The sequence below is a fragment of the Streptomyces lancefieldiae genome (assembly GCF_031845825.1).
In the GTDB taxonomy this organism is placed as follows: domain Bacteria; phylum Actinomycetota; class Actinomycetes; order Streptomycetales; family Streptomycetaceae; genus Streptomyces; species Streptomyces lancefieldiae.
The window spans coordinates 1-57,671 of the sequence record NZ_JAVRFH010000041.1 but is presented as its reverse complement, the minus strand read 5'-3'; the positions used below and the strand labels follow the sequence as shown (position 1 = coordinate 57,671).

Sequence of the window (57,671 nt, the reverse complement as noted above, 5' to 3'; positions counted from 1 at the left end):
CGCACGATCGCCGCGCCGTTCAGGGTCAGCACCGACTCGGGGTGGAACTGCACCCCGGCGACTGCGGCTCTGGCCGCGCCTCCGGTACGACGTGGGCCGCGCAGCGCGTGCACCTCGTGCGAGGCCCCGCGGCTCACCTCGATGCCGTGCGCGGCCAGCTCGGCGGCCGTCTCGTCGTCGCAGCGCGCGGTGAAGCTGTTGTAGAAGCCGACGGTCTCGCGCCGCCCGAACAGGTCGATCTCCGTCTGCGCCCCCTGGTACGGCACCTCCTTGCGGACGATGTCCAGGCCCAGCTCCGCCGCGATCAGCTCGTGCCCGAGGCAGACGCCGAGGACGCCGTGCCGGTTGTCCCGGATCACCTCGGCGGTCAGGGCACGCAGGAAGCGCATCCTGGGGTCCCCCACGTCGGACGGGTCGCCGGGGCCGGGTCCCAGCACCACCGGGCCCTCGTGGACGAGCACCGCCTCGCGCAGCCCCGGTTCGTCGTACCGCCGGACGCTCACGTCGAGCCCCGACGAGCGCAGCACGTGCGCGAGCATCGCGGTGAAGGTGTCCTCGCCGTCGACGACCAGGGCCTGCCCCTCCAGCACCTCGGTCGGCTCCTGCATCCGCAGCCAGAACGGCGCCAGCGAGGCCCGTCGCCCGTCCAGCGCCGCCCGCACCCGGGGGTCGTCGGCCAGACGCGCCCGCGCCGCCTCCGCCCGTGGCCGGGACGGACGTACGCCCAGCGCGGCCAGCACCCCGGCCGCCTTGGCGTGGGTCTCGGCGACCTCGCCCGCCGGGTCCGAGCCCCGCACCAGCGTGGCGCCGACCGGCACCCGCAGCCCGCCGGCCGCGTCGATGTCGGCGGTACGGATGAGGATGGGCGAGTCGAGGGTCTGGGCGCCGCCCGCGTCCCGCCCGAGCAGCGCCAGCGCCCCGGCGTAATAGCCGCGCCCCGAGGCCTCGTGCCGCTCGATGACCCGGCAGGCGTTCTGCACCGGCGAGCCGGTGACCGTCGCCGCGAACATGGTCTCCTTCAGCACCTCCCGCACGTCCCGCGAGGAACGGCCGCGCAGCTCGTACTCGGTGTGCGCCAGGTGCGCCATCTCCTTCAGCCGCGGCCCGACGACCACGCCGCCCATGTCGCCGACGGTGCACATCATCTTGAGCTCCTCGTCGACCACCATCGACAGCTCCTCGATCTCCTTGCCGTCGGCGAGGAAGCGGAGCAGGTGCTCGGGCGTCGGCCCCTCGGCCGGATAGCGGTACGTCCCGCTGATCGGGTTCATGACGACCGTGCCACCGGACATCCGCACGTGCACCTCGGGGCTGGCGCCGACCAGTGTCCGGTCCCCGGTGTCGTCCCCGGTGTGCACGACGAACGTCCAGTACGCGCCCCGCTCGCCCTCCAGCAGCCGCCGGAACAGCGCCAGCGCGTCGGCCCGCCCGAAGCCCGGGATCTCCCCCTCGTACGTCCGGCGGATCACGAAGTTGGCGCCCTCGCCGCGCCCGATCTCCTCGTGCAGCACGCGTCCGACGATCCGCGCGTACTCCTCGTCATCGACGTCGAAGCCACCGTCCTCGACACGGACGTCGTGGGCGGGGAGCTGTTCCAGGGCCTCGGCGAGCGGGATGGCGTACCGCTCCTCGGGGGTCAGCACCAGCAGGGGCGTGCCGTCGTCGCGCACGTCGAAGCCGCGCTCGCGGATCTGCCGGAAGGGGACGAGCGCCAGCCCCTCGTCGGGCAGGTCGGCGAGCCGCTCGTGCTCCGTCACCGGGCCGAGCAGCAGCTCCACGGTGTCGTGATCGTGGCCAGGGGTGCGGCGGCGGAGCAGGGCGAACGGGCGGGGGTCGGCCGCCAGGGTGCGCAGGTCGAACTGTGACATGGGTCCGTGTCCTTCTCGGTTACTCGGAGAGGAACGGCCCTGGTCGCGAGAACACCGAAGGCCGCCTCTCGGGCGGCCTTCGCGAAGTCGTGCGTTACGCGCAGTCAGTGGGCCGCCGGATGAGCGGTCCACCACCAGTTCTGGGTCGAGTGCGCGAACATGCCGCCGACCCTAACGCATCCGCCCGCGCCGCCGCAGCACGTCCCGGGATGCGGGACGGCCGCGGCGCCACGGGCGGTGGGGCGTAGTTCGGCGGTTTGGCGGAGTGGCGTCAGATGATCATCTTGTAGATGTTCCAGCCGCTGCCGATCCTGGTCCGGGCCTTGAAGGGGGCGGAGGCGCTGCCGGTCCCCTGGTAGAACCAGAGCACGCCGTCGTTGTCGCGGGCGACCAGGTCCGGCACCCCGTCCCGGTTCAGGTCGCTCGGGCCGTTGAGCGAGCTGTAGACGGACCAGCCGGCGCCGATCTTGGTGGGGGCCTTGAAGGGGGCGGCGGTGGTGCCGGTGCCCTGGTAGAGCCAGAGCACGCCGTTCTTGTCGCGGGCGACCAGGTCCGCCTTGCCGTCACCGGTGAGGTCGCCGGTGTCGGTCAGGGCGTTGTAGGCGTTCCAGCCGGCGCCGATCCTGGTGGGGGCCTTGAAGGGGGCGGCGGTGGTGCCGGTGCCCTGGTAGAGCCAGAGCACGCCGCTCTTGTCGCGGGCGATCAGGTCCGGCTTGCCGTCGCCCGTGAGGTCCCGGGCGCCGGTGATGGTGTCGTACACGGACCAGCCGGCGCCGATCCGGACGCGAGGCTTGAACGGGGCGGAGACGTTGCCGCTGCCCTGGTAGTACCAGAGCACGCCACTCGTGTCGCGGGCCACCATGTCACCGGTGCCGTTCGCGCGCAGCGCCGTCAGGGTCGTCACCGCGTTGTAGGCGTTCCAGCCGGCGCCGACGCGGAAGCGGCTGAAGAACGGGGCGGAGGCGCTGCCGGTGCCCTGGTACTGCCACAGCACACCCGACGCGTCCCGGCCGAGGATGTCGTAGCGGTCGGTGCCCGGGTCGGGCGTGGTGCCGTTGACCACCTGGACGTCCGAGGTGCGGACCCAGGCCAGGCGGTGGTTGAAGCGGATCGGGTAGAAGGTGTTGCTGCCCACGACCACCGTGCGGGAGCCCACGCCCGAGCCGTCCATGTTGCCGCTGTTGTAGTACGAGCCCTTCATGGCCTCGCCCGCCAGCGCGTACTTCTGCCCGGCGAGGACGCCGTACTTGGTCAGCGACTCGTTGTTCTTGCTCTGGACCGGCACTCCGGTGCCCGTGTACGCGGCGTCGTCGGGGTAGGCGCGCCCGTACACCGGGATCGAGGTGGCGCCCGCCTTGGGGGTGATCACGCCGGGGGTGCCGACGGGGGTGGCGAACTGGCCGCCCGGGTTGTGGAACCAGGCCTTCTTGCCGCCGTACCAGATGGCGGTCCAGTCCGTCCGGGACTCGGCGACGACGTACTCGCCGCCGGCCAGGACCTTGTTGCCCCAGTTCCAGCCCTCGGTCCAGGTCTGACTGCCGAGGTACGGGTCGGTGAGGGTCGCCGAGCCGGTGGACGGCGAGGAGTACAGGTACGCGAAGTTCGCCGGCTGCTGGGCGACCGCGGAGCCGCCGTTGGTGATCTTCGGCTGGTTCGCCGTGGTGAACGGCGGAACGACGCGGATCACCTGGCCGGCCTTGTACGGGCCGCCCGCGCCCTCGGCGCCGGTCGGGGCGCCCAGCAGCTTCATGTAGTGGTTCCAGTCCCAGAACGGGCCCGGGTCCCAGTGCTGGGACTTGACGTTGCCGTCGAGGACGCCCGGGATCTCGTCGTGGCCGATGATGTGCTCACGGTCCAGCGGGATGTCGTACTTGCCTGCCAGGTACTTGACCAGCGCGGCCGAGGACTCGTACTGCGGCTCGGTGTACCAGCTGCCGTCCTTGATGGCGTAGCCCTCGTGCTCGATGCCGATCGAGTGCATGTTGAGGGTCTTGTTGGCCGCGTGCCACGCCTCGTTCTTGTTCTCGACCATCTGGGTGACCAGACCGTCGGAGGCACGGATCAGGTAGTGGGCGCTGGCGTACGACAGGGAGTTCTGGAAGACACCCAGCGCGCTGCTGTAGCTGCCCTCGGTGTCGTGGATCACGATCGAGGTGATCTCGTGGCCGGCCGTGGGGCGGCTCGCGACGTTGTAGTTGCCCCAGTCGTCGATCCCGCCGTTCTGCTTGTAGGCGGCGGGACGGAAGTCGCAGTTCAGGCCGGACGGGCACTCGGGGGCCGGGGCGGCGGAGGCCGCGGCGAGCTCCAGGTCCGTCGTCTTCTTCGGCGTCACGTCCGGGTCGGCCGGCAGCGTGAGCGACTGGCCGTCCGCGGTGACGCGCTGCTCACCGGTCTTGACCGACTCGAACACGCGCTGCGCGAAGAGCTGCGCGCCCTTGTGGTCCGGGGCCTGGCTGGCGCGGGCCACGGCCGGGTACCAGGCGCCCGGGTCCTCGGACAGCGAGCCGGTGGCGTCCTTCTGGTACTTGGCCAGCAGCGCGGCGCCCGCCCGTATGCTCTCCCCGGCGTCGCTCTGCACCTTCTCGGGAGACGCGTCGATGAGGCCGGCCGCCTCGTCCAGGGTGTGCAGCCGCGGGTCGCTAGTGTCGACGGGCTTCTCGTCGAGGCTCTTGAGGGCCTTCTCGGCGTCGAAGTGCTTCTCGACGGCCGGGTCGCCACTGCGGTTCATGTGCTCGAGCTGGTGCTCGCGCTCCTCGGCGGCGTCGCCGTTCTCCAGGCTGTCCGGGTCGACGTCCGTGAGTCCCATGACGTTGTACGCGCCGGTGGTGCTCGGCAGCCCGTCGTGGTCCTCCCAGCGCGTCTGCCGGTACGAGACCGCCATCAGCACGCTCTGCGGGACGTCGAACTCCTCGGCGGCCTGCTCGAACTCCGTCTGCAGCCGGGCGCCCGGAGGGCCGGCCACCGTGGTGTCGTCCGTGCCGAGGAGGCCGGGCGAGGCCACGGCCAGCGTGCCGGCCGTGGTGGCGGCGACCGCGACCGAGGCCACACCGTAGACGAGCAGTCTCTTCTTCTTGCGGTCCCTGCGGTGATCGGCGCTCAAAATCCCACCCCTGGTGATGCGCTCGGCATGTGTGTGAGTTGTCTGTGTTCAAACAGCAAAGGCGCGTGAGGTTACCAACCTCGGTCCCCGGGGGCGGCATCGGGGGTCGTCTCACCTGTCGAACCACGCGAAAACCGCATGACGCGACCCCGTAGGGTTAAGGGGTGACCGTGAACGCTAAGACCAGCCCGAGCGCTGGCAACACCTGGCGAGACCTGCCCGCGGCGCAGCAGCCCGAGTACCCCGACACCGAGGCTCTGCGCGCAGTGATCGCGGACCTCGAGTCGTATCCGCCGCTCGTCTTCGCGGGCGAGTGCGACCAGCTGCGCGCCCGGATGGCGGCCGTCGCCAAGGGAGAGGCGTTCCTCCTCCAGGGCGGCGACTGCGCCGAGGCCTTCGACGCGGTGTCCGCGGACCACATCCGCAACAAGCTCAAGACGCTGCTCCAGATGGGCGCCGTCCTCACGTACGCCGCCTCCGTGCCCGTGGTGAAGGTGGGCCGGATCGCCGGCCAGTACTCCAAGCCGCGCTCGAAGCCGACCGAGACCCGCGACGGCGTGACCCTGCCGACCTACCGCGGCGACTCCGTCAACGGCTTCGCCTTCACCGAAGAGGCCCGGATCCCGGACCCCGAGCGGCTCAAGCGCATGTACCACGCCTCGGCCTCCACGCTGAACCTGGTGCGCGCCTTCACCACCGGCGGCTACGCCGACCTGCGCCAGGTGCACGCCTGGAACCAGGACTTCGTGAAGTCCTCCCCGTCCGGCCAGCGCTACGAGCAGCTCGCCCGGGAGATCGACAACGCGCTGAACTTCATGCGGGCCTGCGGCACGGACCCGGCCGAGTTCCAGACGGTGGAGTTCTTCTCCTCGCACGAGGCGCTGCTGCTCGACTACGAGTCGGCGCTCACCCGCGTCGACTCGCGCACCGGGCAGCTGTACGACGTCTCCGGGCACATGGTGTGGATCGGCGAGCGCACCCGGCAGCTGGACCACGCGCACATCGAGTTCGCCTCGCGGATCCGCAACCCGATCGGCATCAAGCTCGGCCCGACCACGACGGCCGAGGAGGCGCTGCAGTACATCGAGCGTCTCGACCCGGAGCGCGAGCCCGGCCGGCTGACCTTCATCGTCCGGATGGGCGCGGACAAGATCCGCGACAAGCTCCCCGAGCTGGTCGAGAAGGTCACCGCCTCCGGCGCCGCGGTCGCCTGGATCACCGACCCGATGCACGGCAACACCTACGAGGCGGCCTCCGGTCACAAGACCCGCCGCTTCGACGACGTGCTCGACGAGGTCAAGGGCTTCTTCGAGGTCCACAAGTCGCTCGGCACCCACCCGGGCGGCATCCACGTGGAGCTGACCGGCGACGACGTCACCGAGTGCGTGGGCGGCGGCGACGAGATCTTCGTCGACGACCTGCACCAGCGCTACGAGACGGCCTGCGACCCGCGGCTCAACCGCAGCCAGTCGCTCGACCTGGCGTTCCTGGTGGCGGAGATGTACCGGGACCAGTGACGGACCGGTGACGGTTCGCCCTCACCCGGGCGACAGGACACGGAATGGGGCGCGGGTCACACGCGATCCGCGCCCCCTCCGCTTTTGTCGACCTGGCGCGATGGGTAAGGTTAGGTTTGCCTCACCGACCAGGGCCCTCCGGTCGTCGGTAGGGCACGACCTTGTACTCCGCCCGGGAGGTGAACCGCGTGTTCGTCTGCAGCTGCTTCGGTGTCACCGAGGAACAGGTGAAGAGCCACGCGGAAGCCGGCGCCTGCACGCCCCGGCAGATCGCCTCCGCCTGCAAGGCCGGCACCGACTGCGGCGGCTGCGTACGGCGCATCCAGGCGCTGCTCGGCCGCGGCGCCTGCCCCCGTCGGCAGCTCGCCGACCAGGGTGCACCGGTCCTCTCGGAGCTTCCCGAAGCCGCCTAGGACGGGTCCTCGGGACCTGAGGCCTGTCCGGCAGGGCCTTAGGGCCTGTCTGACCATTCCCGCCTGCCTCGCGACGCCATGCACGCACTCTCGCCGCACCGGGCGCAGAGCCGAGTACATCCAGTACGAGGCTCTGCGCCCGGCACGCCGAGAGCACGCACCTGACGCCGCGAGGCCGCCCTCCGGGCGACGACGGGAATGGTCAGACAGGCCCTCTAGTGGGAGCCCGGCCCCGAGGCGTCGGGCTGGCTCTGCTCGATGACCGTCGACAGGTAGAGCGACTCGCCCAGCTTCTCGATCAGGTCGAGCTGGGTTTCCAGGTAGTCGATGTGGTGCTCCTCGTCGGCGAGGATCGCCTCGAAGACGTTGGCCGACGTGATGTCGTGCTTGGCCCGCATCACCTCGACGCCCCGGCGCAGCCGGTCGATCGCCTCGATCTCGATCTCCCGGTCGGCCTGGAACATCTCGGTCACGCTCTGGCCGACCCGCACGTGGAAGAGCCGCTGGTAGTTGGGCAGGCCGTCCAGGAGCAGGATGCGGTCGGTGAGCACCTCGGCGTGGCGCATCTCGTCGAAGGACTCCGCGCGCGTGTACTTCGCGAGCTTGGTCCAGCCCTTGTGGTCCTGCAGCTTCGCGTGCAGGAAGTACTGGTTGATCGCCGTGAGCTCGGCGGTGAGCTGCTCGTTGAGGAATTCGATGACCTCGGGGTCGCCCTGCATCGCGTGAAGCTCCTTCGAACGGGAACTGGCGTGTTGCGCCGCATGATGGCACCGGCATCGAAGATCTTCCAGTAAGTCTTGACTTAGTAAGTAAGTGCAGACTTAGCCGATGTTGTCCCTGTTTGTTCCCGTTTGACTCACTGTGAACGATCCCGGTCATGGGCATCGGTCCGGGTCTGTCAGGATGGAGGCATGGGTCAGCCGGTGGGACACGAATCGGGAGAAGGCGGTTCGGAAGGAGCCTCGCGCTTCGAGCTCCCGCCGGGGCAGCGGCTGCAGCGCGGCTGGCCGGTCACGCACTACGGGCCGGTCCCCAAGTTCCGCCCGGAGCGCTGGGAGTTCCGCGTCTTCGGCGCCACCGCCGACGGCGAGAAGCACGGCTGGACCCACGACGAGTTCACCGCCCTGCCCTACACCACGGTCGTCGCCGACCTGCACTGCGTCACGAAGTTCAGCATGCTCGGAGCCGAGTGGGGCGGCGTTCCGGCCACCACGATCCTGGACCTCGCCCCGCCCGCGCCCGGCGTCACCCATGTGATGGTGTGGGCGGAGTACGGGTTCAGCTCCAACCTCCGGCTGTCCGACTTCGCCGCCGAGCGCACCCTCTTCGCCACCCACAAGGACGGCGAGCTGCTCACCGCCGAGCACGGTTTCCCGCTCCGGCTGGTCGTCCCGCACCTGTACGCCTGGAAGGGCCCGAAGTGGGTCCGCGGGGTCGAGTACATGACCGCCGACCGCCGGGGCTTCTGGGAGGAGCGCGGCTATCACAACATCGGCGACCCGTGGCGGGAGCAGCGCTACTCCTACCAGGAGGAGCCCGGGGACGGCCCCGAGCCCTGACCTGCCGGGCGGCCCTTCGGGGATCAGCCGTCGCGCAGCTTCTTCAGCCGCTCCACGTCCGCCGCGTGCCCCTCCTTGCCGCCCGGCGTCTCGATGACCAGGGGCACGCCCTCGGTCGCGGGGTGGGTCATCAGGGCCCGGAACGGGTCCTCGCCGATGTGACCGGCGCCGATGTTCTCGTGCCGGTCCTTGTGGGCGCCGGCCACGTCCTTGGAGTCGTTGGCGTGGACCAGCTTCAGCCGGCCCTCGCCGACCGTGTCCACCAGCAGGTCCAGCGTCTGCCGCATGCCGGACGGCCCGGTCAGGTCGTGCCCCGCCGCGAAGACGTGGCAGGTGTCCAGGCACACGCCGAGCTTCGGGTGGGCGTCCAGCGCCTCGAAGTACGGTCCGAAGTCCCAGGTGCGGGAGCACAGGGAGGCGCCCTGGCCGGCGGTCGACTCCAGCAGCAGGTACGGGTCGTCGTCGTGGGTGAGCTCGTCCAGCAGCGGCAGCATGAACTCCCGGACCTGCTTCAGTGCCACGGACCGCTCGCGTCCGCCGGTCGCGCTGCCGGTGTGCACGACCACGCCGAGCGCCCCGATCGCCCGCCCGCGCCGCAGCGAGTGCCGCAGCGACTCCACCGACCGCTCCACCGTCGCCTCGGTGTGCGAACCGAAGTTGATCAGGTACGGGGCGTGCACGTACGCGGGGATCGACCCGGCCGCGCAGGCCTCCCGGAACGCCTCGTCCTGCTTCGGGTTGCCGGCCGGAGTGGCCCAGCCGCGCGGGTTGGCGACGAAGACCTGCACGGCCTCCGCCTTCAGCTCACGGGCGTAGGACAGGCCGACGGAGTGCAGGCCGCCGGCCACGGGGACGTGGCCGCCGACGGGGTTGCGGGGGAGGGCGGACTGTTGACTGTTCACCCATTCAGGGTGTCATGCGCCGCCACCGTGCGGACCGTGTCCGTGGTCACCCCGATGGGCGCCATGTCCGCGGGTCACCTGATGGCCGCCCTGGCCGCGGCCGCCCTGGCCATGGTCACCTTGTCCGTGGTCACCTGATGGTTATCTTGACGGTGGACCCCTTGGGGGCCGTGTCCCCGCCGTCCACGGACTGGTCCTTCACCGTGTCGCCGAACAGCCCGAGCAGGCCGCGGTCCTCGTCCACCTGGAAACCGGCGTCCTTCAGCTTCTGCACGGCGTCGTCCACGCTGTCGCCGACCACGTCCGGGACCTCGATCATCTCGGGGCCCTTGGACACCGTGAGCGTCACCGTGTCGCCCTCGGCGGCCCGGCTGCCCGGGCCGGGCGTCTGCCGGGCCACCTCGCCGCTGTCGTACTCGGAGTTCACCTGCTCGGTGGCGACCTCCACCTTCAGGCCGGCCCCCGTCAGCTCGGCCCGCGCGTCGGCCAGGTCGTCGCCGGTGACGTCCGGGACGTCCACGGGGCTGCCCTTGCTGACGACCAGCGCGACCGCCGAACCCGCGCGCACCGTGGTGCCCGTCCCGGGCTTCGTGGAGATCACGAAACCCCTGGGCACGTCGTCGCTGAACGCCCGGGTCACCATGCCCGGCTCCAGTCCCTCGTCCTTCAGCACGGTGCGCGCCCGGTCCAGTCTGTAGCCCTGCACGTCCGGCAGCTTCACGGTCTCGGGGCCGTCGGAGACCGTGAACGACACGGAGTCGTGCTTGCGGATCCGGGTGCCCACCCCGGGGTCGGAGCTGATGACCTTGCCGCGCTCCACGGTGTCGCTGTGGGCGCGCCGCACCTTGCCGACGTCCAGCCCGGCGTCCTCCAGCCGGTCACGGGCCTGCGCCTCGGTCCCAGACAGCAGGGGAGGCACCTTGGTGAACTGGCCGGAATTGATGTACCAGACGCCCGTGCCGACGCCGAGCACCAGCAGCACGGCCACGACGATCGCCAGCGGACGGCGCCGCAGCTCCAGCCGGCGGCGCCGGGGCGGGCCCGGCGGGGGAGGGGCCAGCCGGCTGGTGTGGTGGACCCCGTCGGCCGGGACGCCGTCCTCGTCCTCGCCGACCGGCAGGGGTCGGGGCACGGTCAGGGCGCGCGGGATCACACTGGTGCGGTCCTCGGCGTTGTCGTGCTCCGCGGTGAGCGCCTGCGGCGGCACCGCGTCCAGCTGGTCGGTGCTCAGGGCCCCGCGCGTCCGGCGGGCCTGCGCGAGCAGCGCCACGGCGTCGTGCGGACGGATCCCCGGGGTGCGGGCGGTCGCCGAGGCGACCAGCTCGTCCAGCTCGTACGGCATGCCCGGCACGGCGGCCGACGGCGGCGGCACGTCCTCGTGGAGGTGCTTGTAGAGCACCTGGGCGGGGGAGTCCCCCTCGTGCGGCTTGCCGCCGGTCAGCATCTCGTACAGCACGACCCCGCACGCGTACACGTCGACCCGCGGGTCGGCCGTACCGTGCTCGATCTGCTCGGGCGCCAGGTAGGAGACGGTGCCGAGGACGGCCCCGGTGGTGCTGGTGACCGTGTCCACGGCCCGGACCAGTCCGAAGTCGGCGACCTTGACCCGGCCGTCGTCCCCTATCAGGACGTTCTCCGGCTTCATGTCCCGGTGCACGAACCCGGCCCGGTGCGCGGCGCCGAGCGCGGCCAGCACCGGCTCCAGGATGTCCAGCGCGGCCCGCGGCTGGAGCGCCCCGCGCTCGCGGAGCACGTCGCGCAGGGTGCAGCCGGCGATGTACTCCATCGCCAGGTAGACGTACGCCCCCTCGGCCCCCTGGTCGAAGACCTGCACGACGTTGGGGTGGTCGAGCCGGGCCACCGACTTCGCCTCGCGGATGAACCGCTCGACGAAGGTGGCGTCGGTCGCGAGCGTCGGGTGCATCACCTTCAGCGCGAGCACGCGGTCCAGGCGGGTGTCCACGGCCCGGTAGACCGTGGCCATGCCGCCGACCGCGATCCGCGCCTCGACGCGGTACCGGCCGTCGAGCAGCTGCCCGACGAGAGGGTCCTGAAGGGTCGTGTCCACGCAGGTGAGTCTACGAGCCACCACGGACACACCCCGCCCCACAGCCCCGAATCGGGGCCCTACTGCAGCGGACCTGTGACGCTTCGCACGCCGGCCGTGGCCGGACCGCCCGCGCGTACGGCCGGCCGCCGACGGCGAGTGGCCCCCACGGGAGAGATGCGCCTGGCGACCGACCGGAAACGGGTGGCGCGTGGCTGGGAGACAAGACGGAAGGACCGCGCGGGCTCACTGGAACGCGGGCCGCTCCGGATCCAGTACCGCCAAGCCCTCCGCAGGAGACGACGCCTCCGCGAAGTGCCTCCGCGGAATCCGCCCCGCCCGCCGCGCCAGCCGCCCCGCCTCCACCGCGGAACGCATGGCGGCAGCCATCAGCACCGGCTCCTGCGCCCGAGTCACCGCCGAGGCGAGCATCACCCCCGCACACCCCAGCTCCATCGCCAGCGCCACGTCCGATGCCGTACCGGCCCCCGCGTCCAGGATCACCGGCACGCGCGCGTGCTCCACGATCAGCTGGAAGTTGTGCGGGTTGCGGATCCCGAGCCCGGACCCGATCGGCGAGCCGAGCGGCATGATCGCCGCACACCCGACGTCCTCCAGCTTCCGCGCGAGGACGGGGTCGTCGTTGGTGTACGGCAGTACCGTGAACCCGTCGTCGACCAGCGTCTCCGCCGCGTCCAGCAGCTCGATCGGGTCGGGCAGCAGCGTGCGCTCGTCGGCGATGACCTCCAGCTTGACCAGGTCGGTGCCGAGGGCCTCGCGGGCGAGGCGGGCGGTGAGCACGGCCTCCCCGGCGGTGAAGCAGCCGGCCGTGTTCGGCAGTACCCGGATGCCGAGCCCTTCCAGCACCGACAGCACGGAGCCGTGCACCGAGGCGTTCACGCGCCGCATCGCGACGGTGGTCAGTTCGGTGCCGGAGGCCACGAGGGCGCGCTCCAGCATGTCGAGGCTGGGTGCCCCGCCCGTACCCATGATCAGGCGGGACGTGTACGACGTACCGCCGAGGACGAAGGGGTCGTCGGCCATGGTCAGCCTCCTTGGACGGCGGTGAGGACTTCGACGCGGTCGCCGTCGGCCAGGGCGGTGGCGGCCCACTGCGCGCGCGGGACGACGGTTTCGTTCAGGGCGGCGGCCACTCCGGACGGCGCCGCGGTGAGCGTGCCCACCAGGGCGTCGAGGGCCGTACCGGGAGCCACCTCGCGCGGCTCGCCGTTGACGGAGATGTTCATGCCGGCTGCTCCGAGAGTGCGGGGGCGGCGCTGAAGCGCCGCGGGGTGAAGGGACGGGCCTCGGCCGGGAGCTCGCCCGTGGTCAGGACGTGCGCCATGGCGTCGCCGGTGACCGGGGTGAGCAGGACGCCGTTGCGGTAGTGCCCGGTGGCCAGCAGCAGCCCCTCCAGCCCGGTCGGGCCGAGCAGCGGGGCGTTGTCCGGGGAGCCGGGACGCAGGCCCGCCCGCGTCTCCGTCAGGGGCAGCTCCGTGATGCCGGGAACCAGCTCGTGGGCGTCGCGCAGCAGCTCGTAGACGCCGCCCGCGGTCACCGTCGTGTCCCAGCCCTGCTCCTCGCTGGTGGCACCGACGACGAGTTCGCCGCTCTCCCGGGGCACCAGGTAGACGTGGTTGCCGCGCACCACGGCGCGCACGGTCCGGTTCAGCAGCGGCCCGTGCGTCCGCGGCATCGTCAGCCTCAGCACCTGCCCCTTCACGGGCCGCACCGGCGGCAGCACGCCGTCCGGGAGGCCCGCGAGCCGTCCGCTCAGGCTGCCCGCGGCCAGGACCACCTGCCCGGCCTCCAGCGTCGTGCCGTCGGCGGCGACCACCCCGGTGGCCCGGTCCCCGGTGACGGTGAGCCGCTCGGCCCACGTCCGGTGGAAGACCACACCGGCGGTCTCGCAGGCGGCGACGAGCGCGCGGGCGAGGCGCCGGGGGTCGATCTGGTGGTCGCCGTCCACCCGGAGCCCTCCGCGCACGCCCGGCGCGAGCATCGGCTCCAGACGCCGGCAGTCCCGCCCCGACAGCCACTCGGACTCCAGGCCCGAGCGTTGCTGGAGCGCGTGCAGTTCCCGCAGGTGGGCACGGTCGTCGGCGTCCAGCGCGACGGCGAGCGTGCCGCACCGGCGGTAGCCGAGGTCGAGCCCCGTGAGGTCGGTCAGCTCCGCCGCGAACTCCGGGTAGCGGTGGGCCGAGGCGAGGTTCAGCGCGAGCAGGGTCTGCTCGCCGTAGTGCAGTTCCGTGACGGCGGCCAGCATCCCGGCCGCCACCTGGGCGGCCCCGCCGCCCGGTTCGGGGTCCACGACGGCCGTGACCAGACCGCGCTGCGCGGCCCGCCAGGCCGTGACCAGGCCGATGATGCCGCCCCCGACGACGAGGACGTCCGCGGCACGCGGTGATGTGCGAGGTGACGACATGGGCGTCGAGCCCCTCCCTTCGCCGGCATGACCCGGATCAGGTTCGTACGGTCGGAGGCCGCCAGCCTCCCTCTCAGCCCGGTGCGTCCGGGCTCCCGCGAGTGCTTTACGTTGGCCACCCTAACTTGTAAAGGAGCCTCCGCCCATGGCGCGTTCACTCGACGGTCTCGTCCTCGCCCCCGTCGCCGACCAGGCGCCCGGCCAGGTGGGCACCCGCACCCGGTTCGTCTATCACGAACAGGACGGCGCCGTCTGGGCCGAGTACGAGGGCGGCGACGTCGTCCGCGGCCGCCTGGTGGGTACCCGGGAGGGCGATCGCCTCGACTTCCGGTACGTGCAGCTCAAGACCGACGGGAGCACGTCGTCGGGACACTGCGTGTCGGCCGTCGTCGAACTGCCGGACGGGCGGGTGCGCCTGGAGGAGACGTGGGAGTGGGAGTCGCAGCGGGGCAGCGGGACGAGCGTTGTGGAGCAGCTCACCGTGCACGAACGCTGACCGGTGAACCGGCGGGTGTCTAAGGTGATCAGGTGAGCGAGCAGACGCGGGAACGGGGACCGGAACGGGAAGCGGACGCGGAGCACGGCGTGGTCGTCGTGGGCGCGGGCATGGCGGGGGTGCAGACCGCGGTCGCCCTGCGGGAGCAGGGCTTCACCGGCTCCGTGACACTCATCGGCGCGGAACCGCACCAGCCGTACGACCGCCCCCCGCTGTCCAAGGCCGTCCTGCTCGGCACGGCCGAGGGCTCCGCCTTCGACGTCGACTTCGAGGCCCTCGGCATCACCCTGCGGCTCGGCTGCGAGGCACTGGGCCTGCGCCCCGGCCGGCACCTCCTCGACACCTCCGCCGGGCCCGTGCCGTACGACGTCCTCGTCCTCGCGACCGGCGCCGAACCGAACCGGCTGCCCGGCGCCGAGGGCGTGCCCGGCGTGCACCTGCTGCGCACCCTGGACGACGCCGAACGGCTGCGCCCGGTGCTCGCCCGGCAGCACGACATCGTGGTCGTCGGCGCGGGCTGGATCGGCGCCGAGTTCGCGACCGCCGCGCGTGAGGCGGGGTGCGCCGTGACCGTCGTGGAGGCCGCCGACCGGCCCCTCGCCGGCGCGCTGCCCGCCGAGGTCGCCGCGCCGATGACCGCCTGGTACGCCGACGCGGGCGCCGTCCTGCGCACGCACGCGCGCGTGGAGCGCGTCGAGCCCGGCGACGCCGGGGGGAGCGGCCACGTCGTCCTCGACGACGGCTCGCGGGTGCCCGCCGACGCGGTCGTCGTCGGCATCGGCGCCCGGCCCGCCACCGCCTGGCTCGCCGGCTCCGGGATCGGCCTCGGCACGCACGGCGAGGTCCTGGCCGACGACCGCCTGCGCACCTCCGTACCGGACGTCTACGCGGTCGGCGACTGCGCCTCCTTCCCCTCCGGCCGCTACGGCGAGCGGCTGCTGGTGCACCACTGGGACAACGCCCTGCAGGGCCCGCGCACGGTGGCCGCCGACATCATCGGCGCCGCCACCGGTGAGGCCCCGGCGGCCTACGACCCGGTGCCGTACTTCTGGTCCGAGCAGTTCGGCCGCTTCGTCCAGTACGCCGGTCACCACACGGCCGCCGACGCGACCGTGTGGCGCGGTGACCCCGCGGGCCCCGCCTGGACGGTCTGCTGGCTGCGTGAGGACCGGCTGGTCGCCCTGCTGGCGGTGGGCCGCCCCCGCGACCTGGCCCAGGGAAAACGCCTGATCCAGGCGGGTACGACGATGGACCCGGGGCTGGTGGCCGACCCGGCGAGGCCTCTGAAGGCGGCGACGGCGTAGTCCGTCCGCCCGGTCCGCGGCTCGGGTCGGACGGGTCCGGCTTCCGACTGTCAGCGCAAGATGGCAGGCTGGAGGCGTGACCGAGATTGACGCAAAGATCGATGCTCTCGTGCCTGCCTGGCTCACCGTCCCCGACATCGCCGAGATGCTCGGTGTCGAGGTGACCCGCGTACGCCAGCTGATCAAGGAAGGCCAGCTCATCGCCGTACGCCGCGGTGAGAACCGCGCGCTGCACATCCCGGCGGCCTTCATCGACGAGGACAAGGTCGTCAAGGGCCTGGTCGGGACCCTGACGCTGCTGAGGGACGACGGCTTCACGAACGAGGAAATGCTGGAGTGGCTGTTCACTCCCGACGACTCCCTGCCGGGTACGCCCGCGCAGGCGCTGAGCGAGAACCGCGGTACGGAGGTGAAGCGTCGCGCCCAGGCGCTCGCCGTCTGACCCGACCCGCCGAACCGCCCGCCGAACCGCCCGGCGCACGGCTGCGGCTCGTGGTCCCCAGGGGCCGATCGCAGCCGTGGTCCGTGCGCCACGGCTGCGATCGGCCGCCGCCGCCCGACACCCGGGCCGCGCGCGTTCCGCGCGGACCACGGCGCGGTGCCGGTGCGGTGGCCGTGGTGTGGCGGCCCCGGTGGGCCGGGTCGCGCGGCTGCCCGCGGCGCGCCACCGCGGGCCTCGGGCGTCTCCCGCGGCCAGAGCCCCCGCATCCCGCGGGCGGCGGCGCTCCCGGCCCGTGTTCGGGGTCCGGGGCCGGTTCGCGGCACCCGCTCCCCAGGCCGCGGACCGTCCTAGGTCTGTGTTCCAAGGGCGGCGATCCATCCGCGGATCCGTTACCAAGACCGCGGCCGGTCCGTTGCCTCTGTTCCAAGGGCGGCGACGCGCTCGCAGCCTGTTGTACGTACTCGATCCCAGGGGCCGCGGGCCGACCGCGGCCCGAAAGCCAAGGCCGCGTGGGCCCACCGTGGGCCCACCGTGGGCCCACGGCACCGACCCCGGGGGGACACCCGCATGTCTGACACCGTCTCGACGGCCCGCAACCGGCTCGCCGACGCCCGGCTCTACCTGTGCACGGACGCCCGCCGCGCCCAGGGCGACCTGCCCGAATTCCTGGACGCCGTGCTGGCCGGCGGCGTGGACATCGTGCAGCTGCGCGACAAGGGCATGGAAGCGGCCGAGGAGCTGGAGCACCTGGAGGTCTTCGCCGACGCCTGTGCCCGCCACGGCAAGCTCCTCGCGGTCAACGACCGGGCGGACGTCGCCCACGCCGCCCGCGCCGACGTACTGCACCTGGGGCAGGGCGACCTCCCGGTGCCCGCCGCCCGGGCGATCCTCGGCGGCGACCTCCTCGTCGGCCGCTCCACGCACGCCGAGTCCGAGGCCGCCGCTGCCGCCGTCCAGGACGGCGTGGACTACTTCTGCACCGGCCCGTGCTGGCCGACCCCCACCAAGCCCGGCCGCCACGCCCCCGGCCTCGACCTGGTCCGTTACACGGCGTCCCTGGGCACCGACCGCCCCTGGTTCGCCATCGGCGGCATCGACCTCGGCAATCTCGACGAGGTGCTGGCGGCGGGCGCCCGGCGCGTCGTCGTCGTCCGCGCGATCACGGCGGCGGACGACCCGGGCGCGGCGGCCGCCGAGTTCGCGAAGCGAGTGCGGCAGGCACAGGCGTAGGCGCCGTCACGGGCGCAGTCGAGGCGGGGTGCCTGAGGCATGTGTCCAAGGGGTGGACAACAACTCGACAATACGGACAAATGTCCCGCATCCGGTTGGGTGACCGCCGCCCCCTGGCTAACCTGCCCGTATGGCCCTTGGAACCGCATCCACCAGGACTGATCGCGCACGCACCGTGCGTGACATCCTCGCCGCAGGCAAGGCGACGTACTCGTTCGAGTTCTCGGCACCGAAGACGCCCAAGGGTGAGAAGAACCTGTGGAGCGCGCTGAGGCGGGTGGAGGCGGTCGCCCCGGACTTCGTCTCCGTGACCTACGGCGCGGGCGGTTCCACCCGCGCGGGCACGGTCAGGGAGACCCAGCAGATCGTCGCCGACACGACGCTGACCCCCGTCGCCCACCTCACCGCGGTCGACCACTCCGTCGCGGAGCTGCGCAACATCATCGGTCAGTACGCCGACGCCGGTATCCGCAACATGCTGGCCGTGCGCGGCGATCCGCCCGGTGACCCGACGGCCGAGTGGGTCCCGCACCCGGAGGGCCTGACCTACGCCGCAGAACTGGTCCGGCTCATCAAGGAGTCGGGCGACTTCTGCGTCGGCGTGGCGGCCTTCCCCGAAATGCACCCGCGCTCCGCCGACTGGGACACGGACGTGACCCGCTTCGTCGACAAGTGCCGGGCCGGCGCCGACTACGCGATCACGCAGATGTTCTTCCAGCCCGAGTCCTATCTGCGCCTGCGCGACCGGGTCGCCGCGGCCGGCTGCGAGACCCCGATCATCCCCGAGGTCATGCCGGTGACCAGTGTGAAGATGCTGGAAAGACTGCCAAAGCTCAGCAACGCCTCGTTCCCGGCCGAACTGAAAGAGCGGATCCTCGCGGCACAGGACGATCCGACGGCTGTACGCTCCATTGGCATCGAGTTCGCCACGGAGTTCTGCGCGCGGCTGCTGGCCGAGGGTGTGCCCGGACTGCACTTCATCACGCTCAACAACTCCACGGCGACCCTGGAAATCTACGAGAACCTGGGCCTGCACCACCCACCGCGGGCCTAGACCGGTCGCTCGTCTGTACGACACACTGCGTAGCGGCCACTGGGAGAGGGGCGTACATGGGCTGGGCGGTCCTCTACATCGCGTTCGGCGTCGTCGCACTGTGGTTGCTCGGCGAGGTGCTGCTGCAGTACAAGGCGCGGCTGCGCTGGCGGTTGCTCGCCTTCGGCGGCTTCGTCGGAGTCGTGGCCGGTGTGCTGATGTCGAACGTGCTCGTCATCGGCCTGGGTGCCGCCGCCTTCGCGGTCGGCCAGACCTACGTCACGCTGTCGTTCCGCCGCGGCTTCGAGGCCGGCTGGGCGGTCAACGCCCCGGCGGGCCTTGTCGGCAGGCGCGGCCGTCCCGAACGGGGCCGCCGGGAACCGACGTTGGAGGTCTCCGGCCTGGAAGCGGCCGACGGGGGCCACGACGCCCATGACGCCCACGCGCAGGGCCACGCACCGGGTCAGGACGGCCTGCCCCACGGCCACGACGACTACGGTCGCGACGGCTACGGCCACGACGGCTACGACCACGACCGCGACGACGTGTTCACGCCCGCTCGCCCCGCCGCCACCGCCGCGGAGACCACCGCCGTCTACGAGCCGCAGCCCATGCCGGACGAAACCGGCTCGTACGGCGTGTACGCCGGCGCCGGCTACGGCCAGGACCAGCAGACACCGGCCGCGGCCGCGCCGGCTGCCGACCCGTCCTACGCCTACGACTACTCGGGCTACGACCAGCAGGGGTACGGCTACGACACCGGCGGCCAGCAGCAGTACGCCGCCTACTCCGACCCGTACATCGGCACCCCCACCTACGGCGGGGCGTCGTACGACACCGGCGGCTACGACACGACCGGCGGGCAGCAGTACGGCCGACAGGGCTACGAGCAGGACCCGTACGTCACCGGCGCGCCCGGCGGCTACGGCGGTGACACCCCGCCCGGCGGGGTGTGGGTGCCGCAGCAGCGCAGCGCCGACGACCCGTACGGCGGGGAGCTCCCGCCGGAGCAGACGTACCCGCACCAGGGCAACGACCGGCCGCAGAGCCAGGGTTACGACGAGCAGTACCGCTTCTGATGCCGCCGGGGCCCGGTGACGGGCCCCGGACCGCTCACTGGGAGCCCCGGAACTCCGGTCCCTCCACGATGAGTCCGGCGACCAGCGCGCCCGACATGCCCGCGTGCGGGAGACCCCCGCCGGGGTGCGACCAGCCGCCGACCGTGAACAGCCCGCCCATGCGCGTCCCGTTCGCCGGGTGCAGCAGCTGTCCGCCGGCCCCCGCCAGCGCCGGCACCGGAACCGCGCCGTCCGCCACGCCGGTGACAGCCGCGACGTCGGCCGGGGTGCGCACCTCGTGCCACAGAAGACGGTCGCGCAGGTCCGGTATCGCACGCTCGGCGACGTCCAGGAGGCGCTCTGCGTGGTCCCCGGCGTCCGCTACGCCGCCCGCGGGCACCACCGAGGTGAGCGTGACCGCCTCGTGGCCGGAGTCCGGGACCAGCGCCGGGTCGTCGGGCCGCAGGACCGTGACGGTCGGACGCGCCGCCATACCGGCGGCGGAACCGAACAGGGCCTCCAACTCGGCCTCGCGGTCCGGAGCGTGCACCACCGTGCGATGCGCGGCGCCCTCGGGCCGACCGCCCCGCAGCGCCAGCAGCACCGTCACCCGGCTCGCCGCACCGCGCTGCGGCGGCACCTCGCCCCCACCCCGCACCACCGACCCCCCGCAGAGGCGGTCCAGCACGCCCGGAGCCACCCCGGCGACCACGAACTCGGCCTCCGCCAGGGCACCTTCGGTCAGCTCCACGCCCGCCACGCGGCCGTCCTTCTCCACGATCCCCGTGACCTCGGCGTCGAAGTGGAACTCGACCCGGCGGGCCAGGCACCGCTCGTACACCGCCCGCGCCAGCTCCCGCAGACCACCGCCCCGCACATACCACATACCGAAGGCGTACTCCATGTACGGCAGCACGGCGGCGTTCGCCGGGGCGGTCCTGGGATCCAGGCCGTACGCGAGCGCGTGGCTCTCCAGGAGCGCGGCGAGCCGGGGGTCCCGCAGCTCCCAGGCACCGATGTCGGCGAGCGTGCCGGCCCGGCGGGTGCGCAGCAGTCGCTTGTGCGGGACCGCCGGATAGGGCTCGCGATCGGCCAGCACCTCCCAGTTCGGCCACAGCGGCTCCTCGAGGAGCGGGCGGCGCGTCCGGTCCCAGGTCTCCCGGGCCCGCACCAGGAAGTCGCCCCAGCGCTGCCCGGCGGTCGGGCCGAGCGCGGCGTCCAGGGAGGCGACGACGCCCGCCCGCGAGGCGTTCGGCAAGGAGACGTCCGTGCCGTCCGCGAACACGTGCCGTGACGACGGGTCGACCTGGAGCAGTTCGACGCAGGACTCCAACGGCTCCTTGCCCGTCTTCACGAACAGGTCGCGCCAGACCGCGGGCAGCGGCAGCAGACCCGGGCCGGTGTCGAAGGAGAACCCGTCCCGCTCGAAGCGGCGCAGGGCACCGCCGTACGTCCGCGTCCGCTCGTACACCGCCACCCGGTGGCCCGCGACGGCCAGCCGGGCGGCGGCTGCCATCGCGCCCATCCCGGCGCCGATCATCGCAATCCGTGCCATGCCAGGGACTTTATCCGCCGCCACCGACGACCGGCCCCGGGGAGCCGGGCCGGCACACCCGCGGGGACGGGCGGCGACGCGCCGGGCTGAGTACCCCGACGGACGCGCGCGTGACCGGTCGGTGACGGGCCGCTGTGAGCCGGGGTGCGCACGACTGAGTACCTCTACCTAGGCCGGTAGATGAGTACGCGCACGGATGGGGTCCGACCTGCAAGAACGAGAAGGTGGGGGCACGGAGAGGGGCACGGCTCCGCAACCGGCGACACGGGGCGCCGGATCGGAGCCGGGCCCGCGATCCGCTCCCTCCGTCGGCCGCGGTCGGCGGAGCGAGGCACGGGGGAACCCGGGGGAACGACCGGGAACGGGGTTCCGACGGGGGATGCACGGGGGATGCACGGGGGAGCAGAAGAAGGCGCCGGCCCACCGGTGGCCCGCGGGGGACGCGGCCACCACGGGCCGGCGTTCTTCGTGTGCGGGGCGTTCTTCGTGTACGGGGCCCGGCGGCCTCAGACGCGGCCGCTCACGCGCCCCTGGAGCAGCGTGGACAGCGCCGCGTGCACGTCGTCGAGGGAGCGCTCCGGCTGGAACGACTTCCAGTCCAGCGCGGCCACCAGGACCATGCCGACCAGCGCGGCGGCGGTCAGCGGTACGTCGATCTCCGCGCTGAACTCACCGCTCTCCACGCCGTCGCGCAGCACGCCCTCCACCACCGCGACGGCCTCCTGCCGGACCACCAGCAGCGTGGACTGCCAGGTCCGGTTGGTGCGCCACAGCTCGGCGACGTACAGCTGGGTGAAGGCCGGGTAGCGGTCGATGAAGACGAGCCCCGCGCGGATCATCGCGTCCAGGGCGTCCACCCGGCCGCGGCCCTCCCGCGCGGTCCGCTCCGCCGCTTCCCGGAGCGAGACGGTGAGGAGACCCACACCGTGGCGCAGCAGTTCCTCGAAGAGGACGGACTTGCTGGCGAAGTTGTAGTAGACCGTGCCCTTCGCGACCCCGGCGCGTTCGGCGATCTCGTCCACGGTGGTGGCGGAGAAGCCCTGCTCGGCGATGAGGGTGACGGCCGCCTCGTAGAGCTTCTGCCGGGTGGCCTCGCGGCGGCCGCTGCCCTGCGAGGTGGCGCTGCTGCTTTCCATGGTCCCGATTGTCACAGGAAGCCCGGCCGGGCACGTCACGCGAGGTGCGCGGGCGAAGCCACCGCCGACCGGCGCGGGCGGGACCGGCGCCAGGCGTCGTCCGAGCGCCGGATCGAGGCAAAAGTCCAGGTCGGAACGGATTGTCAGTGGCATACCTCACGATGGTCACATGCGGCACCTCGTCACAGGGCGTGCCGTCACGGAGACGACAGGAGGATCGTCATGGCCCACTCGTCCGCAGCCGCCGCCCGGCGGCACCGCGCGGCCGGCCCTGCACCCTCACTGACCGGCCCGGCGAGCGACGTGCACCCCGTGCTCCGCCGGACGACCGCCCCGCCCGCCGCCCTCGACCTGCTCGCCCAGGCCCGGGCCGGTCTGGAGGAGGCCACCGTCCTCGAAACACCGAACGAGCGGTACGCGACGGCCCACCTCGCGGCCCTGCGCACCGCCGCCGCGGTGCTCGCCGCGCGAGGCCGCCCCGAGACCACGCCCCGGGCCCGGGCCCGCATCCGGAGCGCCTGGGAAGTGCTCCCCGAGATCGCGCCCGAGCTCTCCGACTGGAGTGCGCTGTTCGCCTCCGGTGCCCGGCGACGGGCCCGGGCCGAGGCGGGCATCCAGGGCGCGGCGGGCACCCGGGACGCCGACGACCTGATACGCGACGTGGCGATGTTCCTGCGCCTCGTGGAGCGGATGCTGGTCCTCCAGCCCGTCCTGCCCCAGCCCCGCCCCGACGCCGACCGCTCTGACGCCAACCGTCCCGCCGCCGACCGCTCTGATGCCGACCGTCCCGGCCCGGACCGCCCCGATGCTGCCCGCCACGATCCGGACCGCACGGGGCCGGACCGCACAGGTCCGGACCGCTCGGACCGCTCCGTCTGCGGCCATCCCGTCTCGCGCCACCCCGGTACTGACCGCCCGGACGCGGGACGGCCGGGCGGTGACCTCACGGACCGTGAGCTTTCCGACACGGGGTGAGTGTGTGGCGTGCCGGGCCGTCGGGTGCCGTGGGGGCGGTGGCACGGGGTGCCCGGTGGTCGCACCGGAGGCAATAGGGTGGGAGATGCCTGAAGCCTGCCCCTTCCCGCACCCGGGCCGGGGCGGCAGCCCGTTCGCTCCGCCCGTGCCCGAGGCGGTGCCGCGCCGAGGAGTCAACTGCCGTGTCGGACCCGATGCGCCCGCCCGTCTCCCACCACAGCCCCCGAACGACGTCGCTGCGCTCGGATCCCTCTCGATCCCGCGCCGCCCTTCGTACCGCCGTGGTCTGGGACGTCCTCCAGGACGCCCTCGACCGCCGGGTCAAGGCCACGGGCCGCCAGGTGCTGGACGTCCTGGACACCGGGGGCGGCAGCGGCAACTTCGCGGTACCCGTGGCACGCCTCGGTCACCGCGTCACCGTCGTCGATCCGAGCCCCAACGCCCTGTTCGCCCTGGAGCGCCGCGCGGCCGAGGCCGACGTCGCCGATCGCGTGCGCGGCGTGCAGGGCGACGCCCGCGGCCTCTTCGACGTGGTCGAGCGCGGCGGGTACGACGTGGTGCTGTGCCACGGCGTCCTGGAGTACGTGGACGACCCGGCGGAGGGCGTCCGCAACGTGGTGGCCGCCCTGCGCGCCGAGGGCGTCCTCAGCCTGCTCGCCGCCGGACTGGGCGGCGCCGTGCTCGCGCGTGCCCTCGCCGGCCACTTCACGGAGGCCCGGCAGGCCCTCGACGACCCCGACGGCCGCTGGGGCACGGGCGACCCCGTGCCGCGCCGGTTCACCGCGGAGCAGCTCACCGGCCTGGTCGAGGCCGCCGGCCTGCGGATCGGTGCCGTGCACGGGGTGCGGATCTTCTCCGACCTCGTTCCCGGAGTCCTGGTGGACACCGAGTCCGGAGCCATGGACGCCCTCCTGGAGCTGGAGGCCGCGGCGGCCGAACTCGCGGCTTTTCACGCCGTGGCCACACAACTTCACGTGCTCGGTGAGACCCCGGGGACCCAAGAGGTCTGAGCCACCCGATGGGGTACGGCGCTGATCAGGGGCGGGACTGCAGATGGAGTACGCCACAGGCCACCCGAACGGGGGCCAGTCGCCGTATGATCGAGGGAGACCGCCCGGCATGACGGGTCGGCCGCTGGGGAATGGGAACTTCAGCGAGCCGGCACGGCCATGACGGGAACCGGTTGGCCAATTGGCGTAGAGGGGCGGGTTTCACGGGGGCGATTCCCTGCCTATCCTGAAGGGACCCCCCCGGGTCGCCCCGGCGACTGCACGATGAGGAGGACTCCGTGCCGCTCTCGGAGCACGAGCAGCGCATGCTCGAGCAAATGGAGCGAGCGCTGTACGCCGAAGATCCCAAGTTCGCGACAGCGCTCGAGGGAAGCGGGCTGCGTACGTACACCCGGCGACGGGTCTACCAGGCGGTCGCGGGCTTCCTCGTAGGTATTGCGCTCCTCATGGCCGGTATGGTCGCCCAGCAGGTCTGGCTCAGCGTGGTGGGCTTCCTCGTCATGCTCGGTTGCGCGGTCCTCGCCGTGACCGGATGGCGCAAGGCGCCCAAACCGGGCGAGCAGCCCGCGGCAGGAGCCGGCGCCGGACCGCAGGCACGCCGGCAAGGGCGCCAGCGCCGCTCCATGATGGACCGCATCGACGAGCGCTGGCAGCGGCGCCGGGACGAGCAGCAGGGCGGGCAGTAGCCCAGAGCAGCCGCCCACCAGGACATCTGCGTGAGGGGTGACCACCGAGTCGGTGGTCACCCCTCACGCATACCCGTCCGTGCGCGGGAACCGTGCCGGAGGGGGCCTGGCCCGGTGGCCGGTCGGTCGGTCACCGGGCCGGGCTCAACCCCGCTGCCCCGACGCCTTGCGCAGCGTAGGCCGAGCAGCCGCGGCCCGCCGCTGCAGCGCCGTCCACCGGGCCGACACCGCCCAGGCCGCCCGTACGCTGGAACGCGGCACGAACCGTGCGCGCAGTCGCGTACCGCGGCCGGCCGTGGCACGCAGACCGGCGCTCGCCCGGTGGACGTCCTCCGTCAGCCCGGGCGTCGGACGGGGCCGGGGCGCGTAGAGAACCTGCTCCACGGCGTCCGCCACCCGGTGCACCGCCGCCGTGGCCGTCGGGTCGAGACGCCCGAGCCGGACGATCCGGGCCGCCGCCCTGCGCGGAGTCTGCGACTCCTCCGGCAGGATCCCGAAGTCCCATGCCGTGTCGGTCAGCTCCTGCCAGACCGCCAGGGTGTGCGGCACCGCGTCCGCCTCGGCGCGGCCGTGCGCCCCGAGCCTCACCGACCGGGTGCGCAACCGCCACAACATCGGTGCGAGCGGTACCAGCAGCACGGCCGCCCCGCCCAGGGCCCAGGCCAGCACGGCGTACCACTTCGGCCCGTGGCCGCCCGTGACCGGTACGGCGGCGGCCGACTCGGTCCCGCAGGCGTCCAGCTTCTTGTCCTGGGCCGTGCAGCTCTCGCTCGTCGAGGGCGCCACCGACGGCTCCGGCTGCGCGTTGCGGGACGGCAGGTCGCGGTCCGGCACCGTGCTGCCCGGCGTGTCCGTCAGGGTGTACGACGGGGTCGAGCCACGCGTCGGCGTCGGCTCGAAGCGGGTCCAGCCCACGCCTTCGAAGTACACCTCGGGCCAGGCGTGCGCGTCCCGCAGTCCCACCGACACCGAGCCGTCCGCCTGCGGGGAACCCGGCGCGAAGCCGACCGCGACCCTGGCCGGTATGTCCAGGGAACGGGCCATCGCCGCCATCGCGAAGGAGAAGTGGACGCAGAAGCCCTGCTTGTCCCGCAGGAAGCGGGCGATCCCGTCCGAGCCACCGCCGACGTTGACCTGCGTGTCGTATTCGAAACCGCCGGTGATCGCGAAGTACTCCTGGAGCTTGACCGCCTGCTCGTAAGGGTTCACCGCGCCGGCGGTGACCTCGCGCGCGGTCCGGGAGACCACCTCGGGCAGCGAGTCCGGCAGCTCGGTGTACTCCCGCTTCAGGGCCGCCGCCGGCTGCGGTGCCGCGGCGAGCTGGTCGCCGGTCGGCTGCACGTTCAGGCTCCGCACCTCGTACGTCAGCCCGCGCGTGTTCTGGCCGTGGTCGCCGACCAGGGTCATGCCGACGGGCTCGTAGCGCCAGTTGCCCGGGACCCGCACGCCACTGGGCGGGTACGGCATCGGCAGCCAGTCCTGGGCGTACCAGTCCGCGGCTGTGATGCTGGTCCGGGTCTCCGCGCGCTCGATGTCGGGGCCGAGACCGGCCGGCGTGGGAAGCGTGCCCTCCGGCACGGCGGTGACGCGCCGCTTGGACGGCTTCCAGGTGGTGCCGTCGAAGTCGTCCAGGGACACGATGCGCAGGTACAGGTCGGAGAGGTCGCCCGCGTCGGTCCTGACGGACAGGACCTGGCGGTCCTCGTCGACGTTGAGACTGTCGCGCAGGGACACCAGCGGGTTCACCGCGGAGATCGTGCCGCCGCCCCCACTGCCGGAGCCGACACCCGTCTTGGCGCCGTTCAGCAGCCCGCCGTTCATCGCGGGCAGGGCCAGCGGCACCACCAGGGCGACGCCCAGCGCGAACGCGCCGATGCGCCGCCCGGTACGGACCGGAGCGACCGCGCGGCCCTGCTCCCCGCCCGGGGTGCGCGGCGCGCCGCCGAAGACCCGGCCCCACTGCGAGAGCCGGTCACGTCCCTCGGCCAGGAGCAACGTCAGATAGCCGGCCGCCGCGACCAGGAACCACAGCCAGTCGGCGCCGCCCTCGGACAGCCCCGCGGCCACCGAGTACAGCGCGAGCAGCGGCAGCCCGGCCGGGGCGGCGCTGCGGAAGGTCACCGCGAGGGTGTCCACCAGCAGCCCGATCACCAGCACACCGCCGACCAGCATCAGCCGGATGCCGTCGGACTCCAGCGGCGCGGGGATCGCGTACCGCGCGATGTCGTCGCCGCCCTGCCGCAGCAGATCGGCGAAGTGCTGGAAGGCCTGAGGACCGGGGACCAGCCCGGCGAGCGCCTGCTGCCGGGCGAAGACCAGGGTCAGCAGCACCAGCCCGACCACGGCCTGCGCGGCGATCGTCAACGGCCGGGCGAGCGGCACCCGGCGGGCCGCCGCGCCCACCCCGGACTGGACCGCCAGCAGGAACGCGGCCTGGAGGATCCAGCTGGCCGGATCGACCAGGGGCAGCAGCGAGCACGCCGCCATCAGCGTGGCCGCCCACGCACACAGCGCCAGTCGCGCCCGCCCGCTCATCGCGTCTCCCTCCGGCCGTCGGTCGCCGGGGGAACGGTGGGTGCGCGGTGGGTCCGCGGCCGGTGTCGCCGGGGTCCCGGGGCCCAGGTGTGCGGCGTGGGTCGTGGTCGTCCGCTCATCGTGTGCCCTCTCCGCCGCTCGCCGACGCGAGCCCGGTGCGCTCGTGGTCCGCCAGTCGCCACAGCTCCTCCAGACCGACGCCGTGCGGAACCCGCACGGCGGTCCAGCCTGCCTCGCGCAGCATCCGCAGCCGATCCTCGCTCCTGCCCAACGCCCCGGGCACGGCGGCCGGTTCCCGTGCCCAGCCCTCGCCGTCCAGGACGAAGGCGAGGGCGCCACCGCTGCGGTGCCGCATCTTGGCGGCCACCGTCGCCTGCTCCTCGTCCAGGTCGCCGAAGAACGCCACCAGCAGGCCCTCGTTCCCACCGCGCAGCACGTCGTACGCCCGGGACAGGCCCGTGCCGTCGGAGTGGTCGATCACCGCGAGGGTGTCCATCATCAGCCCGGCGGCGTCGGCCGTGCCCTGGCTCGCGCCCGCGAAGCCGTCGGCGCCCTCACCGGGCACCGAGTTGCCGGTGTCCGTGAGCAACCGGACGGAGAAGCCCCGCTCCAGCATGTGCACCAGCACGGACGCCGCGCCCGACACCGCCCACTCGAAGGCCGAGTCGGGGCCCGCGCCCTCGAAAGCCAGGCCCCGGGTGTCCAGGAGCACCGTGCAGCGGGCGCGCTGCGGCTGCTCCTCACGGCGCACCATCAGCTCGCCGTAGCGCGCGGTGGAGCGCCAGTGCACACGGCGCAGGTCGTCGCCGTGCCGGTACCCGCGCGGGATCACGTCGTCGTCGCCCGCCAGCGCGAGCGAGCGCTGCCGGCCCTCGCCGTACCCCTGCGCCTCCCCGCTCAGCCGCACAGGCGGCAACGCCTCCACACGCGGGATCACGGTCAGCGTGTCGAACGTGGAGAAGGACCGGGTCAGCTCGCACAGCCCGAACGGGTCGGTCAGACGCAGTTGGAGGGGGCCCAGCGGATAGCGACCGCGCAGGTCGGAGCGGACCCGGTAGGACACCTCGCGCACACCGCCCGGCTCCACCCGGTCGAGCACGAAACGGGGGCGCGGACCGAGCACGTAGGGCACCCGGTCCTGGAGCATCAGCAGACCGGTGGGCAGCCGCGAGACGTTGTCGACGCGCAGGTGGACCCGGGCCTCGCTGCCCGCGGGCACGCGTGCGGGGGAGAGCCGGCGGCTGCCCGCGACCCGGTAGCGCGTGCGGTAGAGCACCGTCGCGCACACCAGGGGCAGCACGACCAGCAGCAGACCGACGCGCAGCAGGTCGCTCTGCCCGAGGACGTACGCGCACACCGCGGCGGCGACGCCGGCGGCCAGGAAGGAGCGCCCGCGGGTGGTCAGACCGGTCAGGGCGGTGCGGATGCCGCCGCCCCCGTTTCGGTCGTCCCCCGACCGGTCCGTCCCCCCGGTGTCCATCACAGCCTCCGCGGCGGGTGCTGGTCGTACGCCGACGTGCCCCGGCCCATGCCGAAGCCCGGCTGCTGCTGGGGCGCCGCGGGCACCGGGGTGCGCTGCAGGATCTCCTGGACGACCTGTTCGGCGGTGCGGCGGTTGAGCTGGGCCTGGGCGGTGGGCAGCAGGCGGTGGGCCAGGACGGCCACCGCGAGGGCCTGCACGTCGTCCGGCAGCGCGTACTCCCTGCCGCACAGGGCGGCGGACGCCTTCGCCGCGCGCAGCAGATGCAGCGTGGCGCGCGGTGAGGCGCCGAGTCTGAGGTCCGGATGGGTCCGCGTGGCGGCGACCAGGTCCACGGCGTACCGCCGGACCGGCTCCGCGACGTGCACACCGCGGACCGCCTCGATCAGCTTGAGGATCTCGTGCGCGTGCGCCACCGGCTGGAGGTCGTCCAGCGGGTTCACCCCGCCGTGCACGTCCAGCATCCGCAGCTCGGCGTCCGGGCTGGGATAGCCGATGGAGACCCGTGCCATGAAGCGGTCGCGCTGGGCCTCCGGCAGCGGGTAGGTGCCCTCCATCTCGACCGGGTTCTGCGTCGCGACCACCATGAAGGGGCTGGGCAGCTCGTAGGTCTGGCCGTCGATGGTGACCTGGCGCTCCTCCATCGACTCCAGCAGCGCGGACTGCGTCTTCGGCGAGGCGCGGTTGATCTCGTCGCCGATCACCACCTGGGCGAAGATCGCGCCGGGCTTGAACTCGAAGTCCCGGCGCTGCTGGTCCCAGATGGACACCCCGGTGATGTCCGAGGGCAGCAGGTCCGGCGTGAACTGGATGCGGCGCACGGAGCAGTCGATGGACCGGGCCAGCGCCTTGGCCAGCATGGTCTTGCCGACTCCCGGGACGTCCTCGATCAGCAGGTGTCCCTCGGCGAGCAGCACGGTCAGGGAGAGCCGTACGACCTCGGGCTTGCCCTCGATCACGTCCTCCACCGAACCGCGCACCCGCTCGACCACCGCGGTCAAATCAGTGAGGCTCGCTCGATCGTCATAGGTCGTCACCCGGCCCTCCTCGGCCTTTCCCGCGCTCCCTGGGAAGCGGGGGTACCCCAACTTGCCGGGCCGGCCCCCACCGCGGACGGCCCACCCCGAATCACGGACACCGTGCGGAAAAGGTTCCGCACGGCACCACATCCCGCATTCTTGCTGCCGTTACCGATTCGTGTCACTCGCCTGTGGACAACTGGCCGCGATATGTCAGGGCTTGCGGCCTTTGCGGGGCGCGGCGGGAATCGTCGGACGGCCGGTGGGATCAGGCGGGGTCGACCTCGCGCAGCAGGCCTGTCCGCACGTCGAAGACGAAACCGCGCACGTCCTCGGAGTGCAGCAGGAACGGCGAGGTGCGCACCCGCTCGATCGACTGCCGCACGTCCTGGTCGACGTCCCGGAAGGACTCGACCGCCCAGGCGGGACGCTGGCCGACCTCCAGCTCCAGGTCGTGCCGGAACTCCTCGGTGAGGGACTCCATGCCGCAACCGGTGTGGTGGATGAGGACCACGCTGCGGGTGCCGAGCGCCCGCTGGCTGATGGTGAGGGAGCGGATCACGTCGTCGGTGACGACGCCGCCCGCGTTGCGGATGGTGTGGCAGTCGCCGAGGTGCAGACCGAGCGCGGCGTGCAGGTCGAGTCGCGCGTCCATGCAGGCCACGACGGCGACGCGCTGGACGGGACGGGCGTCCATCCCGGGATCGGCGAACGCGGCGGCGTAGCGTGCGTTCGCCTCGACGAGCCGGTCGGTGACGGTGTGGGCGTCGGCTATGGCGGATTCGGAGCCGGCGGGAACCGATGCAGAAGTCGTCATAGTCATGACGTTACTGGCCGTCCCCGTCGGTGGCCCGCTGTGAAGCGGGACAAAGAACGTCATCAAGGCTTGTTGTGAGCCACTCCACAGGACGTTTCGAGCGCGTCCGTACGAGTGAAAAGCCGCGCGACAGCGGTTTGCGGACGTCGGCGTCCGCGACGCGCAGGCCGGTAGATTGACCGGGCGACAGGGTGGACTAAAGTGACGCGAAGCGGGAGGCGAGGGTCTCCCTGCTGGACTGGATTCCCCCGGAGACCTGGACGACGTCCCGCCAGATCTCCCCACGTGCGCGGCGCGTACGTACGGCTCGGCCTCCTCCCGCTCCCGGCCGGCCGACGCTTTCGGCGCCGGCAGGCCTCCCCTTCACGAGCGAGCGGGAGGGGACCCGGCGGTGCGGGACGCCGTGCCGGACCTGAGAGGCCGCCTCACTTGAGCCAGAGTCGACACGTCCCGGTGATGCTCCAGCGGTGTCTGGACCTGCTGGCGCCCGCCCTCCAGGAGTCGGGTGCCGTGGTCGTCGACTGCACGCTGGGACTCGGCGGGCACAGCGAGGCGCTGCTCGAACGCTTCCCGGAGGCCCGGCTCGTCGCCCTCGACCGGGACAAGGAGGCCCTGCGCCTGTCCGGCGAGCGGCTCGCCCCGTACGGGGAGCGCGCCACCCTGGTGCACGCCGTCTACGACGAGCTGCCCGACGTCCTCGACCGGCTCGGCATCCCGCGCGTCCAGGGGGTGCTGTTCGACCTCGGCGTCTCCTCCATGCAGCTCGACGAGGCGGACCGCGGCTTCGCCTACGCCCAGGACGCCCCGCTCGACATGCGCATGGACCAGACGACCGGCATGAGCGCCGCCGAGGTCCTCAACACCTACCCGCCCGGCGAACTCGTCCGCATCCTGAGGGCCTACGGCGAGGAGAAGCAGGCCAAGCGGATCGTCTCCGCGATCGTGCGCGAGCGCGAGAAGGAGCCGTTCGCCAACAGCGCCCGGCTCGTGGAGCTGATCAGGGCCGCGCTGCCGCAGGCCGCCAAGCGCACCGGCGGCAATCCGGCCAAGCGCACGTTCCAGGCCCTGCGCATCGAGGTCAACGGGGAGCTGTCGGTCCTGGAGCGGGCGATCCCGGCCGCCGTCAAGGCCCTCGACGTCGGCGGACGGATCGCCGTGCTGTCGTACCACTCCCTGGAGGACCGGCTGGTCAAGCAGGTGTTCGCGGCAGGCGCCGCCAACACCGCGCCGCCCGGACTGCCGGTGGTCCCCGAACGCTACGCGCCCCGGCTCAAGCTGCTCACGCGCGGTGCCGAACTTCCCACCGAGGAGGAGATCGCCGAGAACCGGCGGGCGGCCCCGGCGCGGCTGCGCGGGGCCCAGCGCATCAGGGAGGACGTCGGGTGAGGCAGGGCAGGCGCGGGTGCGGACGGTCCACCCGGGCCGAGGGGAGGGCCAGTGAGTAGGAAACCCGAACTGAAGGGGAGGGCGGCCCGGCTCGCCCAGCTCCTCCCGCCGGGCGGCGGACAGGCGGCCCGGGCCCCCTTCGTCCTTCTCGTGGTCGTCCTCCTCGGCGGTGGCCTCATCGGGCTCCTGGTGCTGAACTCCGCCCTGAGCGAGGGCTCGTTCCAGCTGGACGACCTGAAGCAGGGGACGAAGGAGCTCACCGACGAGGAACAGGCCCTCCAGCGGGACATCGACGCCTACTCCGCCCCGAGGGCCCTCCAGCGCCGCGCCCTTGAGCTGGGCATGGTGCCGGGCGGTGATCCGGCCTTCCTCTCCCCGGACGGCACCGTCAAGGGCTCACCCGCCCCCGCGCCCGCCGCGGCGGCCCCGCTGGTGCTCGCCCCCGAGGCACTGACCGCATCGTCCGTCGGCGCTCTTCCCGCCGCGTCCCCCAGTGCCTGGCAGCCCCGCCCCACGCCCACAGCGACGACCCCGACCCCCGGCAGGTGACGGAAGTGTCCGACAGGGAACCGCCGCGCCGCCGCGTGCCCGGACCCGCGAGGCCCGTCCGCCCCGGCGGGCGGCGGCAGCCGGGCCCCGGTGCCCGGCCCGCGCGCCGACCGGGCCGGCCCCGCCCGGTCCCGCCCCGCGTCATCCGGCTGGGCAGCCCCCGCCCGCGGCTGCGCATGATCGGCCTGGCGCTGACCCTGGTGCTGTCCGCCTTCGTCGTACGGCTTCTCCAGGTCCAGGCCGTCGACGCCGGGACGTACACCGCCAAGGCGGAGCAGAACCGCTACGTCGTCCACACGCTGCCCGCCGAGCGCGGCGGAATCACCGACCGCAACGGCGTGGCCCTCGCGGCCACCGTGGACGCCTACGACATCACGGCCGACCCCACGATGTTCACCCGGGAGCAACTGAAGGTCGACGACGGGCCCGAGCAGGCGGCGGCACTCCTCGCGCCGATCCTCGGCGAGGACCAGGAGGACCTGGTCGACCGGCTCCGCCCCAAGAACAGGGAGCTGCGCTACGTCCGCCTCGCCCGCCGCCAGACCCCGCAGGTCTGGAACCAGATCAAGGACCTGAAGACCGCGCTCACCAAGAAGACGGAGACGGACAAGTCCGCGGCCAACGTCCTCGCGGGCGTCTTCGCCGACCCGAGCAGCAAGCGCGTGTACCCGGGCGGGGACCTCGCCGCCGCCGTCCTGGGCTGGGTCGGCGCCGACGGCAAGGGCGGCGGCGGCCTCGAACGGAAGCTGGACGAGACGCTGGCCGGCAAGGACGGCAAGATCCGCTACGCGCAGTCCGGTGGCCGTCAGGTGCCCACCGCCGGCGCCACCGAGACGCCCGCCGTGTCCGGCAGCGACGTCGAACTCACCCTCGACCGCGACATCCAGTGGGCCGCGCAGCACGCCATCAGCGAGCAGGTGGAGAAGTCCAAGGCCGACGGCGGCTACGTCATCGTCCAGGACACGGCCACCGGCGAGATCCTCGCCATGGCCAACTCGCCCGGCTTCGACCCCGGCGACCTCGCCCACGCCGATCCGAAGGCGCTGGGCAACGCCGCGCTCCAGGACGCCTTCGAGCCCGGCTCCACCGCCAAGGTGATGTCGATGGCCGCCGTGCTGGAGGAGAACGCCGCCACCCCGGGGACGCACGTCACCGTCCCCAACCGGCTGCACCGCGGCGACCGGCTCTTCAAGGACGACGTCGACCACCCCACCTGGTACCTCACGCTCAACGGCGTGCTCGCCAAGTCCAGCAACATCGGCACCATCCTGGCCACCGGCCAGCTGGGCAGCACCCAGCAGGAGGCCAACAAGGTCCTCTACTCCTACCTGCGCAAGTTCGGCCTCGGCGGCTACAGCGGACTCGGCTTCCCCGGCGAGACCAAGGGCATCCTCGCGCCGCCCGAGCAGTGGTCCACCTCGCAGCAGTACACGATTCCTTTCGGCCAGGGCGTCTCCGTGAACGCGCTCCAGGCGGCCTCCGTGTACTCGACCATCGCCAACGGCGGCGTCCGCGTCGAACCCACGCTCGTGCGCGGCACCAAGGGGGACGACGGGCGCTTCACCCCGGCTCCCGAGCCCAAGAAGACCCGCGTGATCAGCGAGAAGACGGCGAAGACCCTCTCGCAGATGCTGGAGTCCGTCGTCGACGACGAGGAGGGCACCGGCACCAAGGCCCGCATCCCCGGCTACCGCGTGGCGGGCAAGACGGGCACGGCCAACCGGGTGGATCCGGCCACCGGCAAGTACCACGGCTACACGTCGTCGTTCGCCGGATTCGCCCCCGCCGACAAGCCCCGCGTCACCGTCTACTGCGCCATCCAGAACGCCACCGCGGGCAGCTACTTCGGCGGCCAGATCTGCGGCCCCATCTACAAGCAGGTCATGGAGTTCGCCCTCAAGACCCTCCAGGTCCCGCCGACCGGGGCCGACCCCGCGCGCCTCCCGGTCACCTTCAAGCCCTGACCAGTACCGAGCCAGCCCCGAGCCAGTACCGAGCCACCAGGAACCACCCGTGACAACGATCACCCCCGACCCCGGGAACCAGAGCGGTCCGTCAACCTCACTTCGCCCGGAACCGGGTACGCCCGGTACGCTCACCGCCGTGCCACACCCTGATCAGTCCCAAACCACCCAGAAGGGCCACCCCGTGACATGTCCGGGACCGCCCCGGCCGGTGCGGATCTCCGCCACACCCCTCGCGGAACTCGCCGATCAGCTGGGTGTCACCGTGCCGGACAGCACCGCCCGCGTCACGGGCATCACCCATGACTCGCGTGCCGTCCGTCCCGGTGACCTGTACGCCGCCCTCCCCGGAGCCCGCGCCCACGGCGCCGACTTCGTCACCCAGGCCGCCGGTCTGGGCGCCACCGCCGTGCTGACCGACCCGGCCGGCGCGGAGCGCGCCGCCGCCACCGGCCTGCCGGCGCTCGTCGTGGACGACCCGCGCGCGCGGATGGGCGAACTGGCGGCCACGATCTACGGCCACCCCGGCCGCGATCTGCTCCAGATCGGCATCACCGGCACCTCCGGCAAGACCACCACCGCCTACCTCGTCGAGGGCGGGCTGCGCACGGCGAAGTCCACCGGGCTCATCGGCACGGTGGAGATGCGCATCGGCGACGAGCGCATCAAGTCCGAGCGCACCACGCCCGAGGCCACCGACCTCCAGGCCCTGTTCGCCGTGATGCGCGAACGCGGCACCGAGGCCGTCGCCATGGAGGTCTCCAGCCACGCCCTGGTGCTCGGCCGGGTCGACGCCTGCGTCTTCGACGTCGCGGTCTTCACCAACCTCAGCCCGGAGCACATGGAGTTCCACTCCGGCATGGAGGACTACTTCCAGGCGAAGGCGCAGCTGTTCACGCCGGAACGCAGCAAGCTCGGTGTGGTCAACCTCGACGACGAGTACGGGCGCCGGCTCGCGGGAGAGGCAACCGTCCCGGTCGTCACCTACTCCGCGGAGGGCCACCCGGACGCGGACTGGCGCGCCGACGAGGTCACGGTCGGCCCGCTGGACTCGACGTTCACCGTGCTCGGCCCCAAGGGCGAGCGGATCACCGCCAGGTCGCCGCTGGCCGGGCCCTTCAACGTGGCGAACACCCTCGCCGCGCTCGTCGCCCTCGCCGCGGCCGGCCTCGATCCGCAGGCCGCCGCCGACGGCATCGCGGCCGTCCCCGGCGTGCCGGGCCGCCTGGAGCGCGTGGACGAGGGTCAGCCGTACCTCGCGGTGGTCGACTACGCCCACAAGACCGACGCGGTCGAATCCGTTCTCAGGGCGCTCCGCAAGGTCACCGAGGGCAGGCTGCACGTCGTCCTCGGTTGCGGCGGCGACCGGGACACGACGAAGCGGCAGCCCATGGGCGCCGCCGCGGCCCGCCACGCCGACACCGCCGTACTGACCTCCGACAACCCCCGCTCCGAGGACCCCCTCGCGATCCTCGCCACCATGCTCCAGGGCGCGGCGTCCGTGCCCGCGCACGAGCGCGGCGAGGTGCAGGTCTTCGAGGACCGGGCCGCCGCGATCGCCGCCACCGTCGCCCGGGCCGAGCCCGGCGACACCGTGCTGGTGGCGGGCAAGGGCCACGAGCAGGGCCAGGACATCGCCGGGGTCGTCCGTCCCTTCGACGACCGCCAGGTACTGCGCGAAGCCATCCGGAAGACCCAGGGATGAGAATCCTGAAGACCCAGGGGATGAACTTGTGATCGCCCTCTCCCTCGCCGAGATCGCAGAAGTCGTCGGCGGGCAGATGCACGACATACCGGACGCGTCCGTCGAGGTCACCGGGCCGGTGGTCCGGGACTCCCGGGAGGCGGGCCCCGGCAGCCTCTTCGTCGCCTTCGTGGGCGAGCGCGTGGACGGCCACGACTTCGCCGCGGCGGTCGTCGAGGCGGGTGCCGTCGCCGTGCTCGGCTCCCGCCCCGTCGGAGTGCCCGCGATCGTCGTGGACGACGTCCAGACCGCCCTCGGCGCCCTCGCCCGCCACGTGGTGCGGCGCCTCGGCACCACCCTCGTCGCCCTGACCGGATCCGCCGGCAAGACCAGCACCAAGGACCTCATCGCGCAGGTCCTCCAGCGCAAGGCGCCGACGGTGTTCACGCCGGGCTCGCTCAACAACGAGATCGGGCTGCCGCTCACCGCCCTCACCGCCACCGACGAGACGAAGTTCCTCGTCCTGGAGATGGGCGCCCGCGGCATCGGCCACATCCGGTACCTCACCGAACTCACCCCGCCGAGGATCGGTCTCGTCCTCAACGTCGGCAGCGCCCACATCGGCGAGTTCGGCGGCCGGGAGCAGATCGCCCGGGCCAAGGGCGAACTCGTCGAGGCGCTTCCGCCGGCCGAGGAGGGCGGTGTCGCGATCCTCAACGCGGACGACCCACTCGTACGGGCCATGGCCTCCCGTACGAAGGCGAAGGTGATCCTTTTCGGAGAGTCCGACGAAGCGGACGTGTCCGCCGAGAACGTGCGACTCACGGACAGCGGACAGCCTTCCTTCAGGCTTCACACACCCTCCGGTGCAAGCGATGTGACCATGCGCCTGTACGGTGAGCACCACGTGTCGAACGCGCTCGCCGCGGCCGCCGTCGCCCACGAGTTGGGCATGTCCGCAGACGAGATCGCCACCGCGCTCTCCGAGGCGGGCTCCCTCTCCCGCTGGCGGATGGAGGTCACCGAGCGCCCGGACGGCGTGACGGTCGTCAACGACGCCTACAACGCGAACCCCGAGTCCATGAAGGCCGCGCTGCGCGCGCTGGTGGCCATGGGCAAGGGACGCCGTACGTGGGCGGTGCTCGGTCGGATGGCCGAGCTCGGGGACGAGGCGCTCGCCGAGCACGACGCGGTCGGACGGCTCGCCGTCCGGCTCAACGTCAGCAAGCTCGTCGCGGTCGGGGGCAGGGAAGCCCGCTGGCTGCAACTGGGCGCATATAACGAGGGTTCGTGGGGTGAGGAGTCGGTGCACGTGTCCGACGCACAGGCGGCGGTCGACCTGTTGCGCAGCGAGTTGCGCCCGGGGGACGTCGTACTCGTGAAGGCGTCCCGTTCGGTGGGTCTGGAGAGTGTCGCCACGGCACTGCTCGAGACCGGCGCCGAGGGTGAGGTTGCCGCCCGATGATGAAGCAGATCCTGTTCGCAGGAGTCATTGGCCTCTTCCTGACGCTGGTCGGCACCCCGCTGCTGATCAAGCTGCTGGCCCGCAAGGGCTACGGCCAGTACATCCGCGACGACGGCCCGCGGGAGCACGCCAGCAAGCGCGGTACGCCGACCATGGGTGGTATCGCCTTCATCCTGGCGACGGTCATCGCCTACTTCCTGGCCAAGGTGATCACCGGTTACCTGGACGAGGAGGCCGACGCGGGGCCGACCTTCTCGGGTCTGCTGGTGCTGGGTCTGATGGTCGGCATGGGCCTGGTCGGTTTCCTCGACGACTACATCAAGATCGTCAAGCGGCGTTCGCTGGGCCTGCGGGCCAAGGCGAAGATGGCCGGCCAGCTCATCGTCGGCATCGCCTTCGCGGTGCTGGCACTGCAGTTCGCGGACAACCGCGGCAACACCCCGGCGTCCACCAAGCTGTCGTTCATCACCGACTTCGGCTGGACGATCGGCCCGGTGCTGTTCGTCATCTGGGCGCTGTTCATGATCCTCGCGATGTCGAACGGCGTGAACCTGACCGACGGCCTGGACGGCCTCGCCACCGGCGCCTCCGTCCTGGTCTTCGGCGCCTACACCTTCATCGGCGTCTGGCAGTTCCAGGAGTCCTGCGCCAACGCGCTCACCCTGACCAATCCGGGCGCCTGCTACGAGGTGCGCGACCCCCTCGACCTCGCGGTGGTCGCCTCCGCCCTGATGGGCGCCTGCCTCGGCTTCCTGTGGTGGAACACCTCACCGGCCAAGATCTTCATGGGCGACACCGGTTCGCTCGCGCTCGGCGGTGTGCTCGCGGGTCTGGCGATCTGCTCGCGCACCGAACTGCTGATGGCCATCCTCGGCGGCCTGTTCGTCCTGATCACCATGTCGGTGGTCATCCAGGTCGGCTCCTTCCGCATGACCGGCAAGCGCGTCTTCCGGATGGCGCCACTTCAGCACCACTTCGAACTCAAAGGCTGGTCCGAGGTCCTTGTCGTGGTCCGTTTCTGGATCATCCAGGGCATCTGTGTGATCGTCGGACTCGGCCTCTTCTACGCGGGATGGGCAGCGGACAAGTGACCTCCTCGGTGCCTTCGGAATTCACGGGCAAGCACGTCACCGTCGCCGGACTCGGTGTCTCCGGCGTCCCGGCGGCCAAGGTCCTGCACGGCCTCGGCGCGTACGTCACCGTCGTCAACGACGGCGACGACGAGCGCGCGCGGACGCAGGCGGCGGAACTCGAGGCGCTCGGCGTCACGGTGCGCCTCGGCGACGGCGACACGCTCCCCGAGGGCACCGAGCTGATCGTCACCGCGCCCGGCTGGAAGCCGGACAAGCCGCTGTTCACGGCGGCCCGTGCGGCCGGCGTCCCCGTCTGGGGCGACGTCGAACTGGCCTGGCGCCTGCGCCGGCCCGACTCCGCGCCCTGGCTGGCGGTCACCGGCACCAACGGCAAGACCACCACCGTCCAGATGCTGGCGTCGATCCTGAAGGCGGCGGGCCTGCGCACCGCCGCCGTCGGCAACATCGGCGTCTCCCTGCTGGACGTGGTCACCGGCGAGACGCAGTACGACGTCCTGGCCGTGGAGCTGTCCAGCTACCAGCTCCACTGGGCGCCCTCCCTGCGCGCCCACTCGGCCGCCGTGCTCAACCTCGCCCCCGACCACCTCGACTGGCACGGCTCCATGGAGGCCTACGCGGCCGACAAGGGCCGCATCTACGAGGGCAATCGCGTCGCCTGCGTCTACAACGTCGATGCCACCGACAAGCCGTCCACCGAGGACCTGGTCCGCGCGGCCGACGTCGAGGAGGGCTGCCGGGCCGTCGGCTTCACCCTGGGCACGCCCGCTCCCTCCCAACTCGGCGTCGTGGAGGGCATCCTGGTCGACCGCGCCTTCGTCGAGGACCGGCAGAAGAACGCCCAGGAGCTCGCCGAGGTCTCCGACGTCAACCCGCCGGCCCCGCACAACATCGCCAACGCCCTCGCCGCCGCGGCCCTCGCCCGTGCCTTCGGCGTCTCCGCCGCCGCCGTACGGGACGGGCTGCGGGCCTTCACGCCGGACGCCCACCGCATCGCACACGTCGCCGACGTCGACGGCGTGGCGTACGTGGACGACTCCAAGGCCACCAACACCCACGCCACCGAGGCGTCGTTGGCGGCGTACGAGTCGATCGTGTGGATCGCGGGCGGGCTGGCGAAGGGGGCGGCCTTCGACGAACTGGTCGCGAAAGCGGCGAAGCGCCTGCGCGGGGCGGTGCTGATCGGCGCCGACCGCGCCCTGATCCGCGAAGCCCTGGCGCGACACGCCCCGGAAGTACCCGTCGTCGACCTGGACCGGACCGACACTGGTGCGATGCTCCAGGCCGTCCAGGAAGCACAGCGGCTCGCCCGGCCCGGCGACACGGTGCTGCTGGCCCCCGCCTGTGCCTCCATGGACATGTTCACCAATTACAACCAGCGCGGTGACGCGTTCGCGCAGGCCGTTCGCGAACTCGGCGCCTGACCCGGCCACCTCCAGCGCCGGGTGACTTCGGGAGGGACGCGTGGGACGGTCCATGCCGACGTACAGCGGAGGCCGCGATGCCCGGTAGTCCCGGAAGCCGTACCGGACGTCCGCCCGCGCAGCGGGCCGTCGGACGACCCGCCGCCGCGAAGCCGCCGCACGACAACCCCGTGCTCCGCCTGTACCTCCGCCTGCGCCGCGCCTGGGACCGGCCGCTGACGGCGTACTACCTGATCTTCGGCGGCAGTCTGCTGATCACGGTGCTGGGCCTGGTGATGGTCTACTCGGCCTCCCAGATCACCGCGCTCCAGCTGTCGCTGCCGGGGTCGTACTTCTTCCGCAAGCAGGCCATGGCCGCCCTGCTCGGCGGTGGGCTGCTGGTGGCCGCCATGAAGATGCCGGTGAAACTGCACCGCGCGCTGGCCTACCCGATCCTCGCCGGCGCCGTCTTCCTGATGATCCTCGTGCAGGTGCCGGGGATAGGAGTGGCGGTCAACGGCAACCAGAACTGGATCGCGCTGGGCGGTTCCTTCCAGATCCAGCCCAGCGAGTTCGGCAAGCTGGCCCTGGTCCTGTGGGGCGCGGACCTGCTCGCCCGCAAGCAGGACAAGAAGCTGCTGGCCCAGTGGAAGCACATGCTGGTGCCCCTGGTGCCGGTGGCGTTCATGCTGCTCGGACTGATCATGCTCGGCGGCGACATGGGCACGGCGATCATCCTGACGGCGATCCTGTTCGGCCTGCTGTGGCTGGCGGGCGCGCCCACCCGGCTGTTCGCCGGGGTGCTCTCGATCGCGGCACTGCTCGGCTTCGTCCTCATCAAGAGCAGCAGCAACCGCATGGCCCGGCTCAACTGCATCGGCGCCACCGACCCCGGCCCCGGCGACTCCTGCTGGCAGGCCGTGCACGGCATCTACGCCCTCGCCTCGGGCGGACTGTTCGGATCCGGTCTCGGTGCCGGCGTGGAGAAATGGGGGCAACTCCCCGAAGCGCACACCGACTTCATCTTCGCCGTCACCGGTGAGGAACTGGGCCTGGCGGGGACACTGTCGGTGCTCGCCCTCTTCGCGGCTCTAGGCTATGCGGGTATCCGCGTGGCCGGACGCACGGAGGACCCCTTCGTGAGGTATGCCGCGGGAGGCGTGACCACCTGGATCATGGCCCAGGCCGTGATCAACATCGGTGCGGTCCTCGGGCTGCTGCCGATCGCCGGTGTCCCCCTCCCGCTGTTCTCCTACGGGGGTTCCGCCCTGTTGCCGACCATGTTCGCCATCGGTCTGCTGATCGCCTTCGCGCGCGACGAGCCCGGTGCGCGGGCGGCGCTTGCGTTGCGGCAACCTCGCTTTGGTAGAAAGCGGGGAACCGGGGGCACCGGGTCCAAGCGGAGCCCACGGAGTTGGAACACGATGCGACGGCGTGCCTCGGCGGCACGCTCGTCCGGAGAGCGGTGAATTTCGGTGCATGTCGTACTCGCCGGCGGAGGAACCGCGGGCCACATCGAGCCCGCGCTCGCCCTCGCGGACGCCCTGCGCAGGCAGGATCCGACCGTGGGGATCACGGCCCTGGGCACGGAACGCGGCCTCGAGACCCGCCTCGTACCCGAGCGCGGGTACGAACTGGCGCTGATCCCGGCCGTGCCGCTGCCGCGCAAGCCCACCCCCGAGCTGATCACCGTCCCGGGCCGGCTGCGCGGCACCATCAAGGCGACCGAGCAGATCCTGGAGCGCACCAAGGCGGACGCCGTGGTCGGCTTCGGCGGCTACGTGGCGCTGCCCGGCTACCTCGCGGCGAAGCGGCTCGGCGTGCCGATCATCGTCCATGAGGCCAACGCCCGCCCGGGCCTGGCCAACAAGATCGGCTCGCGGTACGCGGCGCAGGTCGCCGTCTCCACCCCGGACAGCAAACTGCGCAACTCCCGCTACATCGGCATCCCGCTGCGCCGCTCCATCGCCACCCTCGACCGGGCCGCGGCGCGTCCCGAGGCCCGGGCGATGTTCGGGCTCGATCCCAACCTGCCGACGCTGCTGGTCACCGGCGGCTCACAGGGCGCCCGCCGCCTCAACGAGGTGGTCCAGCAGGTCGCGCCCTGGCTCCAGCAGGCCGGCATCCAGATCCTGCACGCGGTGGGTCCCAAGAACGAACTGCCGCAGGTCCACCAGATGCCGGGGATGCCCCCGTACATCCCGGTAAGTTACCTGGACCGGATGGACCTCGCGTACGCCGCGGCCGACATGATGCTCTGCCGCGCGGGTGCGATGACCGTTGCCGAACTCTCCGCCGTCGGGCTGCCCGCCGCCTACGTCCCGCTGCCCATTGGCAACGGCGAACAGCGGCTCAACGCCCAGCCGGTGGTCAAGGCCGGTGGCGGACTGCTGGTCGACGACGCGGACCTGACGCCCGACTGGGTGCAGCAGAACGTCCTGCCCGTGCTGTCCGATCCGCACCGGCTGTACGAGATGTCCCGCGCCGCCGCCGAGTTCGGCCGCCGGGACGCCGACGACCTGCTCGTCGGCATGGTGTACGAGGCGATCGCCGCTCGTGCGCGCCGCTAGTCACGTATGACGGAAGGCAGGGAGCGTGGCCGGACCGACCATCGCCGAGCGCGGTGAACGTCAACAGAAGTCGTCCGGCCCGCCCCGTCCGCGGCGGTTCGGCCCGCCCAGACTTCGTACGATGATCATTCTTTTGGTCGTTCTCGTGCTCGTCGCGGGCGGAACCCTCTGGCTGCTCTACGGCTCGAACTGGACGCGCGTGGACCGGGTGTCGGTCTCCGGGACCCGGGTTCTGACGCCCGCACAGGTGCGCGAGGCCGCGGACGTGCCCGTCGGCGACCCGCTGGTGTCCGTCGACACCGGGGCGATCGAGGCGCGGCTCCGCCGGGAATTGCCCCGCATTGACGAGGTGGTCGTGGAGCGTTCCTGGCCGCACGGAATCGGACTGAAAGTGACGGAGCGTACCCCGGTTCTGATTGAGCAAAAGGGCGGAAAGTTCGTGGAAGTGGACGAGGAAGGCGTTCGTTTCGCCACGGTTTCCCGGGCTCCGAAAGGCGTGCCCGAGCTGGAATTGGCGCCCGCCCGTTCCGGTTCCGCCGCGGCGAGCCTGCGCCGCTTCGGCGAGGACCGCCTGGTGCGTGAGGCGGTGCGGGTGGCCGGCCGCCTCCCGGACGCGGTCGCCCGGGACACCCGGGTCGTCAAGGTCCGCTCCTACGACGACATCTCGCTGGAGTTGAGCGGCGACCGGACCGTGGCGTGGGGGAGCGGCGAGGAGGGGCCGCGCAAGGCCCGCGCGCTCACCGCGCTGATGAAAGCGACGCCCGATGCGCGGCACTTCGACGTAAGTGCTCCCACCGCACCGGCGTCATCAGGGAGTTGACGGGTATACGTGCAGGCCAGCACCCTGGTTGGGCAGCGCTACGGCTGATCACATAGGGTGAAAAGAAAAACGGGAGGTTCGGCGTGTTCGTTGAACGCGCGCCACTTGTCGACTTAGTGTCCTGTTCAGAAGACTCCAAGGAACAGACACACTGGTAACCCTAAACTTCAGCGTTAGGGTTCGGGTCGGCGCTACGGACCGTCCCATTCGGCATCAGTCGGCGGGTCGCGGGGCAGCAGTGCTCCGGTGACCCGACGACACGTAACTCGAGGCGAGAGGCCTTCGACGTGGCAGCACCGCAGAACTACCTCGCAGTCATCAAAGTCATCGGTGTCGGCGGCGGTGGTGTCAATGCCATCAACCGGATGATCGAGGTCGGTCTCAAGGGCGTCGAGTTCATCGCCATCAACACCGACGCGCAAGCTCTGTTGATGAGCGACGCCGACGTCAAGCTGGACGTCGGCCGTGAACTCACCCGCGGACTCGGCGCCGGAGCCAACCCGGCCGTCGGCCGCAAGGCCGCCGAGGACCACCGCGAGGAGATCGAGGAGGTCCTCAAGGGGGCCGACATGGTCTTCGTGACAGCCGGTGAAGGCGGCGGCACCGGCACCGGCGGCGCGCCCGTCGTGGCCAACATCGCCCGCTCGCTGGGCGCCCTCACCATCGGCGTGGTCACCCGCCCGTTCACCTTCGAGGGACGGCGCCGCGCCAACCAGGCCGAGGACGGCATCGCCGAGCTCCGCGAAGAGGTCGACACCCTCATCGTCATCCCCAACGACCGGCTGCTGTCCATCTCGGACCGCCAGGTCAGCGTGCTCGACGCGTTCAAGTCCGCCGACCAGGTCCTGCTGTCCGGTGTGCAGGGCATCACCGACCTCATCACCACGCCGGGCCTGATCAACCTGGACTTCGCCGACGTCAAGTCGGTCATGTCCGAGGCCGGTTCCGCCCTGATGGGCATCGGCTCGGCCCGCGGCGACGACCGCGCGGTGGCCGCGGCCGAGATGGCGATCTCCTCGCCGCTGCTGGAGGCCTCCATCGACGGCGCGCGGGGCGTGCTGCTCTCCATCTCCGGCGGCTCCGACCTCGGCCTGTTCGAGATCAACGAGGCCGCCCAGCTGGTCAGCGAGGCCGCCCACCCCGAGGCCAACATCATCTTCGGCGCGGTCATCGACGACGCCCTCGGCGACGAGGTGCGGGTCACCGTGATCGCGGCCGGCTTCGACGGGGGCCAGCCGCCGTCCAAGCGGGAGAACGTCCTCGGCACCTCTTCGGCCAAGCGCGAGGAGCCCGCCCCGGCCCGGCAGGCCGAGAGCCGCCCGTCCTTCGGCTCGCTCGGCAGCGTGAAGCCGAAGGAGGACCCGCAGCCGGCCCCCGCGCCGGAGCCGGTGAGTGACCTGCCCCCGGTCTCCCCGCCGCCGATCCCGCCGTCGCGGACCTACTCGGACAGCGCGGCCGAGGAACTGGACGTGCCGGACTTCCTGAAGTGATAGGACAGCGCGACACCGTGAACGGCGCGCACTTCGGCTTCACCGACCGGTGGGGCGGAGTGAGCGCCGTTCCGTACGAGGAGCTCAATCTGGGCGGCGCGGTCGGAGACGACCCCGGCGCCGTCACGGCCAACCGGGAGCTGGCGGCCAAGTCGCTGGGCCTGGACCCGTCCCGGGTGGTCTGGATGAACCAGGTGCACGGTGCCGACGTCGCCGTGGTCGACGGGCCCTGGGGGGACCGCCCGGTTCCGCGGGTCGACGCGATCGTCACCGCCGAACGCGGTCTCGCCCTCGCCGTCCTCACCGCCGACTGCGTGCCCGTCCTGCTGGCCGATCCCGTCGCCGGCCTCGCCGCCGCGGCCCACGCGGGCCGGCCCGGCCTGGTCGCCGGGGTCGTCCCCGCCGCCGTACGGGCCATGACCGAACTCGGCGCCGACCCCTCCCGGATCATCGCCCGCACCGGGCCCTCCGTGTGCGGCCGGTGCTACGAGGTGCTGGAGGAGATGCGCGCCGAAGTGGCCGTCGCCGAGCCGGCGGCGTACGCCGAGACGAGCTGGGGCACGCCGGCCCTCGACGTGAGCGCCGGCGTGCACGCGCAGCTCGAACGCCTCGGGGTGTGCGACCGGGCGCAGTCGCCGGTGTGCACCCGGGAGTCGAAGGACCACTTCTCGTACCGACGCGACCGCACCACAGGGCGGCTCGCGGGCTATGTCTGGCTGGACTGATGGGGCATGACGGACCGTAAGCAGGAACTCGCCGGAAACCTGGCGCAAGTGGAGGAACGCATCGCCGCCGCCTGTGCGGCCGCGGGCCGCCGCCGCGAGGAGGTGACCCTCATCGTGGTCACCAAGACCTACCCGGCGGACGATGTGCGCATTCTCTCCGAACTCGGCGTGCGCCATGTCGCCGAGAACCGCGACCAGGACGCGGCACCCAAGGCAGCCGCCTGTTCGGATCTGCCGCTTTCATGGCATTTCGTCGGTCAGTTGCAGACCAACAAAGTGCGGTCCGTGGTCGGTTACGCGGATGTCGTGCAGTCCGTCGACCGGGCCAGGCTCGTCACGGCCCTGTCGAAGGAGGCGGTGCGGGCCGGGCGCGAGGTGGGCTGCCTTCTCCAGGTCGCGCTCGACGCGGGGGAGGCGAGCGGGCGCGGTGGCGTCCCGCCCGCGGGAATCGAAGAGTTGGCCGACCTCGTCGCCGGTTCGGCGGGACTGCGGCTCGACGGACTGATGACCGTGGCCCCGCTCACCGGCGAGTACGCCGGGCGCCAACAGGCGGCCTTCGAGCACCTCATGGATTTGTCGACCCGCGTGCGCCGAACCCATCCGGCTGCCAACATGGTCTCCGCAGGGATGAGTGCGGATCTCGAACAGGCCGTGGCCGCCGGAGCGACACATGTACGCGTCGGCACTGCGGTACTCGGAGTCCGCCCCAGGCTCGGGTAACGTCGCCAAGAAGTCGGACCACAGCAGAAAATATGGTCATTACCGCCGAAAGGCGGACGCAACGACCTCGTGGATCGCGGGTACTTGGCAGTCAGCCGATCCACCACAGAGCGGAGGACTCAGAGCATGGCCGGCGCGATGCGCAAGATGGCGGTCTACCTCGGCCTCGTGGAGGACGATGGGTACGACGGCCGGGGGTTCGACCCCGACGACGACTTCGAACCCGAACTGGACCCGGAGCCCGAACGGGACCACCGGCGGCACGAACCGGTGCACCAGTCCCACGGTGCACATCAGCCCCAAAGGGACGAAGGGGTGCGAGTCGTACAACCGCCCGCGCAGCGTGAGCCGGTGCCCCGTTCCGCTTCGCTCGCGGCGGAATCGAGCCGCCCGGCGCGCATCGCGCCCGTGGCATCCATCACACAAGAACGCGCAAGCCTGGAAAAGAGCGCACCGGTCATCATGCCCAAGGTCGTGTCCGAACGAGAGCCCTACCGGATCACCACACTTCACCCCCGGACCTACAACGAGGCCCGTACCATCGGGGAACACTTCCGTGAGGGCACGCCGGTGATCATGAATCTCACTGAGATGGATGACACAGATGCGAAGCGACTTGTCGACTTTGCGGCAGGTTTGGTGTTTGGTCTTCACGGCAGTATCGAGCGGGTGACGCAGAAGGTGTTCCTGCTGTCTCCTGCTAACGTCGATGTCACGGCGGAGGACAAGGCCCGCATCGCAGAGGGCGGGTTCTTCAACCAGAGCTGAGACGCACCACCGGCAAGAGCAAGAGCACGGACCCGAGAACGGGTCCGAGAGATGGTTCAGGGGAGAGGGAAGCACAGGTCATGAGCGTGGTCCTGGATGTCGTCTACATCGCGCTGATGTGCTTCCTCATCGTGCTCATCTTCCGGTTGGTCATGGACTACGTCTTCCAGTTCGCCCGCTCGTGGCAACCCGGCAAGGCGATGGTGGTCGTTCTGGAGGCCACCTACACTGTCACCGATCCACCGCTGAAGCTTCTGCGGCGGTTCATCCCGCCGCTGCGTCTCGGGGGCGTGGCGCTCGACCTGTCCTTCTTCGTACTGATGATCATCGTCTACATCCTGATCTCGATCGTGAGCCGGCTGTGAGCGATGAGAGAGATACGGGCTTGCCGAATGCCGACGACAACGTTGAGGTGAAGAGATGCCGTTGACCCCCGAGGACGTGCGGAACAAGCAGTTCACGACCGTCCGCCTCCGAGAAGGCTATGACGAGGACGAGGTCGATGCCTTCCTCGACGAGGTTGAAGCCGAACTGACCCGACTGCTCCGCGAGAACGAGGACCTGCGCGCCAAACTGGCGGCGGCGACGCGTGCGGCTGCGCAGAACCAGCAGAACATGCGCAAGCCCCCGGAACCGCCCCAGGACCAGCAGCAGCACCAGCAGCATCCGCCACAGCAGGGCGGCATGCCGCAGCAGGGCATGCGAGGTCCCGGCGCTCCGGTGCCCGCCGGCATATCGGGCCCGCCGCAGCAGCAGATGGGTGGCCCCATGGGAGGCCCGCCCCAGCTGCCCAGCGGTGCTCCGCAGCTGCCCGCCGGCCCCGGCGGACAGGGTGGCCCGCAGGGTCCCGGCCCGATGGGCCAGGGTCCGGGGCCGATGGGCCAGGGGCCTGGCCCGATGGGCCAGGGTGGCCCTGGTCCGATGCAGGGCCAGATGGGTCCCGGCCCGATGGGCGGCCCCATGGGCGGCCCGCAGGGGCCCGGCGGCCCTGGTGGCCCCGGCATGCCCGGTCAGGGCGGCCCCGGTGGCGACAGCGCCGCGCGCGTCCTGTCGCTGGCCCAGCAGACCGCCGACCAGGCGATCGCCGAGGCCCGCTCCGAGGCCAACAAGATCGTCGGCGAGGCGCGTTCGCGTGCCGAGGGTCTGGAGCGGGACGCCCGTGCCAAGGCGGACGCCCTGGAGCGGGACGCGCAGGAGAAGCACCGCGTCGCGATGGGCTCCCTGGAGTCCGCTCGCGCCACGCTGGAGCGCAAGGTCGAGGACCTGCGCGGCTTCGAGCGCGAGTACCGCACGCGGCTGAAGTCGTACCTGGAGTCCCAGCTGCGCCAGTTGGAGACCCAGGCGGACGACTCGCTCGCCCCGCCGCGTACGCCCGCTACGGCCTCCCTGCCGCCGTCCCCGGCGCCCTCCATGGCACCGGCCGGCGCGAGTGCGCCGTCGTACGGCGGCAACCAGTCGATGGGCAGCGGGCCGGGCCAGTCCGGTCCGTCCTACGGCGGCCAGCAGCAGATGTCGCCGGCGATGACCCAGCCGATGGCGCCGGTGCGGCCGCAGGGGCCGTCGCCGATGGGGCAGGCGCCGTCGCCGATGCGTGGGTTCCTGATCGACGAGGACGACAACTGACGGGTGACGAACGGTAGTACGACGTAGCCGTCGGCAGCGTTCAGGGCGGGCCCCGGGTTTCTGACCCGGGGCCCGCCCTTTTGGTGTGCGCGGTGTCGGGCGCGGGGCGTTGGTGTGGCCGGAGGTGGGTGACGCGGCCCGGCACGAGCGGGGGGACCCCCGTGGCCCACCCGTGCCGCCCTGGGAGTGCCTCCCAGGCCGTTCAGGCACTGGGGGAGGCACGACCGCCCGCGGCTGGGGCGAGTGGTACGGCGAAAGGGCCCGGCCCCCCGAGGGGAGCCAGGCCCTTTCGTCGTGTTCGTTACTGCTTGCGCAGCTGGAACGTCAGGGACAGTCCCTCGTCCGTGAACGGCTCCCCGTACGTGTCGTCCGCCTCGCCCTGGGCGAAGTCCGTGGCCAGGACCTCGTCGGCGATCAGGGCCGAGTGGTCGGTCAGGGCCGCGATGGTCGCCGGGTCCGTGGCCGTCCAGCGCAGGGCGATGCGGTCGGCGACGTCGAGGCCGCTGTTCTTGCGGGCCTCCTGGATCAGGCGGATCGCGTCACGGGCGAGGCCCGCGCGGCGGAGTTCCTCCGTGATCTCCAGGTCCAACGCCACCGTCGCGCCCGAGTCGGAGGCGACCGACCAGCCCTCGCGCGGCGTCTCCGTGATGATCACCTCGTCGGGAGCGAGGGTGATCGTCTCGCCGTCGACCTCCACCGAGGCCGTGCCCTCGCGCAGCGCGAGGGAGAGCGCCGCGGCGTCCGCGCCCGCGACGGCCTTCGCGACGTCCTGGACGCGCTTGCCGAAGCGCTTGCCCAGCGCCCGGAAGTTGGCCTTCGCCGTCGTGTCGACCAGGGAGCCGCCGACCTCGCTCAGCGACGCGAGGGACTCGACGTTCAGCTCCTCGGTGATCTGCGTGTGCAGCTCGGGGGTGAGCGTGTCGAAGCCCGCCACCGCGATCAGCGCGCGCTTGAGCGGCTGGCGGGTCTTGACGCCCGACTCGGCGCGCGTGGCGCGGCCCAGTTCGACCAGGCGGCGCACCAGGACCATCTGCTTCGACAGCTCCGGGTCGATCGCCGACAGGTCGGCCTCCGGCCAGGAGGACAGGTGCACCGACTCCGGGGCGCCCGGGCTGACCGGCACGACCAGGTCCTGCCAGACCCGCTCGGTGATGAACGGGGTCAGCGGGGCCATGAGCCTGGTGACCGTCTCGACGACCTCGTGCAGCGTGCGCAGCGCCGCCTTGTCGCCCTGCCAGAAGCGGCGACGGGAGCGGCGTACGTACCAGTTCGACAGGTCGTCGACGAAGGCGGACAGCAGCTTGCCGGCCCGCTGGGTGTCGTACGCGTCCAGTGCCTGCGTGACCTGGTCGGTCAGCGCGTGCAGCTCGGACAGCAGCCAGCGGTCCAGGACCGGGCGGTCGGCCGGCGCCGGGTCGGCCTCGCTCGGCGCCCAGCCCGAGGTGCGGGCGTACAGGGCCTGGAAGGCGACCGTGTTCCAGTAGGTGAGGAGCGTCTTGCGGACGACCTCCTGGATGGTGCCGTGGCCGACGCGGCGGGCCGCCCACGGGGAGCCGCCGGCCGCCATGAACCAGCGCACCGCGTCGGCGCCGTGCCGGTCCATGAGCGGGATCGGCTCCAGGGTGTTGCCCAGGTGCTTGGACATCTTGCGGCCGTCCTCGGCGAGGATGTGACCGAGGCAGACGACGTTCTCGTACGACGACTTGTCGAAGACCAGGGTGCCGACCGCCATCAGCGTGTAGAACCAGCCGCGGGTCTGGTCGATCGCCTCGGAGATGAACTGCGCCGGGTAGCGGCTCTCGAACAGCTCCTTGTTCTTGTGCGGGTAGCCCCACTGTGCGAACGGCATCGAACCCGAGTCGTACCAGGCGTCGATGACCTCCGGCACGCGCGTGGCGGCCTTGCCGCACCCGTCCTGCGGGCACGCGAAGGTGACCTCGTCGATGTACGGGCGGTGCGGGTCCAGGCCCGACTGGTCGGCGCCGGTCAGCTCGGTCAGCTCCGCGCGGGAGCCGACGACCGTGAGGTGGTCGTGCTCGCAGCGCCAGATCGGCAGCGGGGTGCCCCAGTAGCGGTTGCGGGAGAGCGCCCAGTCGATGTTGTTGTTCAGCCAGTCGCCGTACCGGCCGTGCTTGACGGAGTCCGGGAACCAGTTGGTCCTCTCGTTCTCCTGGAGGAGACGGTCCTTGATGGCCGTGGTGCGGATGTACCAGGACGGCTGGGCGTAGTACAGCAGCGCCGTGTGGCAGCGCCAGCAGTGCGGATAGCTGTGCTCGTACGGGATGTGCTTGAACAGCAGGCCCCGCGTGTCCAGGTCCTCCGTCAGCTTCTCGTCGGCCTTCTTGAAGAAGACGCCGCCGACCAGCGGGACGTCCTCCTCGAAGGTGCCGTCCGGGCGGACCGGGTTGACCACGGGCAGGCCGTAGGAACGGCAGACCTTGAGGTCGTCCTCACCGAAGGCGGGGGACTGGTGGACCAGACCGGTGCCGTCCTCGGTGGTGACGTACTCGGCGTTCACCACGAAGTGGGCGGGCTCGGGGAACTCCACCAGCTCGAACGGCCGCTGGTAGGTCCAGCGCTCCATCTCGGCGCCGGTGAAGGACTGGCCGGTGGTCTCCCAGCCCTCGCCGAGGGCCTTGGTGACCAGCGGCTCGGCGACGACGAGCTTCTCCTCGCCGTCGGTGGCGACGACGTAGGTGACCTCGGGGTGCGCGGCGACCGCCGTGTTGGAGACCAGCGTCCAGGGCGTGGTCGTCCAGATCAGGAGCGCGGCCTCGCCGGCCAGCGGGCCGGAGGTCAGCGGGAAGCGGACGTAGACGGACGGGTCGACGACCGTCTCGTAGCCCTGGGCCAGCTCGTGGTCGGACAGGCCGGTGCCGCAGCGGGGGCACCAGGGGGCGACGCGGTGGTCCTGGACCAGCAGGCCCTTGTTGAAGATCTCCTTCAGCGACCACCACACGGACTCGATGTACTCGGGGTCCATCGTGCGGTACGGGTCCTGGAGGTCGGCCCAGTAGCCCATGCGGGTGGTGAGCGCTTCGAAGGCGTCGGTGTGGCGGGTCACCGACTCGCGGCACTTGGCGTTGAACTCGGCGATGCCGTACGCCTCGATGTCCTGTTTGCCGGAGAAGCCGAGCTCCTTCTCCACCGCGAGCTCCACCGGGAGGCCGTGGCAGTCCCAGCCGGCCTTGCGGCCCACGTGGTAGCCGCGCATGGTGCGGAAGCGGGGGAAGACGTCCTTGAAGACGCGGGCTTCGATGTGGTGGGCGCCCGGCATGCCGTTGGCGGTGGGCGGGCCCTCGTAGAACACCCACTCGGGGCGGCCCTCGGACTGCTCGAGGCTCTTGGCGAAGATCTTCTGCTCGCGCCAGAAGTCGAGCACCGCGTGTTCGAGCGCGGGCAGGTCGACCTGGGCGGGCACCTGGCGGTACTGCGGCTGCGTATTCAACGAGCTTCCTCCGGCGGACGTGCTGCCTTCCGTCGGAGGGACGAGAGCCGAGCCGTCATGGCCACGTACGCCGCTGTGTGCGGCGCGCTCCCGCGGTACCACCCTCCTTGGCCCTCCGGTGCGTCGTGTGCGCCGGTGAGCCCCCTCATTGGGGTCGCGAGCCGGTTCTACTCGCCGTGGCGGTCGTGTCACGGCTTTCTTCCGGCGGCTCCGGGGTGATCTTCACGTCGCGCTCGCCCCCGGGCTCACACCGTCCCCGGGTCGCTCTGGGCTGCCTACGCCGCTACTCGTCCCCATCCACGCTTTTCGCTCCGCCCAGTGTACGGCGCCGCACGGACAGCGGCCGACCGGTTTTGGTGCCGGGTGGGGCGGGGGCGCCGCACGGCCTCCGTACACCTCCCCACGGCCGGGTGTGAGCCGAATGCCGTCGTCGGGCGTCCGGCTCCCGGGCGGCCCGGCCGGGCTGTGCCCCGGCGGATTACCGGGCGGGGAGCTGGGCACAACGCATGCATGCTCGCCGCGCGGCGCACGGTGGGCGGGCGAATCGGGCGGCGTGCCCCGTTGCCGCGGGACCCGAGTCGATTTATCGTCCCAGCACGATTTGCGCGCAAGATCACAAAATGTGAAGGGGCCGCGGCCATGGTGGCGAAGAAGACCGCCGTACAGCAGCCGGCGTCCGGCAGATCCACGGACGCCGACGCCCTGGGCGGTGCGGCCCCCGAGCCCGCCGCGGCCCGTGGCCCCGGCGGCGGGGCGGAGGGCCGGGCCGGGAAGAAGGCGACCGCGAAGGAGACGGCCGCCGAGGGGACGGCCGCCGAGGAGACGGCTGCCGAGAAGTCGCCGGCCGCGAAGGTGACGGCCGCGAAGAAGTCCGCGGCGAAGAAGGGCGCCGCGAAGAAGACCGCGGCCAGGAAGAGCGCGGCGAAGAAGAGCGCGGCGAAGAAGAGCACGGCGAAGAAGGCGGACGCGGCCGAGGCCGCGGAGCAGACGGGAGCCACGACGGTGGTTGCGAAGAAGACTCCTGGCATGGCCACGGCGGCCAAGTCCGCCGTTCCCAAGGCACGCGGCGCCGCCGCTGAGCCCGGCGACCTCGCGGTACGCCCCGGCGAGGAACCCTGGACCCCGCAGGAGGTGGAGGAGGCGCGCGGGGGACTGCAGTCCGAGGCCGACCGGCTGCGCACCGAGCTCGAATCCTCCGAGCGGTCGCTGCAGGGCATGATGCGGGACTCCGGGGACGGCGCGGGCGACGACGAGGCGGACACCGGCAGCAAGAACATCACGCGCGAGCACGAGCTGGCGCTGGCCGCCAACGCGCGCGAGATGCTCACCCAGACCGAGCGCGCCCTGGAGCGCCTGGACGCGGGCACCTACGGCCTGTGCGAGAACTGCGGCAACCCCATCGGCAAGGCGCGCATGCAGGCCTTTCCGAGGGCCACCCTGTGCGTCGAGTGCAAGCAGAAGCAGGAGCGCCGGTACTGATCCGCCGCGCTGCCGCCCCCGTACGCGTCCTGAGCACGTGCGGGACGGAAGGCGTGCCGTACCCTCGTCCTCAGTCAGGTACCTAGGTCGAGGGACTCACGTGGCAGAGGCGGAGCGCATCATCGGTACGCCGGACACCCCGGACGCGGCGGGGGACGGGCAGGAGCGGCCCGACGCCGAGCAGGAGCGGGCCCCGGAGCGCCCCCGGGGCAGGCGGCGCATCGCCGTGCTGTTCGCGGTCGCCGTGTTCGCGTACCTTCTCGACCTGGTCAGCAAGATGATCGTGGTCGCCAAGCTGGAGCACCACGAGCCCGTCGAGATCATCGGGGACTGGCTCAGGTTCGCGGCGATCCGCAACGCGGGCGCGGCCTTCGGTTTCGGTGAGGCCTTCACCGTGATCTTCACGGTGATCGCGGCGTCCGTGATCGTGGTGATCGCCCGCCTCGCGCGCAAGCTGTACAGCCTGCCGTGGGCGATCGCGCTCGGCCTGCTGCTGGGCGGCGCGCTCGGCAACCTCACCGACCGGATCTTCCGCTCGCCCGGCGTCTTCGAGGGCGCGGTCGTGGACTTCATCGCCCCCAAGCACTTCGCCGTCTTCAACCTCGCCGACTCGGCGATCGTCTGCGGCGGCATCCTGATCGTGATCCTCTCCTTCCGGGGCCTGGACCCCGACGGGACCGTCCACAAGGACTGACGGCGGGGCCGGGGCGCGGGCCCCGCCGGACGGGCGTGCGGGACTGTCCGAGCCGTCCGGCATACTCGACGGGTGAGCACGCTTCCCGATATCCGCACCCTGCCCGTGCCCGACGGCCTGGAGGGCGAGCGCGTCGACGCCGCCATCTCCCGCATGTTCGGCTTCTCCCGTACCAAGGCCGCGGAGCTCGCCGCGGCGGGCAAGGTGCAGGTCGACGGATCGGTGGTCGGCAAGTCCGAGCGCGTCCACGGCGGCGCCTGGCTCGAGGTCGAGATGCCGCAGGCGCCCGCGCCGGTGCAGATCGTGGCCGAGCCGGTCGAGGGCATGGAGATCGTGCACGACGACGAGGACGTGGTCGTGATCGTGAAGCCGGTCGGCGTGGCGGCCCACCCCTCGCCCGGCTGGAGCGGACCGACGGTCATCGGCGGACTGGCCGCCGCCGGGTACCGCATCTCGACGTCCGGTGCCGCCGAGCGGCAGGGCATCGTGCACCGTCTCGACGTGGGCACCTCCGGTCTGATGGCGGTGGCCAAGTCGGAGCGGGCGTACACCTCGCTCAAGCGCCAGTTCAAGGAGCGCACGGTCGACAAGCGCTACCACACGCTCGTGCAGGGCCACCCCGACCCGACCAGCGGCACCATCGACGCCCCCATCGGCCGCCACCCCCAGCACGACTACAAGTGGGCCGTCACCGCCGAGGGCAAGCCCTCCGTCACGCACTACGACCTCATCGAGGCCTTCCGCGCCGCCTCCCTGCTCGACGTGAAGCTGGAGACCGGCCGCACCCACCAGATCCGCGTCCACATGGCCGCCCACCGCCACCCCTGCGTCGGCGACCTGACCTACGGCGCCGACCCGACCCTCGCCAAGCGGCTGCGCCTCACCCGCCAGTGGCTGCACGCCGTACGCCTCGGCTTCGAGCACCCCGGCGACGGACAGTGGGTCGAGTACGCCAGCGACTACCCCGAGGACCTCCAGCAGGCCCTGGACCTCGTCCGCGAGGAGACCTACGGATGAGCGCCCCGCGGCCCGTTCCGGCCTACGAGGTGCGCGTCGCCGACGACCCCGCCGACCGGGAGGCGTGCTTCGCGGTACGCAAGGAGGTCTTCGTCGCCGAGCAGCAGGTCCCCGAGGACATCGAGTACGACACGTACGACGCCGACGCCGTGCACGTCCTCGCGGTCCGGGAGGACGGCGTGGCACTGGGCACCGGCCGGCTGCTGCACGGCGAGGCCGCCGCCGCGAAGAACGGCGACGGCGACCCGGCCGTCGGCTCCCTCGGCCGGCTCGCCGTCACCCGGGACGCCCGCGGACTGGGCGTCGGGGCCGCGCTGGTGCGGGCCGTGGAGGAGGCGGCACGTGCGCGGGGGCTCACGGCGGTGGACCTGCACGCGCAGACCCAGGCCCTGGGTTTCTACGCGCGACTGGGGTACGAGGCGTACGGACCGGAGTTCCCCGACGCCGGGATACCCCACCGCGCGATGCGGCGCGCCCTGTAACCGGAGGTGCCGAACCGGCTGGTGGGTCCGGTGGCGTGGCAGGCTTGAAGTCCGCCGTGTGTACGCCGAGACCCGACCGGAGCGGTGACCGTGGACCAGTTGGCCCTGCTGTTCATGCTGTTGCTCGGGGCCCTGCTGAGCGTCCCGATCGGGGACCGGCTCGGGCTGCCGGCGCCGGTGCTGATGACGGTCCTCGGGATCGTGCTGGCCCTGCTCGACTTCGTGCCCAACGTCGACTTCCCGCCCGAGCTCATCCTGCCCGCGCTGCTGCCGCCGCTGCTCTACGCGGCCGTACGGCGCACGTCCTGGCGGCAGTTCGCGGCCAACAAGCGGCCGATCTTCCTGCTGGCGGTCGCGCTGGTCTTCGTCACCATGGCGTGCGTCGCCACGGTGGCCCACGCCATCGTGCCGGGGCTGCCGATCGCCGCCGCCTTCGCGCTGGGCGCGCTGGTGGCACCGCCCGACCCGGTCGCGGCGACCGCCGTCGCCGGGCAACTGGGGCTGCCCCGCCGCCTGGTGTCCATCCTGGAGGGCGAGGGGCTGTTCAACGACGTCACGGCCATCGTCCTGTACCACGTGGCCATCGCCGCGGCCGTCGGCGGCGCCTTCTCGCCCTGGCGGGCCGGGCTCGACCTGGTGCTGTCCGCCGTCGTCGCCGTGGCCGTGGGCCTCGCGCTCGGCTGGGCCGCCAACAAGCTGCTGGACCTGCTGGGGGACGTCACCCTGCAGATCGGCCTGACGCTGCTGGTGCCGTACGTGTCCTACGTCCTGGCCGAGGAACTGCACGGCTCCGGGGTGCTCGCGGTGCTCACCACCGCGATGTTCCTCGCCGAGTACGCCTCCGACGCCGACGACGTGATGACCCGGCTCGCCGGGCACACCGTCTGGGACGTCGTCGACACGCTCGTCACCGGCGTCGCGTTCGGTCTGATCGGCCTGGAGCTGCACAACGCGATCCACACGGCCTCCGGGCGGTGGACCGAACTGCTCGGGTGGGCCGCGGCGGTCTCCGGTGTGGTGATCCTCGTACGGCTGGTGTGGCTGCTGCCGGCCACCTGGCTGACGCAGCGCCTGCACGCCGGGCGGGACCACGACGAGGACATCCCGACGAGCTGGCGCGAGACCGTCGTCATGTGGTGGGCGGGGATGCGCGGGGTCGCCTCGGTCGCGCTGGCCCTCGCGATTCCGCTGGTGACGGACGACGGCTCGGCCTTCCCCAAGCGCGCGGAGATCATCTTCATCGCCTTCGGGGTGATCATGGTCACGCTGCTCCTGCAGGGGCTGACGCTGCCGTGGCTGGTGGGCCGCCTGGGGGTACGGGCGGACACCGAGCGGGAGAAGGACTACGAGAAGCAGCTGGCGGTACGGGCGGCGAGGGCGGCGAAGCAGCGGCTGAAGGAGATCGAGGCGGTCGAGGAGCTGCCGGAGGAGCTGTCCGAGCAGATGCTGCGCCGCGCCTTCGACATCGGGCTGCGCATCAGCCCCGACATCGGCGACGAGGAGCGGCGCGAGGCGCAGGAGCAGCGGACCCGGCGGGTGAAGCGGATCCGCCGGATCCAGGGCGAGATGCTGAGCGCCGCCCGGCACGAGGTACTGGCGGCACGCAGCGAACCCGGGTCCGACCCGGAGATCGTGGACCGGGTGCTGCGTCACCTGGACGTGCGCAGCCTGCGGTGAGGCGTCACA

General features: G+C 72.0%; 48 protein-coding genes, 1 pseudogene and 1 riboswitch (1 of these 50 running past the window's edge). Of the genes and pseudogenes, 33 read left to right on the top strand and 16 right to left on the bottom strand.

Annotated features, from left to right (window positions below):
• From RM812_RS30610 to RM812_RS30605, 3 genes are all read right to left on the bottom strand, one after another.
• Nucleotides 1–1,868 carry the 5' portion of an anthranilate synthase family protein gene (locus RM812_RS30610; RefSeq protein WP_311579648.1) on the bottom strand. The gene continues 61 nt to the left of window position 1, outside the view, so only the first 1,868 of its 1,929 coding nucleotides appear in the window; the start codon lies at nucleotides 1,866–1,868; its stop codon lies beyond the left edge, outside the window.
• A gap of 104 nt (nucleotides 1,869–1,972) precedes the next feature.
• On the bottom strand, nucleotides 1,973–2,029 hold the full coding sequence (locus RM812_RS43130) for a trp operon leader peptide (protein WP_071528813.1): 57 nt from the start codon (nucleotides 2,027–2,029) through the stop codon (nucleotides 1,973–1,975).
• A gap of 110 nt (nucleotides 2,030–2,139) precedes the next feature.
• Nucleotides 2,140–4,968, bottom strand: a complete 2,829-nt coding sequence (locus RM812_RS30605; RefSeq protein WP_311579644.1) for an N-acetylmuramoyl-L-alanine amidase — start codon at nucleotides 4,966–4,968, stop codon at nucleotides 2,140–2,142.
• Nucleotides 4,969–5,132: 164 nt separating this feature from the next.
• Between RM812_RS30605 and RM812_RS30600 the strand changes: the two genes are divergently transcribed.
• Together RM812_RS30600 and RM812_RS30595 are read left to right on the top strand one after the other, a co-directional pair.
• Complete coding sequence (locus RM812_RS30600) at nucleotides 5,133–6,485, top strand: class II 3-deoxy-7-phosphoheptulonate synthase (protein ID WP_311579642.1); 1,353 nt, start codon at nucleotides 5,133–5,135, stop codon at nucleotides 6,483–6,485.
• A 179-nt stretch (nucleotides 6,486–6,664) separates the two neighbouring features.
• On the top strand, nucleotides 6,665–6,898 hold the full coding sequence (locus RM812_RS30595) for a (2Fe-2S)-binding protein (RefSeq protein WP_164883559.1): 234 nt from the start codon (nucleotides 6,665–6,667) through the stop codon (nucleotides 6,896–6,898).
• Nucleotides 6,899–7,113: 215 nt separating this feature from the next.
• Here RM812_RS30595 and bfr read toward each other — a convergent pair whose 3' ends face one another.
• The gene (gene bfr, locus RM812_RS30590) at nucleotides 7,114–7,617 is read right to left on the bottom strand and encodes a bacterioferritin (protein ID WP_311579638.1); all 504 of its coding nucleotides are present in this window, start codon (nucleotides 7,615–7,617) and stop codon (nucleotides 7,114–7,116) included.
• Between the two features lie 192 nt (nucleotides 7,618–7,809).
• Here bfr and RM812_RS30585 point away from each other — a divergent pair, with 192 nt between their 5' ends.
• On the top strand, nucleotides 7,810–8,457 hold the full coding sequence (locus RM812_RS30585; protein ID WP_311579635.1) for a sulfite oxidase-like oxidoreductase: 648 nt from the start codon (nucleotides 7,810–7,812) through the stop codon (nucleotides 8,455–8,457).
• Between the two features lie 23 nt (nucleotides 8,458–8,480).
• Here RM812_RS30585 and RM812_RS30580 read toward each other — a convergent pair whose 3' ends face one another.
• From RM812_RS30580 to thiO, 5 genes are all read right to left on the bottom strand, one after another.
• A complete protein-coding gene (locus RM812_RS30580) occupies nucleotides 8,481–9,359 on the bottom strand; it encodes a deoxyribonuclease IV (protein ID WP_311579628.1) in 879 nt (292 codons plus the stop codon).
• Between the two features lie 130 nt (nucleotides 9,360–9,489).
• A complete protein-coding gene (gene pknB, locus RM812_RS30575) occupies nucleotides 9,490–11,427 on the bottom strand; it encodes a Stk1 family PASTA domain-containing Ser/Thr kinase (protein ID WP_311579621.1) in 1,938 nt (645 codons plus the stop codon).
• 225 nt (nucleotides 11,428–11,652) lie between these two features.
• Nucleotides 11,653–12,450, bottom strand: a complete 798-nt coding sequence (locus RM812_RS30570) for a thiazole synthase (RefSeq protein ID WP_311579615.1) — start codon at nucleotides 12,448–12,450, stop codon at nucleotides 11,653–11,655.
• A gap of 2 nt (nucleotides 12,451–12,452) precedes the next feature.
• Nucleotides 12,453–12,653: a sulfur carrier protein ThiS gene (thiS, locus tag RM812_RS30565; protein ID WP_311579612.1), complete on the bottom strand. Its 201-nt coding sequence runs from the start codon at nucleotides 12,651–12,653 to the stop codon at nucleotides 12,453–12,455.
• Nucleotides 12,650–13,831: a glycine oxidase ThiO gene (gene thiO / locus RM812_RS30560; protein ID WP_311579609.1), complete on the bottom strand. Its 1,182-nt coding sequence runs from the start codon at nucleotides 13,829–13,831 to the stop codon at nucleotides 12,650–12,652. Before thiO ends, thiS begins: the two co-directional genes overlap by 4 nt.
• Nucleotides 13,829–13,940, bottom strand: a riboswitch (TPP riboswitch). (Overlaps the previous gene by 3 nt.)
• A gap of 36 nt (nucleotides 13,941–13,976) precedes the next feature.
• Here thiO and RM812_RS30555 point away from each other — a divergent pair.
• From RM812_RS30555 to RM812_RS30530, 6 genes are all read left to right on the top strand, one after another.
• A complete protein-coding gene (locus RM812_RS30555; RefSeq protein ID WP_311579606.1) occupies nucleotides 13,977–14,327 on the top strand; it encodes a hypothetical protein in 351 nt (116 codons plus the stop codon).
• 32 nt (nucleotides 14,328–14,359) lie between these two features.
• Nucleotides 14,360–15,631: an NAD(P)/FAD-dependent oxidoreductase gene (locus RM812_RS30550; protein ID WP_311579603.1), complete on the top strand. Its 1,272-nt coding sequence runs from the start codon at nucleotides 14,360–14,362 to the stop codon at nucleotides 15,629–15,631.
• A 76-nt stretch (nucleotides 15,632–15,707) separates the two neighbouring features.
• On the top strand, nucleotides 15,708–16,073 hold the full coding sequence (locus RM812_RS30545) for an Rv2175c family DNA-binding protein (RefSeq protein ID WP_311579594.1): 366 nt from the start codon (nucleotides 15,708–15,710) through the stop codon (nucleotides 16,071–16,073).
• Between the two features lie 567 nt (nucleotides 16,074–16,640).
• Nucleotides 16,641–17,303 carry a thiamine phosphate synthase gene (gene thiE, locus RM812_RS30540; protein ID WP_311579591.1) on the top strand — a complete coding sequence of 221 codons (663 nt, stop codon included), beginning with the start codon at nucleotides 16,641–16,643 and terminating at the stop codon, nucleotides 17,301–17,303.
• 130 nt (nucleotides 17,304–17,433) lie between these two features.
• The gene (gene metF, locus RM812_RS30535) at nucleotides 17,434–18,357 is read left to right on the top strand and encodes a methylenetetrahydrofolate reductase [NAD(P)H] (RefSeq protein ID WP_311579588.1); all 924 of its coding nucleotides are present in this window, start codon (nucleotides 17,434–17,436) and stop codon (nucleotides 18,355–18,357) included.
• 56 nt (nucleotides 18,358–18,413) lie between these two features.
• Nucleotides 18,414–19,415, top strand: coding sequence for an SCO2102 family sporulation regulator (locus RM812_RS30530; RefSeq protein ID WP_311579585.1), 1,002 nt, complete (start codon nucleotides 18,414–18,416; stop codon nucleotides 19,413–19,415).
• A 34-nt stretch (nucleotides 19,416–19,449) separates the two neighbouring features.
• Here RM812_RS30530 and RM812_RS30525 read toward each other — a convergent pair whose 3' ends face one another.
• Together RM812_RS30525 and RM812_RS30520 are read right to left on the bottom strand one after the other, a co-directional pair.
• Nucleotides 19,450–20,949 (bottom strand): phytoene desaturase family protein, encoded by a 1,500-nt coding sequence (locus tag RM812_RS30525; RefSeq protein ID WP_311579582.1) that lies wholly within the window; start codon nucleotides 20,947–20,949, stop codon nucleotides 19,450–19,452.
• Nucleotides 20,950–21,455: 506 nt separating this feature from the next.
• Nucleotides 21,456–22,085 carry a TetR/AcrR family transcriptional regulator gene (locus RM812_RS30520; protein ID WP_311579580.1) on the bottom strand — a complete coding sequence of 210 codons (630 nt, stop codon included), beginning with the start codon at nucleotides 22,083–22,085 and terminating at the stop codon, nucleotides 21,456–21,458.
• Between the two features lie 222 nt (nucleotides 22,086–22,307).
• On the opposite strand from RM812_RS30520, the pseudogene RM812_RS30515 reads away from it, so the two are divergent.
• The 3 genes and pseudogenes from RM812_RS30515 to RM812_RS30505 form a co-directional block, all read left to right on the top strand.
• Nucleotides 22,308–22,868 (top strand): annotated as a pseudogene (locus RM812_RS30515) (SAV_6107 family HEPN domain-containing protein); the annotation flags it as partial.
• Nucleotides 22,869–23,242: 374 nt separating this feature from the next.
• Nucleotides 23,243–24,070, top strand: a complete 828-nt coding sequence (locus RM812_RS30510; RefSeq protein WP_311579578.1) for a methyltransferase — start codon at nucleotides 23,243–23,245, stop codon at nucleotides 24,068–24,070.
• A gap of 278 nt (nucleotides 24,071–24,348) precedes the next feature.
• Nucleotides 24,349–24,756: a spore wall synthesis complex protein gene (locus tag RM812_RS30505; RefSeq protein WP_311579575.1), complete on the top strand. Its 408-nt coding sequence runs from the start codon at nucleotides 24,349–24,351 to the stop codon at nucleotides 24,754–24,756.
• Nucleotides 24,757–24,900: 144 nt separating this feature from the next.
• Here RM812_RS30505 and RM812_RS30500 read toward each other — a convergent pair whose 3' ends face one another.
• From RM812_RS30500 to RM812_RS30485, 4 genes are all read right to left on the bottom strand, one after another.
• Complete coding sequence (locus RM812_RS30500) at nucleotides 24,901–27,291, bottom strand: transglutaminase TgpA family protein (RefSeq protein WP_311579566.1); 2,391 nt, start codon at nucleotides 27,289–27,291, stop codon at nucleotides 24,901–24,903.
• Between the two features lie 115 nt (nucleotides 27,292–27,406).
• Entirely contained in the window at nucleotides 27,407–28,771 is a 1,365-nt protein-coding gene (locus RM812_RS30495) for a DUF58 domain-containing protein (RefSeq protein WP_311579563.1), read from the bottom strand.
• Nucleotides 28,771–29,808 carry an AAA family ATPase gene (locus RM812_RS30490; RefSeq protein ID WP_311579560.1) on the bottom strand — a complete coding sequence of 346 codons (1,038 nt, stop codon included), beginning with the start codon at nucleotides 29,806–29,808 and terminating at the stop codon, nucleotides 28,771–28,773. Before RM812_RS30490 ends, RM812_RS30495 begins: the two co-directional genes overlap by 1 nt.
• A gap of 250 nt (nucleotides 29,809–30,058) precedes the next feature.
• A complete protein-coding gene (locus tag RM812_RS30485) occupies nucleotides 30,059–30,613 on the bottom strand; it encodes a beta-class carbonic anhydrase (protein WP_311579557.1) in 555 nt (184 codons plus the stop codon).
• Between the two features lie 423 nt (nucleotides 30,614–31,036).
• Here RM812_RS30485 and rsmH point away from each other — a divergent pair, with 423 nt between their 5' ends.
• The 16 genes from rsmH to divIVA all read left to right on the top strand — a co-directional run bounded on the left by rsmH (nucleotide 31,037) and on the right by divIVA (nucleotide 48,865).
• Nucleotides 31,037–31,993 carry a 16S rRNA (cytosine(1402)-N(4))-methyltransferase RsmH gene (gene rsmH, locus RM812_RS30480; protein WP_311579554.1) on the top strand — a complete coding sequence of 319 codons (957 nt, stop codon included), beginning with the start codon at nucleotides 31,037–31,039 and terminating at the stop codon, nucleotides 31,991–31,993.
• A gap of 51 nt (nucleotides 31,994–32,044) precedes the next feature.
• On the top strand, nucleotides 32,045–32,542 hold the full coding sequence (locus RM812_RS30475) for a septum formation initiator family protein (protein WP_311579551.1): 498 nt from the start codon (nucleotides 32,045–32,047) through the stop codon (nucleotides 32,540–32,542).
• The gene (locus RM812_RS30470; protein WP_311579548.1) at nucleotides 32,539–34,506 is read left to right on the top strand and encodes a peptidoglycan D,D-transpeptidase FtsI family protein; all 1,968 of its coding nucleotides are present in this window, start codon (nucleotides 32,539–32,541) and stop codon (nucleotides 34,504–34,506) included. Before RM812_RS30475 ends, RM812_RS30470 begins: the two co-directional genes overlap by 4 nt.
• 184 nt (nucleotides 34,507–34,690) lie before the next feature.
• Complete coding sequence (locus RM812_RS30465; protein WP_311579545.1) at nucleotides 34,691–36,211, top strand: UDP-N-acetylmuramoyl-L-alanyl-D-glutamate--2,6-diaminopimelate ligase; 1,521 nt, start codon at nucleotides 34,691–34,693, stop codon at nucleotides 36,209–36,211.
• Nucleotides 36,212–36,239: 28 nt separating this feature from the next.
• A complete protein-coding gene (locus RM812_RS30460; protein ID WP_311579542.1) occupies nucleotides 36,240–37,655 on the top strand; it encodes a UDP-N-acetylmuramoyl-tripeptide--D-alanyl-D-alanine ligase in 1,416 nt (471 codons plus the stop codon).
• Nucleotides 37,655–38,746: a phospho-N-acetylmuramoyl-pentapeptide-transferase gene (gene mraY / locus RM812_RS30455; RefSeq protein ID WP_311579693.1), complete on the top strand. Its 1,092-nt coding sequence runs from the start codon at nucleotides 37,655–37,657 to the stop codon at nucleotides 38,744–38,746. The genes RM812_RS30460 and mraY overlap by 1 nt, the downstream gene beginning before the upstream one ends.
• Before the next feature lie 8 nt (nucleotides 38,747–38,754).
• Nucleotides 38,755–40,170, top strand: a complete 1,416-nt coding sequence (murD, locus tag RM812_RS30450; RefSeq protein ID WP_311579533.1) for a UDP-N-acetylmuramoyl-L-alanine--D-glutamate ligase — start codon at nucleotides 38,755–38,757, stop codon at nucleotides 40,168–40,170.
• A 77-nt stretch (nucleotides 40,171–40,247) separates the two neighbouring features.
• Nucleotides 40,248–41,618 (top strand): putative lipid II flippase FtsW, encoded by a 1,371-nt coding sequence (ftsW, locus tag RM812_RS30445; protein ID WP_311579530.1) that lies wholly within the window; start codon nucleotides 40,248–40,250, stop codon nucleotides 41,616–41,618.
• A gap of 6 nt (nucleotides 41,619–41,624) precedes the next feature.
• Nucleotides 41,625–42,719, top strand: a complete 1,095-nt coding sequence (murG, locus tag RM812_RS30440) for an undecaprenyldiphospho-muramoylpentapeptide beta-N-acetylglucosaminyltransferase (protein ID WP_311579527.1) — start codon at nucleotides 41,625–41,627, stop codon at nucleotides 42,717–42,719.
• Nucleotides 42,720–42,744: 25 nt separating this feature from the next.
• A complete protein-coding gene (gene ftsQ, locus RM812_RS30435; protein ID WP_311579524.1) occupies nucleotides 42,745–43,539 on the top strand; it encodes a cell division protein FtsQ in 795 nt (264 codons plus the stop codon).
• 287 nt (nucleotides 43,540–43,826) lie between these two features.
• A complete protein-coding gene (gene ftsZ / locus RM812_RS30430; protein ID WP_311579521.1) occupies nucleotides 43,827–45,029 on the top strand; it encodes a cell division protein FtsZ in 1,203 nt (400 codons plus the stop codon).
• Nucleotides 45,026–45,754, top strand: coding sequence for a peptidoglycan editing factor PgeF (gene pgeF, locus RM812_RS30425; RefSeq protein WP_311579518.1), 729 nt, complete (start codon nucleotides 45,026–45,028; stop codon nucleotides 45,752–45,754). Before ftsZ ends, pgeF begins: the two co-directional genes overlap by 4 nt.
• Before the next feature lie 6 nt (nucleotides 45,755–45,760).
• Entirely contained in the window at nucleotides 45,761–46,474 is a 714-nt protein-coding gene (locus tag RM812_RS30420; RefSeq protein WP_311579515.1) for a YggS family pyridoxal phosphate-dependent enzyme, read from the top strand.
• Between the two features lie 126 nt (nucleotides 46,475–46,600).
• The gene (locus tag RM812_RS30415) at nucleotides 46,601–47,242 is read left to right on the top strand and encodes a cell division protein SepF (RefSeq protein WP_311579512.1); all 642 of its coding nucleotides are present in this window, start codon (nucleotides 46,601–46,603) and stop codon (nucleotides 47,240–47,242) included.
• A gap of 80 nt (nucleotides 47,243–47,322) precedes the next feature.
• Entirely contained in the window at nucleotides 47,323–47,607 is a 285-nt protein-coding gene (locus RM812_RS30410) for a YggT family protein (RefSeq protein WP_007448661.1), read from the top strand.
• Nucleotides 47,608–47,662: 55 nt separating this feature from the next.
• Complete coding sequence (gene divIVA, locus RM812_RS30405) at nucleotides 47,663–48,865, top strand: apical growth/hyphal branching protein DivIVA (protein ID WP_311579481.1); 1,203 nt, start codon at nucleotides 47,663–47,665, stop codon at nucleotides 48,863–48,865.
• A 301-nt stretch (nucleotides 48,866–49,166) separates the two neighbouring features.
• On the opposite strand, the gene ileS is transcribed toward divIVA, so the two are convergent.
• Nucleotides 49,167–52,313, bottom strand: a complete 3,147-nt coding sequence (gene ileS, locus RM812_RS30400; protein WP_311579478.1) for an isoleucine--tRNA ligase — start codon at nucleotides 52,311–52,313, stop codon at nucleotides 49,167–49,169.
• Between the two features lie 639 nt (nucleotides 52,314–52,952).
• On the opposite strand from ileS, the gene RM812_RS30395 reads away from it, so the two are divergent.
• From RM812_RS30395 to RM812_RS30375, 5 genes are all read left to right on the top strand, one after another.
• Nucleotides 52,953–53,792: a TraR/DksA family transcriptional regulator gene (locus RM812_RS30395; RefSeq protein WP_311579475.1), complete on the top strand. Its 840-nt coding sequence runs from the start codon at nucleotides 52,953–52,955 to the stop codon at nucleotides 53,790–53,792.
• Nucleotides 53,793–53,892: 100 nt separating this feature from the next.
• On the top strand, nucleotides 53,893–54,486 hold the full coding sequence (gene lspA / locus RM812_RS30390) for a signal peptidase II (RefSeq protein ID WP_311579472.1): 594 nt from the start codon (nucleotides 53,893–53,895) through the stop codon (nucleotides 54,484–54,486).
• Nucleotides 54,487–54,558: 72 nt separating this feature from the next.
• Nucleotides 54,559–55,503: an RluA family pseudouridine synthase gene (locus RM812_RS30385; RefSeq protein ID WP_311579469.1), complete on the top strand. Its 945-nt coding sequence runs from the start codon at nucleotides 54,559–54,561 to the stop codon at nucleotides 55,501–55,503.
• On the top strand, nucleotides 55,500–55,985 hold the full coding sequence (locus tag RM812_RS30380) for a GNAT family N-acetyltransferase (RefSeq protein WP_311579467.1): 486 nt from the start codon (nucleotides 55,500–55,502) through the stop codon (nucleotides 55,983–55,985). Before RM812_RS30385 ends, RM812_RS30380 begins: the two co-directional genes overlap by 4 nt.
• Before the next feature lie 90 nt (nucleotides 55,986–56,075).
• Nucleotides 56,076–57,662: a Na+/H+ antiporter gene (locus tag RM812_RS30375; RefSeq protein ID WP_311579464.1), complete on the top strand. Its 1,587-nt coding sequence runs from the start codon at nucleotides 56,076–56,078 to the stop codon at nucleotides 57,660–57,662.
• Nucleotides 57,663–57,671: the final 9 nt, after the last annotated feature.

Coding starts and splice junctions, on each gene's coding strand:
- bfr (WP_311579638.1), bottom strand. CDS start 7,617: ATGCAGGGCGACCCCGAGGTCATCGAATTCCTCAACGAGCAGCTCACC.
- RM812_RS30585 (WP_311579635.1), top strand. CDS start 7,810: ATGGGTCAGCCGGTGGGACACGAATCGGGAGAAGGCGGTTCGGAAGGA.
- RM812_RS30570 (WP_311579615.1), bottom strand. CDS start 12,450: ATGGCCGACGACCCCTTCGTCCTCGGCGGTACGTCGTACACGTCCCGC.
- thiS (WP_311579612.1), bottom strand. CDS start 12,653: ATGAACATCTCCGTCAACGGCGAGCCGCGCGAGGTGGCTCCCGGTACG.
- thiO (WP_311579609.1), bottom strand. CDS start 13,831: ATGTCGTCACCTCGCACATCACCGCGTGCCGCGGACGTCCTCGTCGTC.
- RM812_RS30555 (WP_311579606.1), top strand. CDS start 13,977: ATGGCGCGTTCACTCGACGGTCTCGTCCTCGCCCCCGTCGCCGACCAG.
- thiE (WP_311579591.1), top strand. CDS start 16,641: ATGTCTGACACCGTCTCGACGGCCCGCAACCGGCTCGCCGACGCCCGG.
- metF (WP_311579588.1), top strand. CDS start 17,434: ATGGCCCTTGGAACCGCATCCACCAGGACTGATCGCGCACGCACCGTG.
- RM812_RS30530 (WP_311579585.1), top strand. CDS start 18,414: ATGGGCTGGGCGGTCCTCTACATCGCGTTCGGCGTCGTCGCACTGTGG.
- RM812_RS30525 (WP_311579582.1), bottom strand. CDS start 20,949: ATGGCACGGATTGCGATGATCGGCGCCGGGATGGGCGCGATGGCAGCC.
- RM812_RS30520 (WP_311579580.1), bottom strand. CDS start 22,085: ATGGAAAGCAGCAGCGCCACCTCGCAGGGCAGCGGCCGCCGCGAGGCC.
- RM812_RS30500 (WP_311579566.1), bottom strand. CDS start 27,291: ATGAGCGGGCGGGCGCGACTGGCGCTGTGTGCGTGGGCGGCCACGCTG.
- RM812_RS30495 (WP_311579563.1), bottom strand. CDS start 28,771: ATGGACACCGGGGGGACGGACCGGTCGGGGGACGACCGAAACGGGGGC.
- RM812_RS30485 (WP_311579557.1), bottom strand. CDS start 30,613: ATGACTATGACGACTTCTGCATCGGTTCCCGCCGGCTCCGAATCCGCC.
- mraY (WP_311579693.1), top strand. CDS start 37,655: ATGAAGCAGATCCTGTTCGCAGGAGTCATTGGCCTCTTCCTGACGCTG.
- ftsW (WP_311579530.1), top strand. CDS start 40,248: ATGCCCGGTAGTCCCGGAAGCCGTACCGGACGTCCGCCCGCGCAGCGG.
- RM812_RS30420 (WP_311579515.1), top strand. CDS start 45,761: ATGACGGACCGTAAGCAGGAACTCGCCGGAAACCTGGCGCAAGTGGAG.
- RM812_RS30415 (WP_311579512.1), top strand. CDS start 46,601: ATGGCCGGCGCGATGCGCAAGATGGCGGTCTACCTCGGCCTCGTGGAG.
- RM812_RS30410 (WP_007448661.1), top strand. CDS start 47,323: ATGAGCGTGGTCCTGGATGTCGTCTACATCGCGCTGATGTGCTTCCTC.
- divIVA (WP_311579481.1), top strand. CDS start 47,663: ATGCCGTTGACCCCCGAGGACGTGCGGAACAAGCAGTTCACGACCGTC.
- RM812_RS30395 (WP_311579475.1), top strand. CDS start 52,953: ATGGTGGCGAAGAAGACCGCCGTACAGCAGCCGGCGTCCGGCAGATCC.
- RM812_RS30380 (WP_311579467.1), top strand. CDS start 55,500: ATGAGCGCCCCGCGGCCCGTTCCGGCCTACGAGGTGCGCGTCGCCGAC.